Raw genomic sequence first — 57,671 nt, 5'->3', positions numbered from 1 at the left:
GGATTTGCTGGTCGATACTTGTACCACCATAAACCACTGCAATCTTAAGATTTTTCATAAATTGAGCGTACTGTGTTAGCTCATTAGAAATCTGAGATGCCAACTCACGTGTAGGACATACGACCAATCCTTGTGTTTTAGGATTAGAAGTATCAATTAGGTGAAGTAATGGTAAACCAAATGCTGCTGTTTTACCAGTACCAGTTTGTGCAAGACCAATCAAGTCTTGAGGTTCGTCGGATAGTATTTGGGTAATTGCTTGTTCTTGAATAGGTGTTGGGTTCTCGTAACCCATAGATTCTACTGCCTGTACAATTTCGTCGTGAAGACCTAAATTTCTAAAACTCATATTTTCCTTTTTTGATTAACCATCTGTTAATCTATTACCAATTGTATGAATTCAATCTGCCCCACCCTATTACTTGACACAGGCAGCATTGAACGTAAAATGAAGAATGCGCTACAGGTTATAGCACAATCAATTCTTCAAAGAATGCAAAAGTAACCGAAAAGTATGGAAACACAATAGGTCTTTATATTTATTCACAAATGTTCTTGAAAAAGAAGGTAGGGTATTTTACTTATTGTGCAATAAAACAAAAAAACCTACAACCACTATACGTAGTTATAGGTTTCTTTTGATACATACTTCTTAAAATAAGCTTTACGCCTCTTTGGGCTTCCACTCTTTCTTTAGTTTACCACTTTTCTTGAAAAACCAAATCGACAAGCCATAGCAATACCCTTTCCCTTTATAATTGTGTTTCAGGATATATTCTCGCTTATTCACTAGTTTATTCAAGCTCCTTACTACCTTTCCTTTTAACTGCTCTTCTGTCATTTTCTTACCTTTGCTCTCCGTATACTCTCTGGCAGCATCAATAAAATCATGATTCAATAAAAGACGATTCTCATCTTTCAACGTTTTCAGCAATAGATAATCCCATTCTGACAAACGGTAGCCATCTTCCTCAGAGTGTCCCAATTGTTTTAAGAACTCTTCTGATAAGTTAAAAGGATCATGTTGTTCATCCGAATCTGATGAAGCGACCTCCTCCTCTTCTACAGGCTTCGATGAAACTGAGGAAGAAGTAGGAGTCACTGTAGAGGGTACTTCCACTGGAGCAGCACTTTTCGCTACAGGTTCATTTACCACAGTCATTCGTTGTTGTTTACGAAGCAGTTGAAGTTCAGCAATAGCTTCTTCTGTCTTCAATAATTTGAATCTTAACTCATTAAGTTCAGATTCATAAGTCGAGATCAAGTTGCTAATTTGATTTTCCGATAGTTCTGAAGTAAGCATATTAATAAGAGATTTTTAATAAGACTACTCAATATTATTTTGATAATATGAACACAAATATGTTATATCCAATATAAAAAATGAAATTAACATGAAAAGAAAAACAGCAGAAATTATAAAATGACTGCTGATAAATTCTTCTCATAACACCATGAAAGCTCGCAATAGTCCTATTTAAATTCTCCTATAATGTAAAATAAAATCATTATTCATTGCATTTTCCAGCCTGCCATGAACCTACCCCTGCCCTTGCTGCTTTATAGGCATTTTTATAGGTATTCCCATCACAACCGCAAACTGGATCAGTAGAGAAATCATAAGCTGTTGGTCTTTTTTCCATATCTTCCGGAAGGCAATTTACCTGTTCTTTCAGAAAAGCAATTTCATCCCTATCAAACTTCCCTCCCATTTTACGTGTTCTGCCACATTTATCAGCATAGTATAAATTGGAAAAAACCTCATGTTTCTTTGCATACACAAAATATTCATCTCCTTCAAAGAACACAAAATCACAAGAAGAGTAAGCGGCAAACAAATAGATTTTTCGTCCTGGATATAATTCTCCTTTCCAATAGGATTGAACTTCAAATCCGACTTGATCAAAAGAAGCATCATCAGCTGTTTCCACAGAAATTACCTTTCCAACAAAAACAGCATCGGCATCCTTGAATGCATCCATCACAGCATAAGACTCCTTGGAGCAATCACAAGGCAAATAATCCCCATTCATCCACTTCCCTTGTTCTATACGCCCATCAGCATATAACATGATTCCTTTACCATGACGTAAATTATCCTTCCACTCTCCAATATACTTACTGCCATCAGCATAAACATGATCTCCTTCTCCATTGCTCTTCCCCTCTCTCCATATACCCGTGTGTACACTTCCATCTGTCTGTTCTAACACCCCTCTACCATGCATCTTCCCTTCCTTGAAACCACCTGTATACTTATCGCCATCAGCCCAAGTAAAAACGCCATACCCGTGCTTCTTACCATAGGCAAAATACCCTTCATAAGTACTACCATCTGCATAGTGTAACACCCCTCTTCCATGCATGAGGTTGTCCTGCCACTTACCCTCATACACCGTCCCGTCTTTCCAGGTATATGTTCCTGTTCCTTTTCGATTTCCATGAATGTCTAAATCTCCCTGATAGTCTCCTTCAGCAACCTGATTACTTACATCGTTTTGTGCAAAAAGTGGAGAGATTACTATGGTTAAAAAAAATAGAATAAATATTTTCCTCATCATCTTTTTATATTTGCTTACTATGCTCAATATTTACAAAATTCAGCTACTGCATTTTTTATCTGTATTCCTCCTAAAAAATGTATGGATATTTGCTCTACAGCATTAGAAGCTACAGAGACTCTCTCAAAAAAAGAGGTATTACCAACAGGTATTCCTTTAAAATTACAACTGACAATGTTTGAAAAGGGAATTTTAACCATTTTTATCGAACTATTTCATTCTTTGTATCCAAATCTCGGTCATTTCAATAGTATTATGGAAAAGATCATCCAAAAAATAATCGCCCACTTGCGCTTGTGGAAAATTCAATTCCATAGTCAAATTCACTCAGAAACAGATAATTTTATTCTAGATAAAATTTATATGATCCTCCGAGTGTTTTCCAAAGGACTCTCAGTAACTAAAGCCGCTTTTAAAGCATTTGGAGAAGATAAGGCCTATATTCAAGGAGCTGCCATTTCTTACTATACGGTATTTTCTCTCCCTCCAATCCTCTATTTTATCATTAGTATGATTGGATTATTTTATGAGGATGCCCAAGCCAAGGCGACGCTATTAGAGGAAAGCAGGAGAGTGATCGGCCCAGAAATGGCTCAACAGCTCAGTTTCTTTCTTGATCACCTTTCTAACCCTGACAATCAATCTACATTAAAAGCCCTTATCAGTATTGGCTCTCTGGCCTTTAGTGCTTCTATTGTATTTTATACGCTGCAAACCTCCATCAATACCTTTTGGAAAGTTGATGACGACAAAAAAGGAGGAATTGGTCAACTATTAATCGACCGAATTATCTCTTTTACTACTTTAGCATTTCTAGGACTGGCTTTTATTTCTGTAACAATAGTGGAAACGACTTTTTTGGCTGTCAAGGGAATTATCGAAAACTACTTCGGCATTAACATCCCATTTATCTATGAGCTTCTGAACAGTATATTACCTTATATTCTTTTCACGGTTCTTTTCGCGATGCTTTTCAAATACCTTCCTAATGCAATCATTCGCTGGAGAGACTTATGGGTAGGTAGTTTTGTGACAGCCATACTATTTATTTTGGGACAAAAGGGGATCGCCTGGTATATCAATAGCACTGATGTAGCCAATGCCTATGGAGCTGCCAACTCTATTATCATCCTACTGGCATGGGTTTTCTACTCTTCACAAATTGTCTATTTTGGAGCCGAATTTATCTATATCTACGCCACTAAATTTGGCAATGGTATTCATCCAGCCTCTGGACTAGAAAAGTTCAAGCAAAGTAAAATCGTTAAATTTTTTAGAAAACATGGAAATACAGATTAGACAAGCTAATCAACAAGATCTAGCATCTATTGCCGACTTTCAACTTACTATGGCTTGGGAAACTGAGTCCTTGAAACTAGACTTACCAACAGTGCGTCAAGGGGTCGCACATATCCTTAATAACCCTGAAATTGGATGTTATTGGGTCGCAGAATATCAAGGAGAAGTGATTGCTTGTCTCTTGAACTTATATGAATGGAGTGATTGGAGAAATGGTAATGTACTTTGGATTCATTCCCTATTTGTCAAAGACCCTTACAAAGGACAAGGGGTATTTCGTCAAATGTATGACTTTTTGAAAGAACGAGTACAAAACGATCCTGACTTAAGAGGAATTCGTTTATATGTAGAAAAGACCAACCTCAATGCTCAAAAAGTCTACGAAGCTATTGGAATGACCAAGGAGCATTATGACTTGTACGAATGGCTTGCATAGTTGTTGAGGCGGCTTACGCCGCTGGTTGAGTGGCAGTACGTGCCGTTGAGTAGTCCTTCGGGCTGTTGAGATTGTCTATATTAATCGTAACACTACGATAATAAAAATAAAGGACCACTTCATGAAGTGGTCCTTTATTTTTTGATATAATCTAAGGCAGACAACCGCAAGGGACACCCTCACTTTTTACCTTTTACCTTTTACCTTTTACCTCTTACCTAGTAATTAAAATTATGTAGCATAATTGGCATTACCAGCATCAATAAATCTTCATCCTCTAACTGCTCTGAAGGCACAATCAAGCCTGCCATTCCTGGCTCAGAAAGCTTCAAGGTTACCTTTTCAGAATGGATGTTATTCAGCATTTCAATCAAGAATTTCGCATTGAAGCCAATTTCTAAATCCTCTCCTTCATGCTCACAGTACAAGTTCTCTTTTGCTTCATTGGAGAAGTCCACATCTTCTGCTGAAACGATTAACTCATTTTCCTTGATAGAGAAACGTACCTGGTTGGTGGTCTTGTTTGCATAGATCACAATACGCTTCAAGCAACCTAATAATTGCTGACGATCCAAGGTCACCAAATTATTATTATTCAATGGAATAACATTCTCATAATCAGGGAAACGCTCATCGATCAAACGACAGATCAATTTCAAGTTATTGAAAGAGAAAATGGCATTTTGCTCGTTGAACTCCATCATCACTTCTGTTTCCTCAGAAGGAATGATATTTTTCAATAGAGAAACCGCTTTCTTATGGATAATAATAGAAGCTTCCATTTCCACTTTAAGGTCCTCTCTCCTATAACGAATCAGACGGTGGCTATCCGAAGTCACAAAGTTTGCATGCTCTCCATTGGCATCGAAAAACAGCCCGTTCATGGCTGGTTTCATATCATCATTACTAGCTGCAAACAGCGTGTAACCAATAGCATCCGCCAATACACTGGAAGAAACCTCTAGCGTATCCACTCTATCCAGTTGAGGCACTGCAGGGAAGTCTGCTGCATTTTCACCTGCCAAACGGTAACGTCCATTATCCGAGCTGATTTCCACGCCATAAGTCTCCATATCGACATTAAATGTCACAGGCTGCTCTGGAAGGTTTTTCAGCGTATCTGCCAACATTTTTGCAGGAATAGCAATACTACCGTCGCTATCTGCTTCCACACTAATCTCCGAGATCACAGAGGTCTGCAAATCTGAAGCGGTAATTTTCAGAATACCCGCATTGATCTCAAAAAGGAAGTTCTCAAGAATTGGAATGGTTGGGTTGCTTGAAATCACCCCGTTCAAGGCAGAAATCTGCTTTAGAATGGTGGATGTCGATGCAGTGAATTTCATATTTATCTATTTTCAATTAATAATGCTATCTGTTGATTTATTTTAAGCGAAGCCTAAATGCTTGCGTACCGCTATCATTTTCTCCTTCGCAATTGCTCTGGCTTTTTCTTCTCCCTTCTGCAACAAAGCCTCTACCTCGTCCATGTTCTCCATGTAGTGATCAAAAGCCTCTCTTTCCTTCTCGAAATTCGTCAGAATCAGCTCCAGCAATTCTTTTTTGGCATGCCCATACCCATAGTTGCCACCTTCATAGTTGGCCCTCATTTGTGCAACCTGCTCCTCAGAAGCCAAAAGCTTATAAAGCGCAAATACATTACAAGTATCCGGATTCTTAGGCTCTTCCAAAGGAGTGCTATCCGTAGTAATGGACATCACCTGCTTTTTCAGCTTGTTCTTAGGCAAGAAGATGTCAATAACGTTTCCGTAAGACTTACTCATCTTCTGTCCATCCGTTCCCGGAATCGTCATGATTTGCTCACTGATCTTAGACTCAGGTACAACAAACGTTTCTCCATACATTCTGTTGAATGTATTTGTCATATCTCTGGTCATTTCCAGGTGCTGCTTCTGATCTTTCCCTACCGGAACGATCTCTGCATCATACAAGATAATATCCGCAGCCATTAATACCGGATAAGTAAATAACCCAGCATTTACATCTGACAACTTATCCGACTTATCTTTGAATGAGTGTGCATTGGCCAACATTGGAAATGGCGTCAAGCAGTTAAGGTACCAAGATAGTTCACACACTTCAGGAATACGTGACTGTCTGTAGAATACCACTTTATCTATATCCAGACCACAAGCAAGCCAAGCTGCGGCTGTCGCATATACGTTTTCCTTTCTAACATCTCCATCTTTAATGGAAGTCATTGAGTGCAGGTCTGCAATAAACAAAAAAGACTCGTTTCCTTCTTTATTAGATAGTTCAATAGCAGGCTTGATCGCCCCCAGGATATTCCCCAAATGCTGTCTACCCGAGCTTTGAATCCCCGTTAATACTCTTGCCATATGCGATTATTGATTATATGCTAAAAGTTGTTCTCACTTTTTATTATTGTTCGATTCACAATTGGCAAAAATACGAAAATTCCAAGATGAAAAAAGATATTTGAAAGATTATTATCTTGACGTATCTTGGAGGAAAAAATCAAGAATTCAAGACTATGCCAATCATAAAAAAAGTAAGAGGATATACCCCTGAAATGGGTAAAAACTGCTATCTAGCTGATAATGCTTGCGTTATTGGAGATGTCATTATGGGAAAAGATTGCAGCGTATGGTTCAATGCCGTTGTGCGTGGAGATGTTAACTTTATCCGCATTGGAGATAAATGTAATATTCAAGACGGGGCAGTCATACATTGCACCTATGAAAAAGCCGGTACGACCATAGGTAATAACGTCTCTATTGGACACAATGCCTTAGTGCACGGTTGTACCATTGAAGATAACGTTTTGATTGGCATGGGTGCTATCGTTATGGACAATGCGGTGGTCAAAGAAAACTGTCTGGTAGCTGCCGGGGCAGTGGTTTTACAAAATGCAGTGCTCGAATCAGGTTATGTCTATGCAGGTATTCCTGCCAAGAAAGTAAAACCCCTCACCGAAGAGCTTAAAGCGGTCTTTTCTCGCACGGCTAACAATTATGTTTTGTATAGCAGCTGGTTTAAAGAAGAAGAAAGCAGTGAGCAGTGAGCAGTGAGCAGTGAGCAGTGAGCAGTGAGCAGTGAGCAGTGAGCAGTGAGCAGTGAGCAGTGAGCAGTGAGAAAATTATTTAAACGGTAACCGTTAAGCAATAACCGATAAACAAAAAAAACATTCATGTTTCAGTTCCGTACAATCATCGGCGTACTATTTTTTACCTTACTTTTTCAAGGTTGCAAAGATAAAATCATAGAAGGAAGTATAGGCACTAAAGGTGTAGTTTCTACGGCTCATCCTTTGGCTACCAAAATTGGCATTGACATTCTTAATCAAGGTGGTAATGCTTATGATGCTGCTATTGGTATTCAATTCGCTCTGGCGGTTGCCTACCCAAGAGCTGGCAATATTGGAGGTGGTGGATTCATGGTGAGCAGGCATCATGACGGAACCGTTCAAGCACTGGATTTCCGAGAGAAAGCGCCTGCACAAGCCCATGAAACCATGTATCAGGATTCTTTGGGAAACATCATCGAGAATATTAGTCTGAAAGGCCATATGGCTGTAGGGGTACCCGGCTCCGTAGATGGCATGGTGAAAATTCACCAACGCTACGGTTCACTACCTTGGGAGCAATTACTTGCCCCTGCTATAAAGCTAGCACAAGAAGGGGTTCCCCTAACATTGGCAGAAGCGGAAAAAATCAACGTGTACCAAGATGAGTTTACCTATATCAACTCTCACCGTATCCCTTTAATCAATGAAACAGGGTGGAATAAAGGAGATACTATTTTCTATCCTGAGCTTGCTCAAACACTTCAAAGAATACAAGAAAACCAGAGTGCAGGTTTTTACAGTGGGGAAACTGCTCAATTGATTGTCGAAGAAATGCAAGGTGTAAACAGGGGGATTATCACATTAGAAGATCTAAAAAACTATCAAGCTGTTTGGAGAGCCCCTATACAAGCTCCTTACAAAAACTACACGATTATTTCGATGCCTCCCCCTTCTAGCGGAGGAATTGCCTTAGCACAACTAATGCAAGGAGCAGAAACATTCCCCCTAAAAAGTATGGAGCACAATACGGCTGCTTATATCCATACTTTAGTGGAACTAGAGCGCAGAGTTTATGCAGATAGAAGTACCCATTTGGGCGATCCTGATTTTTATGAGGTTCCTCAAGAGATGCTTCTTTCCAAGGAATACATACAAGAGCGTAATCGCTCCATCAACCCTGAAAAAAAGACTCCCTCCCAGGATATCAAAGCAGGAGAAGTAGAACGCATTGAGAGTTTTGAAACAACTCACTTTAGTGTCGTAGACCAAGAAGGTAATGCAGTGGCCATTACCACTACCCTTAACAGTAATTTTGGATCCAAGGTAATGGTTAAAGGAGGAGGTTTCTTCCTAAACAATGAAATGGATGACTTCAGTGTCAAACCAGGAGTTGCCAATCAATTTGGACTTATAGGAGGTAAGGCCAATGCCATTGCGGCCGGTAAAAGAATGCTCAGCAGCATGACGCCTACGATCGTAGAAAGAGACGATAAACTATTCATGGTTGTTGGAACACCGGGAGGCTCTACTATTATCACTTCTGTATTCCAAACTATACTCAATGTAATTGAATTTGAGATGAATATGCAAGAAGCAGTCAATGCCAAGAAGTTTCATTCTCAGTGGCTTCCTGATAAGGTCTATATGGAACTAGGGGTCATTGATCAAAAAACGGCCAAGGCTCTTAAAAACATGGGACACGACCTGGATTCCGTGGAAGGTCTCGGTAGAATGGACTGTATCTTAATACGGGAAGATGGTAGCAAGGAAGCTGCTTCTGACTACCTAAGGGGAGATGGAAAAGCTATGGCTCAATAATGTTCATGATGTTTAATTGCACTTCGTGCGTTCATGATGTTTAGTTGAGTTGATTTGTTGACTGAAGTACTTCAATAAACAAATCAACTCACCTCACCAAAGGTGAAATTCGAGACGCCTAATGGATTCAACTAAACATCATGAACGGGCGAATCCCAATTAAACATCATGAACAAAATATAGACTATTCTATAATTCCTTAGCTACAGAAGAAAGAGGCTTCAACATCTCTCCATATAGCTCTTCACTCAATACTCCTTTCTCTCTCGCGACTTTTCCATTGACCACCACATACTCAAAGCCTTCTGCCAATTGCTTAGGATCGCTATACTCAGCGGTAGCATGAACCGCAGCAGGATCAAATATCAGCACATCTGCTTTATGACCAACTTTCAAGGTTCCTCTATCTTGTAACTTTAAGATACCAGCTGGGTAGGCAGTCACTTTTCTCACCGCTTCCTCCAAAGACAGTACTTGTCTCTTATTGACATACTCCTCAATCAACTTAGCAAAAGTTCCGTGTCCTCTTGGGTGATGTGAAGTAGGGCTTCCATCAGAGCAAACCGATAATAAAGAATCCGTCAGTAATCTTGTCTGTAATTCATCATTCATCACAAAATATGCTGCAGAAGCTCCTTCTGGACCAATTTCATCGATCAGTATTTGCTCAAAAGGCTTGCCCATTTCCTTTTCAAGATCCGCCAAGGTTTTGCCTTTATAAGGAGCCGTTCCCAATAAGGTTGCCTCCGGTCCATTTCTGGAAATCACTTTATTACGAATAAAGGTCTCCAACTCTTCTCTTCTTTCTTTTTTAGCTACCTCAAACTGCTCTTTGGTCTTGGCCCATTCTGGAAATACAATCGCAATACCAGTGTAACTTGCATTGTAAGGATAAATATCAGCGGTCAATTGCACTCCCTTGGCACGCTGCTCCTGCATAAAAGCGATAATCTCTTTGGCTCTCTCCTCTCCTTTTCCGTAAACAGATTTCAGGTGAGATACATGAACAGGAGCAAATTCTCCTTGTCGGCATAGCTCTTCAATTGACTGTAGCAACTCCGGGTCATCCTCATTACGCATATGACTCATAATCATACCACCTTTTTCTCCCACTACTTTCGCCAACTCTAGCAACTCTGCTTCCTGCGCATACAAGGCTGGAGTATACTCCAAACCTGTAGACATCCCAAAGCAATGCACAAGGTTATTTGCCAGTAGCGTTTTCATACGTTCTAACTCTTCCTCAGAAGGAATTTCCTTTCTGCCGATCCCTGACAGTTCTCTTAATGTTCCATGCCCCACAAACATGGCAATATTGGTTCCTGTACCTTTTGCAGACAAGCTATCTTGCCAGTCCTTTAGATTTTCATGATATGGACTAAAGCCATCTTGTCCCAGTGTTATGGTCGTTACCCCCATGGCCAGAAAGTTCTCGAAGGCCGGTGTTCTTTCCGGAGAGCCATGTGAATGAAGGTCAATAAATCCTGGGGTAACCACCTTCCCTTCTGCATCGATGGTGCGTTTAATCTTCAAGCCTTTGGTATTTTCCTTTCCAATGTGGACTACTTTCCCATTCAAAATAAATACATCGGCTTCATAAGCTGTTTTGCCTGTGCCATCCACCACTTTTCCATTGGTGATGAGTAGGTCGATCTCTTGGTACTGCTCCTTAAGAGGAGAAGAGGAACAGCTCCATAATACTGCTCCGATGAACAGTAATAGTACGTTTGTCCATTTCATAGTTTAAGTGTTGTTTAGATGTTAAGCATTCCGAGTATAATGGCTCGGCTGATAAAAAATAAAAACTTTCGTCCTCTCTTGTGTTTATCATTGAGCGTGGACGCTCAATTTATGTCAAGGTCGTAGCGAGGACGCTACGACCAGATACGTCATTGATCATTGATCATTGCTCACTGTTCACTGCCAACTGTTCTGTCACTTTCCAGCTCTCTACAGAGACTTCTTTTCCATACCCTGGTCCTTTCACAAACTGTCCTGGAGTTTCTCCGGTATGCTCTCCGTTAGCGATCACCCTTACGCCATTGACCAGTACATGCTCCATTCCTACAGCGTATTGGTGGGGTTTACGGAAAGTTGCCTTGTCTGCTATACGATCAGGATCGAAGACGATAACGTCCGCATAATACCCTGGCTTTAATGTCCCCCTCTTTTGAATATTAAATTTTTGGGCTGGTAATGCGGTAGCTTTATGAATTGCTTCCTCTAGAGATAGTACTTTTTCCTCTCGAACGTATTTGCCCAACAAACGAGCAAAGTTGCCAAACGTCCTTGGGTGGGTCATACTTTCCAACTCCTTTCCTTCTGCTGCCACGGAACGAGCATCAGAGCAAAAGCTCATATAAGGCAATTGCATTTGCTTGCGTACATTTTCTTCTGACATCAGGAAGTATACGGCTCCTATTCCGGATTGATTTTCTACCAGCAAGTCAATAATGGTCTCTGCAGGAGATGTTTCTCTAATGGTTGCCACTTCTCCTAAATCCATTCCGATATATTGATTCAGGGAATCCACATCAAACTCCAGCAGCAAGATATTTTCTGGCTTTCCGGCAGCCCTGTAGAAATTCTCCCATTCTGTCTCTTCGCTTTCCATCTCCGCAATCACTTGTGCTCGAATCTCAGGATCTTGCAATCGCTCCATCCACTTTTTCTTTCCTCCTGCCCTTACCCAAGGGGGCAAGCAAGCCCACAGTCCTGTAGAAGCGCCCGTATAAGTATACATATTGGTCGTGATGGTCAATCCTGCATGATTGACTGAATCAATTCTGGCCAATACCTCATCAAGTTTATGCCAGTTAATTTCCCCTGCCGCTTTAAGGTGGTGAATCTCAGCAGGGATATCTGCCGCTGCAGCGATATACAATAGTTCGTCCAAAGCTTCCAGAAAGCGATCTCCTTCACTGCGCATATGGGAAGTATATACTCCTCCATACACTGAAGCCGTTTTAGCCAACGCCACCAGCTCTTCCGTAGAAGCAAAAAATGCTGGCGCATAGATCAAGGATGACCCTACGCCCAAGGCGCCCTCTTCCATTGAGTTGGCAACCAACTGCTGCATTTCTTGCAACTGCTCAACGGTTGGAAGTGTATCCTCATTTCCCAATACATATTGTCTTACCGTCGTAGCTCCCACAAAAGAAGCAATATTGGTTGACACCCCTTTACGCTCCAGCTCCTGCATATGCTCTCCAAAAGTCCCAATGGCTCCTTTTGAACGTGCCTCTTCTGTACGCTTATAAGGCCCAAGCGAAGAGCCTTCACCAAACACTTCCAAGGTTACCCCTTGTTTTAAGTCACTCATTGAACGACCGTCCGAGAAAAATGTGCGACCCGCCCAACTCAAGGCATTGATCATCCCTGGCGCTACGGCTTTCCCTTCAGCATCAATCTCTGTTGCTGCCGACATTTCTGAAAGATCTCCTATAAAGGCAATCGTATCTCCTTGAATACCGATATCGGCTATGATAGGGGTAGCACCACTTCCATCATAGACCGTTCCTCCACGGACAATGACCTCATAATCGTGACATGCAGACAGTAGTAGTACTAATAGTAAGTAAGTTGTTCCTATTCTGTTCATCTTGTAATGGTTGATTATTTTTGGCTTATTGGTTATTGCTTATCGTTTACAGGCAATAAACAAGCAACCAATTAGAAGAAACGCTGACATAGCATCTCTAGAATAGGAGGGTAAAAAGTAGTTTTTGTACTATATCTGCTTATTCAACGAAGAGTATACCCTACATTCCAAAACGGGATGGGGCAACAATACAGACTGGAATGTCGGCTATATAGAAACTTCCGATACGGTTTGGGTATTTGCTTTGAATATGGATATGAGGGATGCCAAAGTGGCTCCCCTCAGAAAATCAATCATCTATGAGATTCTGAGGGAAGAGGGGATTATTGAGTAGTTAATTTTCAGGTAAGTTTAAACTCCATTCAATATACTTTCCATTATGTTTTTTTGCTGTTTTTTTAATGTATCTAAGGTTATAATCCATATCCTCTTGCGTAATGGGGGTTTCATGAGAGATAATTAACACCTGGTCATTCGTTGACTTTTCAGTGTAAAGTACTTCTTTAGTGAATCCTAACTTCCCAATTCGATTCATTAATGCGACTACATCTCCTTCTCTTTTAAGCTGTAGGGTATAGTACGCCTTATCGAACTTAGACAATTCAACCCCTGCCTCTTCTAACTCCTTTAACCGCTCCCCTAAATCATTTTCATTATTATGTTTCACTGGTTCATCAGGTGGGTATAAGAATGTCAAATACTCCTTCCACTGCTTATCTTCTTTAATACTTATAATCTCTGAGTAATTAGATCTTTTGGACTTATAGTACTTTTGAAGAGTACCTCTTATTCCTAGTGTATCAGATACGTAAAAAAATGATAATCTCCTACAATCTGCCGTAAATGCCCCTGCCAACATTTTTGATGACAATAACTGTCCTATCTCATCTTCTATCTCGTATAGAACGGTCATTTCATCCTTAGTTGGCATTCCATTTTCACGACATTTTTCATAGTCTACGCCTGTTACCACCAAAAATGGGAAATACTGATTTGGAGCCTGACTTTTCAAGTTCATGTCCACCATCGTAGAACCGATCACTCCTCCAGAATACTCCATTTGATAAACACCCCAACTCGGTGCTTGTGAATAAGACAGAAGAGGAAAAAATAAAAGGTATATTAATTTGAAATACTTCATTTTTTGTTATTTAACTAAAATTCACTTATCAACGCCAACATACTGTAATGCCACAGGCAAATCAATTACCTTTTTTTCAAATAGGCAATTAAAAATTGATATCCGATATTTGTCAATCAATTCTGCAACCAGTTATCAAAATCTTCAAGCTTACTATTATTCTCTAGCAGCCACTTTCTTGAATTCTCATTACTACTTTGGGTGATATACTTACAATACGTCTCCAGATGTTCACTTTGTGCTAAATCATAAAAGAAAGCAGTATACAACGTCCACCAAATCTCCTGATCTTCTTCTTTTCTCAGCTCTCCTAGCATGGTAAAAAAAGATCCTGTATTTTCTACAAACAACTGGTCTTCTGACTTGTCCCTATTTTCCTCCAAGGACTTAGAAGCTTCAAGCATGAGAACCATTAATTCTGCGGCTCCAAATTGACTCGTATTATTTAAGCTTAACATGATATCAACCGCATTAGGATTACTCTCATTTTCAGATACATTTCTTCCAAAGTTATCTTGAAGCATTTCTAAAGCTGCTGCTGACCTCTGGGTGCCGGCCTCTAAAAAAAGAAAATAATAGGTCGCTAGTAACGCCTGAACTGAATGTCCTCTTAGGTTATGAATATTAGCCAACATCAAATGACTACTGGCATGGCTAGAATTTGTTTCAATGGCTTTGATTACATTTTCTTCTGCCATATCAAAGTTATTCATCTTATAATAATTCAGCGCTAGGTTGTAGTACAGTAGATAATGGCCCCCAATGTTCTTAATGGCTTTCTCAAACAACTTGATTGATTTTTTAGTCTTACCCAAGAGATCTAATGCTGATCCTTTCGTCATATAGGCTTGAAGCATATAGCTTTCCTTTTGTTTCAATACAACATCAGAATACTTAATCACCTCTTTATAATCTCCCTTCTTGAAGTAGCTCAAAGCCATTTCATAATTTACGAGTGCCGATTTTGGATCTATTTCTAATGCTTTTTTATAAGTAGCAATGGCTTTTTCATAATCGCCATTATCATGATATTGCACTCCTTCCTTCACTAAGTCTTCTATATTGGATTGCCCAAAGCCTTGAAGACCTAAGAAGGTCAATAGCAACAATAGCCCGATATGCTTGATTATCATATTCATAGTATTTAAAAGTAACAAATGAGAATATTAGAAATTGTTTGAGTCTTATCAGGGTTGATCAACCAACTTTCTGGAAATAAAGCCTAACACCTTCTGAAAATAAGCCCCCCCTCCTAGCTCCCATACATTCAGGTGACCGGCTCCTTCGATGGTTGTGAATTCTTTGTCAGTGCTTGCCAAAGCAGTAAAATTTATTCGACCGTTTTCTATATTAATCTGTTGATCGGCATCTCCATGGGCAAAAAATACAGGTTGTTGTATCTGTTTGCAGTACTCCACGGTTCTGGCTTTTGAAGGGTCGAAATCACCTATCGCCCCTGCCCTATTCACGAGATAAGCAGTCAAGGGCTTGAGATCAAAATTCAAATAGTAACGGGAATAATCTCCAATGATCTTTCTGAAATCCGAGAATGTACTTTCTACAACCCCAAATACTATACGACGGTCAACAGCCATAGCTTGCAAAGCGACCGCTCCCCCGAGTGACCTTCCCCAAACTCCTATATGATCCGTAATCCCTTCTTCTTGATTCAGGTAATCAATCAACGCGGATACATCTTGTTTTTCCTTGATTCCAAAAGTACAGTATTTCCCTCCACTTTCTCCATGTCCACGCAAATCGATCGCCACCGTATGATATCCCGCAACCGACAGTTTCTTACTTACTGTAGTATAACACTCTTTGCCCGATCGTATGCCGTGCAGTAAAATAATGGTTCCCTTGACCTCTTTCCCCTCAGCATATAATAAGTTTCCTTTGATTGGAATATCGTCAAATGATAAAAATGAAATTTGCTTTCCGACAGGAGATACCCCTCCCGGCTTGCGATCAGTTCGAAACATCCTCAGAAATTTAACCATCGGATTTTGGACCTCTGTGATGACTCTTGGGGCATAAAAGTGTAAAAAAAATAGGCTTGTAGATAAGCCTGTAACGACTAAAAAAATCATAACTCTGTACTTCTTAATGTTCATCCTTTTGTTATTTGCTTCAGATGATGTTCCAAATGCTCCACGTAGTCTTCCATTAAAAACTTCAGATCAGAGACCGCTCCATTACCCAATACAATTTCAAACCCTAACGTCTCTTCCGATTGTTGTTTCATTAATGCTTGTATCCTATTATTCACAGCTACCCAAGCCCCTACGATCTCCTTGATATCTGCCTTTTGATAACTATTTGCTATCACTAGCTCATCTTGATTGTATTTTCTTATTCTATATGGTTTACATTCAAATTGAATTTCCGTAAACCTTTGCAGATTATTAATTCCAGAATCGATCAAATGTCCTATAATCTCTTTCTTTGACCATTTCTCAGGATTCGGCTTGTCATTTAAATCTGACTGTGAACACCTCCCAATATAATCCACTCCAACCTCTAATAGTTGCTCTAATTTTCTTATTGTTTGTTCCATTTTATTCTATTAACCTAGAAGCCATTAATATAAACCTTGGTCGACTACCTCTACGTACCTATTCCTTTGTTATTATCTTTTCAATATATTGTAGCATATCACTTTTCCATGCCACTCCCACCTTATTATCCTTAAACTGAATAGCATAAAAGTCTATTATTTGGCTAGGACTTAACTGGCCTATAAAGTGCAGGTATTTCACCTCCTCAATAAACGTTTCCGTTTTCTGCTCTAGAAGAGCTCCTTTTTCAAGGGTGTCTGTATCATTATTCAGGAGCAAGTTTCTTTCCTTTTCGGATCGAGTAGTCGTTAAATAGGTATTATCTACGGCTACTTTTTCAATTTGGGTAGCTTCCACTTTTCCTGTACCATTACAGTAGGCACATCTCCCAGGTCTCCATCTTAATTCTTGTTTTAATCTTTTTATATCATCCCAGTCAACATGTCCCTTTCCTAAACATCTAGGGCACTCCTCTTCAAGGATCGTTGTTAAATCACTTGATTTTTTTGAGTTATTTTCAAAGTTCATAATATTATTCAAATGAGGAGCTCTTGCATTTGGATAGTACGTACTCACCTCCCCTGTTGCAGGTATAAATATGTCCGCTGCCTCCAATAAATCCAATCTATTTATTAGGCAGTATTCCAAACAATTCAATAGAGACTCCTTGTTATAATCACCAATAGTTTCTTCTACTATTGAGTGATTCTTTTCATCTTCCAATAGCATTTTTAGAGCACCAATATTTTCATAAGGGACATAGGTTCCAGAGGAGTAATTTCCTATAATTTGATTATGAGCCTGATCAAATAGGAACCTCGTTTCTTCCCTAGCAATGGATGAGATCTCTTTAAAAATACTTTTGAATTCTGGGTATGTTTTTAAAGCGGAAAGCATTCCTCCTCTAGCATACCAGTATGGGTGTAAGTATCCTAAAATGGCCGTTATCGCTAACCCAACGGTTTGCTCATACGCTGAATCTCCCATCTTTACTTCTTCAATAAAATCTCCTATACGACTATAGACATTCGCACTTAATACTGCTTGCTCTTCCCTATCTGAGTGCACTTTAGCCAATCGGCTAACATATTCACTTGGTGCTTGGATGACATCTTCGATATAGTAGCTAAATTCTTTTCTACTAAAAGGATGGAATGTTATATCGTAACCCATATTTGTCTGATAAATTGAAATTGATCATTTTAACTAATTCTTCTTTCAATCTAACCACGTCTTGAATTTATTCAAAATATTCTACAGTGATTTCTAATTTTAGATCTTAAATAAAAAAGGCATACACAACATGTTTATTACACATTGAATATGCCTATACACTATCATTGCTTTTCATTTTTATAAAACAGTACTCATCTTAGAGCTTGCTTGGAATACGTCTTTAGATATTAATCCCTGCCTACTTCAACTTTAGACTTTGGTATATTTTAAGCATATCCTTGTCTGATAAATCTCCTCTTTTTTCAGCCCAGAAACTCAATTGCTTTGAACACCAACGATATCCTGTGCAACTGCTAAAGTCGATCATATACGTTCCTGATTTCCTACCTTCTCCCTTATGGGGTATAAATATCCGTTTAAAGGTTGAATCCGCTTCCGTTACATAAAACTCCGTTTTTTGAATGATGTCCGGTATTATTATTTCAACAGATAATATATTTGAGTCAATTTCACATTTACCTTCAAAAGTCTCAGGGTGCTTCTTGTAATATGAACTATCATTTTCAATCCAAGGGGTAATATCGAAATGAGCTTTGTAAACATACTTTGAAAGCGAATCTACTTTTAATAACAAGGGGTTATCCTCATCAAAATAGAGAAACAAGAAATCTGGTATTACCCATTCTTTCTCTTCAATATACTCCTTAACAGAAAGGGTCATTTTAGGAGAATAATATCCATAGTCAAAAAAGAATACAGTACTATCGACGATGATTTTAGAAGCATATGAATCAGGAGAAGATAGTGCCTCATTCTTTGATTCTACAGGAAGTTCTACCGTAAAATCACCATAATCAACTACTTGCCATTTTTCTTGAGCAAGAGTAATTCTTGTACTGAGTAAAGCTAAAAGTGTAATGATATATCGTTTCATAATAGAAGGGGTATAGGTAGCAATTCGAACAGGGCAATGCCTTCAAGTTAAGCTAAATACTAGTCCTAGCGTCCTCGCTAGGACTTTAAACATTATTTGAGCGTCCACGCTCAAGCTTATAAAACAGGAGCGAGGACGCTCCCATTATGTCTTGGTCTTTGCGAGGACGCAAAGACCAGTGTTTACCATTTCGTTAAGTTGACGGCATTGCGCCTCACTGCGAGGGTCCACGGGCGAACAGTATTTATTACCAATACTATTGTTTCGTAAACCCTTGCGGTGACGCAAGGGCCTACATCATTTGATCTCTATCAATGATGACCTTGGTAAGGTACCCTTTTACCCCATATTGGACAGATACATTTTTTCATTTCTGCTTTGGTCTGAATGGCTTGATCACCTCTTCATTACATTCCAAAAATGGCCCTTCCATCAGATCAATACAATAGGGAATTGCAGGAAACACCGCATCCAGACATTCCCTAATAGACTTGGGCTTACCGGGTAAGTTAAGAATCAAGCTTCCTTTTCTGAGGCCTGCCGTTTGCCTTGAAAGAATGGCTGTGGGAACATACTTTAATGACTCTGCCCGCATAAGCTCACCAAATCCGGGCATCATGCGATCACACACTGCTTCTGTAGCCTCTGGGGTAACGTCCCTTTTTGCGGGGCCGGTACCACCAGTGGTAATCACCAAACAGCAATGCTGCTTATCCACCAAATCAATCAGTGTTTTTTCAATGGTGGCTTGCTCGTCAGGGATCACTTCATAGCATGCTCTCCATTGAGAAGTGAGGTATTCATAAAGGGTATCAATGATGGCTTTTCCACTCATATCTTCATATACTCCTGCACTTGCTCTATCACTTACAGTTACAATTCCTATTTTAGCAATTGGGGTATTATCTGTTATTTCTTTCATCTTAAAAAATCTGCTCGTATCGTTAATTAACTGATACATCAAATGGACACCATGTAATGGGTTATCGCTTATTGGTTATCGTTTATAAACAATAAGCGATAACCCATTACATCGCATCTCTAAACTGTATATTATCCGTAGACAGCGACAATATTAACCTTAAACACTATAGTTAATCCAAAGGATAAGTCCTTTCTACTGGCCACGCATCCTCATAGTCTTGTTTCCAGTTGCCCTTAGCAAGCTCTTCCTCTGTCAGCAAGCACTGGTCGAGATCGGCTTTAATTTGCTCCTGATCCATATCCTGGCCAATCAATACGATTTCATTTTTTCGATCACCAAATCTATCGTCCCAACTTTCTTCGATTATCTTTTTATTTTCGATATAAGCCAAATATTGCACTCGCTTTTCACGAGGCATACTACTCCACCATACTCCTGCACTATCTGCTTTTAGGGAACCACCTGCCTGACTCCAAACCAACGCTTGCCCTGGTCTTGAAGCTAACCAGAATAGTCCCTTACTTCGAATAACCGTATTCGGGAACATGGTTTGAATATAGATCCAGAAGCGGTCTGGATCGAACGGTTTATTGCTGCGGTAAACAAAGGAAGAAATCCCATATTCCTCCGTTTCAGGGGTGTGCTCTCCTTTATTGAGCTCCTCAATCCAACCAGCACTTTGCTCTGCCTCTTCAAAATCAAATAATCCCGTATTAAGGATTTCTTTAGGAGCCACTTTACTATAGCTGGATGTTATAATACGAGCAGAAGGATTTAATTTGTGTATTGCCGCTTTTAATAAACCAAGATGCTCTTCGCTCACCAAGTCGGTTTTATTCAAAATGATCACATTGGCAAACTCTATCTGGTCTGTCAATAAGTTTACAATCGTACGGTAATCCCCATCGATATCAGTCAGCTCCCTATCCATTAAGGTTTCTGGACTTCCAAAATCCTTGAAGAAATTAAAAGCGTCCACTACAGTCACCATGGTATCTATGTAGCTGAATCTAGAAAGGTCTATCCCATTTTCTTCATCGATAAATGAGAATGTTTGGGCTACAGGAATCGGCTCACTAATTCCGGTACTTTCAATCAACAAGTAGTCAAAGCGGTTTTCCTTCGCCAAACGCTCCACCTCAATCATCAGGTCTTCTCGCAGTGTACAGCAAATACAACCGTTACTCATTTCTACCAACTTCTCTTCCGTTCGGGATAGCGTATTCTCACTTTTTACCAATTCAGCATCCACATTCACCTCGCTCATATCGTTGACGATCACGGCCACTTTCAAGCCCTCTTTATTGTGTAGGATGTGATTAAGTAATGTCGTTTTTCCTGCTCCAAGAAAACCACTTAGAACGGTTACGGGTAATTTGCCTTTCATGTTTTTTATATTTAAATGCGACAGTGTTGCAATTTAATCATAAAAGACTAGCATTACAATAGGATGGAGGTGGGATAGGAAAGGTTGCATACAAACAAAAACACAGGGCGATGCCCTGTGCTGTGGCGATGCCCTGTGCTATGACAATACTTTGTACTATAGTCTATAATTTTATATTCTAGCCTGATAGGTATACAAATCATAATACCTTCCTTCTCGCTGTATCAGTTCCTCGTGCGTTCCTTGCTCGGCAATTTGTCCTTGCTCAATCACCAGGATATTGGTCGCCTGACGAATGGTGCTTAGACGGTGAGCAATCACGAAGGTGGTTCTTCCTTTCATCAGCTCATTCAAACTTTTCTGGATGTAAGCCTCACTTTCGGTATCCAGATTGGAGGTCGCTTCATCCAGAATAAGGATACGGGGATCTGCCAGGATCGCTCTACTGATAGCAATACGCTGACGTTGCCCACCGGATAGCTTAACACCTCTTTCACCAATGACGGTATCCAACCCTTGTTCAAAACGGTCAGTAAACTCGTTGACATAAGCGGCTTGTACGGCGTTCATCAACTCCTCCTCGGTAGCATCGGCACGGGCAAAAAGAATATTTTCACGGATGGTCCCCTCAAACAGGAAGTCATCTTGCAATACTACGCCCAACTGACTTCTAAAGCTTTGGAGCTGCACGTTGGACAAGTCTTGTCCGTCTACGGTGATACTTCCGCTATCTGGCTTCAGAAAAGAGGCCACCAAACTAGCGATGGTAGACTTTCCGGAACCTGAGGTACCGACCAAGGCTGTTACCGTTCCTGCCGGGGCCTCAAAGCTGATATCGTGCAATACTTCACTCCCTTCTTCATAAGAGAAACATACCTGATCGAACTTCACATCTCCACGAACCCTTGGTAAAGCTGTCTTGTGCTCTGTATCATCTTCCTCTGGTGACATGTTCATGATTTCTTCCGTTCGGTCCAATCCGGCAAATGCTTCTGTTAGTTGGCTTCCGATATTTCCCATCTGTACGATAGGCGCAATCATAAATCCTAGATAAAGCGTAAAAGCAAGGAAATCACCAATGGTCAGTTCACCCTGAACAATCAGGTAGCCACCGATACCCATAATACCCACACTGGCCAATCCCAGCAACAGCGTACCCAAACTGGTCACCAATGCTGTAGAGGTCAAACTTTTCTTGACGTTCTGGAATAGCTCCTCTACCCCATTCTCAAAGGTCTTCACTTCCTGAGCTTCTGCATTAAAGCCCTTGATGACCCTTACGCCATTCAGTGTTTCAGTCAATCTACCGGTTACTGCTGCATTGATCTCTCCCCTCTTGCGAAAGATCGGACGGATAAAGGAAAAGGCTTTCATGGAAACAAAAGCAAAGATTCCTACAGGAATCAATACATAGACGGTCATGATCGGAGAAATCCGGATTAGGAGAAACAGGGAAATTACGGAAGTGATAATTCCTCCGATCATTTGTACCAATCCCGTACCTACCAGATTTCGCACGCCTTCCACATCACTCATGATTCTGGACACTAATGCTCCCGACTTTTGGCTATCGAAATATGCCACTGGCAAGGTTAAGATCTTGCGCTGTACTTTTACCCTCAATTGAGATATCAGGTATTGGGCTTCCACACTCAACAGACGGGTCAAGGCAAAGGAAGTCACCGACTGTACCACAATCGCCAGCACCACGATCAGAATCAGTTTTTTCAATAGCTCTAAGTCTCCGTTGACAATCACCTCATCTATCAGGTACTTACTCGCTCCGGGCAATATCAATCCCGCTACTTTACTGATGATAATCAGTACTAACCCCAGTAATAGTAGTTTTCTTCGGGGCCATACAATCGTTCGGAATACCTCTCCGATCTTTACATTGGTTTTTGTTTTGCTCATCGTTCTTCTATGTTTATCGCTTGTCGCTTATCGTTTAAAATCAATCAGCGAATAGCAAAAGTATTCTTGATATAACAATGTGGTCTACCGTATGTTCAATTTTTCAAAGATATATCAAGACCTCTAATGTTCTTGATTGCTTTTTATTAATTCAAAGAATTATCCTGTAATTCTAATACTTTTTTGTATAATTACTAGGGCATTCTGTTTATCAATAAAAATTTACAGATTAGCCATACCATTAAATAATTCAATTAAGATTCATTATCCAATACCCTATTATACCATGCTAAACTATCTACTCACTTGGCAATTCTTTGCTATTGCTTTTCTTATTACATCCGCTCTTTATATTCATTTCAGAGGAAAACACCGTCATTCTTTTCTTCGACAGCTAACGGACCATTCTACCTTTATGGCTCCGATTAACTCTCTCATGTACTTATTCTCTTCGGTACCGGGAACTCCTTACCTTTCTTTAAAAGACTTTCCTCAGCTAAAAGTCTTCAAAGACAATTGGGAGACCATCCGAGAAGAAGCGCTAAAACTCGAACAACAAGAAATGATCAAGGGCTCAGACAAGTTCGATGACATTGGCTTTAATTCTTTTTTCAGGAGAGGATGGAAGCGCTTTTATATTCGTTGGTATAATGACTTTCACCCCTCTGCTGTTGCGCATTGTCCTAAAACCATCGAGATGATACAACAAACACCGGGAATCAAAGCAGCCATGTTTGTGGTACTTCCTGCTGGAAGCAAGCTTCCCCAGCACCGTGACCCCTATGCAGGATCCCTACGCTATCACCTTGGCTTGATTACTCCTAACGATGAAAACTGCCGCATTGTGGTCGACCAAGAAGCCTATTCCTGGAGAGACGGAGAAGACGTTCTATTCGACGAAACCTATATTCATTTTGCCGAAAACAATACGGAAAAAGACCGATTGATCTTCTTCTGCGATATCGAACGCCCTATGTGGAGTTTTATTGGCATTTGGCTCAATCGCTTTTTCTCTTGGCTCATTCTAGCTTCTGCTGAATCTCCAAACAGCGAAAGTGACCGAGTGGGTGGACTAAACAAGGCATTTAAATACCTGTATCAATTCCGAGTACTAGGCAAGAAAATCAAGGAACAAAATAAACCTATTTACTATACCTTGAAGTATATGTTATTTATTCTTGCTGGGTACCTGGTTTTCGTATTGCCTACACAACTTTAGCAGTGAGCAGTGAGCAGTGAGCAGTGAGCAGTGAGCAGTGAGCAGTGAGCAGTGAGCAGTGAGCAGTGAAATTGATATTTTGCATGTAAATTATTGACATTGAAGCATTTAATAATTTTCAATTTTCAATGATTAATTTTCATTTATAACTGCTCATTTACTCATTATTCACTGTTTACTGCTCATTGTTCACTGCTCACTGCCCATTATTCACTGCCACAATCAGGTCCATTACATTGGTATATGTTGGCCCTGTAATCATATGAAAGGCTGAATCTTTAAAATAAGTGTAGCTGTCAAAGGCTTCTTTGTACTGAGACAGCTCCTTTCCTTCTTTTTGCAATACCTGAACGGTAGTTCCGTTGACTACTGCTCCCGCAGCATCCGTAGGTCCATCGGTTCCATCCGTTCCGGCACTAAGGATAGTCCAGGAGTGATCTCCTTGTATCAGTTCAGCCGCTAGTAGTGCTCTATGCTGATTTCTTCCTCCTAGTCCATCACCTCTAACATTTAAGGTCGTTTCCCCTCCTAGTAAAAAACAAATAGGTTGTTTTCTAGCTTCCTTACGCAATGATCCCATTTCTCGCTGTAACTGCTGCCACAGCTGTTCCATGCTTTCATGCGTTTCTCCTGAGAATTCATAGGTTAATATTTTTACCTGAAAGCCTAGTTCTTCCGCTTTTGCCTGACATGCTTCTAAAGCCATTCGGTTGCTCCCTAAAAGAACATTCTGCATTTGCTGTAAAGACAACGCCTCTTTCTTTGGTGTTTCTTGACGTCTCCCTTCCACCCCTTCTCTAAGAAGTTCTTTTAGAGAATTTGGAAATTTCTCCCATAAATGATATTCCTGTAAAATAGCTACTGCCTGGGAAAAAGTAGAATCATCTGCTACAGTAGGACCTGAGGCAATTACACTCAACTCATCTCCAAGTACATCTGACAATATTAAACTTAGTCCTTGGGCTGGATAGATTGCTCTCCCCAACTGTCCTCCTTTCAACGTACTAAGATGCTTTCTTACGGTATTAATTTCATGGATGCTTGCTGCTGATTTCGTCAATAAATCATTGGCCAACATAAGGTCTTTAAGAGTCGCTTCTGAAGGCACATCCACTAATAATGCAGAACCGCCTCCAGAAATCAAGGTGATCACCAAATCCCTGGAACTGGTTTGCTCGAGTAAATGCATCAGCTCCTTGGTGGCTTCCACTCCACGTTCATCTGGCACGGGGTGGGCCGCTTCCCGTATCTTGACTGTTTTGCATGGTAATTGGTGTCCATATTTCGTGATCACAACCCCTCCTGAGACATAATTTCCCAATAATTTTTCCAATGCATAAGCCATACGGGCCGAGGCTTTTCCAAAGCCAACTACCCATACATCTTCTATAGATGACAAATCAAAAGATGTATCCCTAATCGTAAATTCCCCATCCTTCAAGGTACAATACTGATCGATTAACTGTTGGGGATCTACCGCTTCCACTCCAGCCCTAAAAATAGTTTTTGCCTGTTCAATCATAGGTTATATCCAAAAATGAACAGGCAATCTACCATTAATTTAAAAAATCACAAGGTGACTTCATTCTCCAACACCTCTCCTTTCTCAAAGGCTGTTAAATTATCGATAGTTACTTTTGCGATCTGTGTGAGTGCAGTATCGGTAAAGAAGGCCTGATGCCCTGTGACCAATACATTGGGAAAAGTAACCAGTTGCATTAACTTCTCATCACTGATCAATGTCTCAGAAAGGTCCTTAAAGAACAATTCTTCTTCCTGCTCATAAACATCCATTCCCAGATACCCCAAGTGTCCTTTCATTAAAGCCCTAATGACCGCTTCTGTATCAATCAACCCACCTCTAGAAGTATTGATTAACATCGCTCCTTGCTTCATTCTCCAAACCGTTTGATCATCGATAATATGCTTGGTTTCCGGTGTCAAAGGACAATGTAAGGAAACAATGTCCGATTGCTCCAGCAAGTCACTCAAGGTTGCATATTTCAGCAACCCTTCTTTTTCTAATTTCTTATTGGGGTAAGCATCCAAGGCTAAAATACGGCAACCAAATCCCTTCATCAACCCGGCAAAGATCTGCCCTATTTTTCCAGTTCCGACTACGCCCACTGTTTTCCCATATAGGTCAAAACCCGTGAGTCGTTCCAGGGAAAAGTTCCCTTCCCTTACCCTATTATAAGCCTTATGCGTTTTGCGATTCAAGGTCAGGATCAATGCCACGGTATACTCCGCTACCGCATGAGGTGAATAAGCTGGCACCCTTACCACTTTAATATTTTGTCGCTTCGCTTCATCCAAGTCCACGTTATTGTACCCAGCACAACGTAAGGCTATAATTTTCACTCCCAGCTCTGCTATAGCACGAATTGCTTCTCCATTCACATCATCGTTTACAAAGACACATACTGCATCAAAACCTTTTGCCAAAGGGGCAGTCATGATCGATAAAGGAGAGTCAAAATACACCAGTTTGTGGGATGAGTCCTTGGACTCCTTTTCTAAAAATTCTTTATCATAAGATTGGGTACCGAAAACTGCGACTTTCATAGGGTTATCTTTTGATTTAAATAAGGTAAATAGATTATAAGAGCTTGCTTGGAGTATCAATCACCTCCCTCCTTTACCTATATAAACTATGAAATGATCCGATGAAGTTCGAGGAACTTTGATAAAAAACAAATACGCTATTACTCCTAACACTTTACCATTTCATTATGAGTGGTTTCTATGTAATAAACGTCCAACAATAATCATTTAGTGACAGCACTCTCACACCCTATTCAATAGGTTTTATCACCAAAGTATATATTATCAATATTAAATATTTTTATAACAAAAATTTTGAAATAATATTTCATTAAACGATAATTAAGCAATTATTAACTAATCACTCCATCGGGTATGTTCCAACATTTGAGAAGAACTATTTTTCTTGGTGACCTTCACCTGCGAGGATTGCAACCAATCTTCGACAATTAGCAGCGTAAGTATTCCTACCCTACTGCGTTGCATTTATGTTCTTGTGATTTCTCTACAGGAATATACCTGCCTTCTATTCCCCATAGTACTACTCTTGTTCATACTGTTGAATTGAGCTTCGCTCGTTCATACTGTTTAGTTGACTCCATTACAAGGGGTCTGCAATTTCAATACTTCGTATTGAGTTGATTCGAGTTGAATTGCTGGTTGATATGGATTAATACTCATACAACATATCAACTCGAATCAACTCACCGAAGGTGAGATTCAACAATTCAACTAAACAGCATGAACGAGCAAAGCTCAATTAAACAACTTGAACAAAATAAGCAGTTAGGGTGTGCTTACTTATTCTTTACACTTTAACACCAATAATTGATGAAACAATTACAACTTATCCTTGTCTTTCTTGTCGCACTACTATCGACTACAACCTATTCTGCTATTGCACAGAAAGGAAAAAACAATTACGCTTATTCCATTGCCGGTGGCACCCCCAATAGCCACGGAAGTATTAACACCAGCTTTGCGACCTTGTTAGCAGGAGGAGCCGAAGCCGGTGCAGCTAGTGAAGTTCCCGCCACCCAATGGTTTCTTAACCATGCTGATGGAGGGGATTATCTAGTGATCAGAACAGGAGGTACAGGCAGTCAGGCTAGCTGGATATGGAGCAACTTCAGTAGCAGCATTAGCTCAGCGGCTGAACTATCCATTGACAATACAGCAGGCGCCAATGACCCAACTGTCGCCCAATATATTCGAGATGCAGAAGCCGTATTCATTGCTGGAGGTGACCAAACCGCTTATATGAACAACTGGAAAGGCACAGAGGTGGAAGCTGCACTCAACTATTTGATACAAGTTAAGAAGGTACCGATTGGAGGAACTTCTGCCGGTATGGCAATCTTAGGTGGAGCTTACTATGCTCCTGCAAGCAGCGGTATCCTATCCTCTGAAATCCTGGATGATCCTTACCATCCTAATACCACCAATTCTATTTTCTACAATGACTTTCTGGAAGTTCCTTATTTGGAAAATGTCATCACAGATACTCACCTGGATAGAGTCCATGGTAGCGGCAATGAAAATCGTTATGGCAGAATCTTCGGTTTATTAGCCAGAACCACTGCTGACACTAACACAGAAAATCGATATGCCATCGGTTGTGATGAAGGTACCTTTGTAGGAATTGATGCCAACGGTATCGCCAGAGTTTTTGGTGATGGAGGCACTTCCCAATACCCTACTAATGCTTATTTTGTACAAGCCAACTGTTCTACTCCTGAGACAATCAGTAATGGCTCTCCACTTGTATGGAACAATGGAGGAGCTGCCGCAAAAGTCTATGTCATTCAAGGCAGTGTCAATGGCAATGGAAATAGCTTCGATTTGAATGATTGGACTTCAGTGTCTGGAGGTGGATGGATGGATTGGTTTACTTCCAATGGATACAGTGGCTTCAATTATGTCAACGGTAATGGCGCAACCATAGGCGCTAGCAGTCCTTCTTGTAATGGAGGTGGCACAGACCCAGATCCTTGTACCACTCCCCACTCCTTATCCGCACAGGATATCACTGCCGAAAGCGCTACCCTATCCTGGGCAAACACTGGAGCTCAGGAATACGAACTGAACTATCGCATACAGGGAGATAATAACTGGACTATTGTTTTCAGCACTCCAAATAGCTATACCCTAAATGGACTTATTCCTGAAACTACCTATGAATTTCAGGTAAAAGCCAATTGCGGAAGTGCTTCCAGTACCTTCTCTACCACACAAACCTTAATCACTGCTACTTCCGGTGGCAACCCAGTTACCTACTGTGATGCATCCGCTACTTCCACACAGTATGAATATATTGATGAGGTAAAAATGGATAACAGCAGTAACCTATCGGGAGACGATAATGGTTACGGAGATTATACAAACGTGACCTTTAACCTTTCTGCTGGCAATAGTCATACGGTCACGGTGTATCCTAGCACGAGTGACCGAGAGCGTTTTATCGCTTGGATTGACTTCAACCAAGATGGTGACTTTGATGATGCCGGAGAGGAAATTCTCTACGCTTCTTCCAGAAGAAGCGTGTCCAGCAATTTCACAGTCCCTACCAATGCAAAGTCAGGAGACACCCGTATGCGAGTGGCTATGCAATATGCCAGTGATGGCACCCCTACCTCTTGTGGTTCTTTCACTTACGGAGAAGTAGAGGACTATACTATTTCTATACAAGGAGGAAGTGCTCGTTGGTCTACCGCTCCAACTACTTTGAGCATTTACCCTAACCCAAGTACGGGAATCTTTACGGTAAACAGCGACCTAAATCAACTTCTGAGTATTGAGGTATACCAACTAAGTGGTAAGAAGATCTTAACCACCTCAGAGAATACCATCGACCTTACCGCTGAGAAATCGGGGCTGTACTTGGTAAAGGTTTATCTTGAAACAGGAGTGATTGCTCAAAAAATCTTGAAGCAATAATCTCTGTTGAATCGTTGAATTTCACCTTTGGTGAGTTGAATTGAGCTTCGCTCGTTGATTCGAGTTGAACGGTTGATTGATGTATCTACACTTTCATACAACGTATCAACTCGAATCAACGATTCAACGAGCGAAGCTCAATTCAACGATTCAACAATTACATTAAGCATCCCGATGCACCGTATCCATTGAAAATGCAGGAAGGCAAATAGCCATATAATGCGCTCCCCCTTCATAAGGAGAGCTATATTGCACCCAAGTCCCTTTAGGGATCAGAATAGCTTGACCTGCACTTACCTTTTGCTCTCCTTCTTTGGTCTTAACATGCAAGGCTCCTGTTAACACGACCGTATACTCATCAAATTCTGGTGTCTGCCCAGGTTCCGTCCATCCTTCTGGACTACTCATACGGGCAATACTTACATTGGCATCTTGGGAGTTTACCCTGCCGAAAAATTCTTCAATCAATTTTGGCTTGTTGCCTGCGGCTTCAATGATGGTTGGTTTTTCTATAAACATCTTCTTTGTGATTAATTTGTTGAGGCTGCTTACGCAGCAAGTTGAGTTTCACCTTTGGTGAGTTGAGTATTCTACCTATTAGACTAAATCCAGTAACATGCAGATGATTGCCTCACGGCAAGCATGGCACGCAGCCAATAGCAATCAATTTACTATAGTGTTTAAGGTTAATTCTGTCGCTGTCTACGAAATTATATACAGTTTAGAGACGCCATGTAATGGGTTACCGCTTATCGTTTATAAACAATAAGCGATAACCGATAAACATATATCATCCGACCGCTGCAATATTAACTACTATAGATTCTTCTTATCTGTTAATGATTCAATCTTCAAGGAGTAAAGCAATACATTCTCCACAAGAATATTAATTATACTATTAACTTTGTACCTTAAAAGTATAATTAAAGAATCAATTTACCAGAATCCAGCAAAATGAGTTCATTCACAATAAAAGCTCACCTCATTGATATCCATCAGCGTAAAACTTATCCTGCACAACTGGAAGTGGCCGATGGTAAAATCGCAAAGATTACACCTATCACAGCGGATGAAGTCACCACTCCTTATTATATTGCACCGGGTTTGGTGGATGCCCATATCCATATTGAAAGCTCTATGCTTGTCCCTAGCGAATTTGCCAAAATCGCTGTTACTCACGGTACGGTAGCTACTGTATCTGATCCCCACGAGATAGCCAATGTATTGGGTATGGAAGGAGTACGTTATATGATTGATAACGGCAATACCGTTCCATTGAAATTTAACTTCGGTGCCCCTTCTTGTGTTCCTGCGACATCCTTTGAGACTGCTGGAGCTGAACTTGGTCCCGATGACATCCGTACCCTAATGGCAATGGATGAAGTCAAGTACCTGGCAGAAATGATGAACTGGCCGGGCGTATTATTCAAGGACCCCATGGTGATGGAAAAAATTGCCATAGCTCACGAAGCTGGTAAGCCTGTAGATGGACATGCTCCCGGACTAAAGGGAGAACAAGCCGCACAGTATGCTGCCGCAGGTATTAGTACCGATCATGAATGTGTTGCCGCAGACGAAGCGCTAGATAAGCTGAAGGTCGGCATGAAAATACAGATTAGAGAAGGAAGTGCCGCTAAGAATTTTGAGGCCTTGATTGAGTTGGCCAAAGAACACGCACATCAAATGATGTTCTGTTCCGATGATAAACATCCACATGAGCTCAAGGAAGGACACATCAACCAGCTTATTCAAAGAGGATTGGCAAAAGGGGTTGATTTGTATGACCTTCTAAACATGGCTTCTGCCAACATCGTCAACCACTACAAGCTCAACGTTGGCCTACTACAAGAAGGAGACCCTGCCGATTTTATTCTGATCGATAGTCCCGAGCAGTTCAATATACAACGTACCTATATTGATGGAGAATTAGTCGCTGAAAATGGACAATCTCATATCACTGCGGACACAGCCCCTATTATCAACCACTTTGATACTTCACACAAAGCCGTTACTGATTTTGAGGTAGATGCAGCAAGTGAACATCTCAAGGTCGTAGTAGCAGAAGATGGTTCTTTGCTTACTGGTAGTGAAACTGTTGAATGTCTTATCAAAGATGGAAAAGCCGTTTCCAATACCGAGAAAGATATCCTTAAATATACCGTAGTTAATCGTTATAAAAATGCCACTCCGGCGATCGCATTTATCAAAAACTTTGGGTTGAAAAAAGGGGCGATTGCAACCTCTGTGGCACACGACTCTCATAATATTCTTGCGGTAGGTGTCGATGATGAACAGTTGTGCAAGGCGGTTAATACCGTTATTGACAATAAAGGAGGAATTGCTGTAGTAGACGGAGATCAAGTATATAGTATTCCTTTACCTGTTGCAGGGTTAATGACTAATCAACCTGCTGAGCGCATTGCAGAGGAATACAATGAACTTCTAGCCAAGGCAGCTGTATTAGGCAGCACATTACATGATCCTTTTATGAGTTTATCATTTATGGCACTGTTGGTCATCCCTGCCTTGAAGTTAAGTGACAAAGGACTCTTTGATGGAGAAAAATTTGAGTTCACCCCACTTTTCGTATAATTCAATTTTTTAGATATATTTTAAAATATTATTAAATATTAAGGATAATATTAGATAAAAAACACAACCAACCTTCCATTTGTTAATGAATTCCACATTAACGATGGAGGGTTATTTTTTTTCATAAATGTACTTTTTCAAAACTTTTCACCAAGTTTGCTAACCAAATCCCTACAATCCCCCGTATAAGGGAGAGATGAAGAAGGAAATCTACTCTTTTGATTTACCTGAACATGAGGATTTTTTCAACCTGTGATTAACAAATCGAATCGCTGCATAGGATGTGGTCCAATCCAACTCTTAAGCAGTTAGTGTCAAAAACTGAACAATTATTAACATGCAAAAAGTAATTTCCTTATTACTGTGTCTTTGTTGTGCACTTACCATTAGTACTGCACAATCATTCAAGGCTCCACGTAATCTCAAGGCTGAGCGCACCACAGTCCGTCCCACCATCGATGGTAAACTCGATGAAGAAGCGTGGACAAAACATCCATGGGGCTTTGAAGGTAAGTTCGTACAGACCACCCCCAACAACGGAGAAGAATCACGCGTAAGCTCTGCAATTCGTATCCTATATGATGATGATGCCATCTATGTAGGAGTTAGAATGTATGACCCCAACCCTGACAGTATTCCGAGACAGTCTGGTTTTAGGGATAGCTTCTATGATAATGCCGATGCTATAGGCATTATGTTCGACACCTACAATAAACAGCAAAATGCCATGGGCTTTATGACCACGGTATCCGGCGTTCAGTCAGACTTCACCTCTACCAATGAGAGTGATCCAGATCCGAGCTGGAATGCTTTATGGAAAAGCCAGGTGAGTATTGATGAGCAAGGCTGGGTTGCAGAATTTGAGATTCCGTATGTATCCCTTCGTTTCCCTAAAAAAGATATCCATACTTGGGGGATTAACTTCTACAGGGTAAGTAAACGTTATAACGAAGAAGCTAACTGGTCTTTTGTAGATGCCTCTGTACAAGGTTACCTAAGTCAAATGGGAAAGTTGAATGGAATTGAAAATATCAAACCTCCTCTACGTCTTAGCTTATCTCCATATGTCTCTACGTACTACAACCACGATGGAGAAAGTGGAGAGGGCGCAATCAATACCACTGCGGGTATGGACCTTAAGCTAGGTCTGAATGAAAGTTTCACCCTGGACATGACACTTATTCCAGATTTTGGGCAAGTAAGGGCCGATAACCAAGTCCTTAACTTATCCGCCTTTGAGGTACGTTTTGATGAAAACCGTGCTTTCTTTACGGAAGGTACAGAGTTATTCAACCGCAATGGCTTATTCTACTCCCGTCGTGTCGGAAGTAGCTTCGGAGGGTATGATGTCAACGAAAACGAAGAAGTAACGTCAGCTCCTTCTGACGCTCCTTTGATCAACGCTACCAAGCTTAGTGGACGTACTTCTAAGGGATTAGGTATTGGCTTATTCAATGCCGTAACGGACCGTACGCATGCACTCCTGACAGATACGTTATCAGGAGAACAACGTAAGGTATTAGTAGATCCTTTAACCAACTTCAATACGGTTGTTTTCGAGCAGAACTTAAAAAACAACTCCAATATCGCTTTCATTAATACCAATGTCTATCGTGGTACGTACGGTAGAATGGCCAATGTAACGGGAACGGACTTTAAGTTCTCCGACAAGAGCAATACCTATCAGGTACAAGGTATGGCAGCTATGAGTTATATCAGTGAGCGTAATCAGGAAACGGATTTTAATGATATAGAAAAAGGATACAAAACGTTTCTTTCTCTCGCTAAGATTAGTGGCAACTGGCAGTATCGTACATTCTTAAACGTCGAATCAGATACGTATAACCCTAACGATATGGGCTTTATGCGTGCCAATAACGAGTTTACTTATGGAGGACATGTACAATACCAAAAGTTTAAACCATTCGGCATTTTCAATAATGCTCGTATTCGACTGAATACCAACATTCAGAACCTGTATGAATCGATTCAGTTTGCCCAAATGAATTTCAACTTGAATGCCAATGCACAATTCAAGAACTTCTGGCAAGCAGGGATGTTCTCTAACTTTATGCCTATGCAAGGCAAAGACTTCTTTGACCCTAGAAACGATGGCTATTTCTTCTTAAGAGAACGATCTGCCGCTGCAGGTGGCTGGATTGCTTCTGACTATCGTAAGCGTTTTGCTTTTAATGCTGAATTATGGGCGTGGACTCGCCCTAGCAGAGGACAAATCGATAATGGAATCAGCATCAATCCTAGTTTCCGCTTTACGGATCAGTTCAATATGTCGCTGAATTCAGATGTAAAATTACTCAGAAACGAACAAGGATATGTCAACACCTTATATGACGAGAGCGATGAGGTCTCCAATGTGGTGTATGGTCGTAGAGATGTAAGACAGATTACAAATACCATTAATGCAAATTATGCATTCAGCAGTAAAATGGGGTTAGATTTCCGTCTAAGACATTACTGGAGTACTGCTGCTTATGATGAGTACTACGATCTAGACAAGGAAACAGGATTATTGAACGACATCATCTACAATGATCTTGACGAAGAAGGTAATGAAATGCATGACGTCAACTTTAATGCATTCAATATTGAATTGACTTATCGTTGGGAGTTCACTTCTTCCAGCTTTGTATCTGTGGTTTGGAAGAACCAGATTTACACTAGCAACGATCAGGCTAACATTACTTTTATGGATAACCTGAACCAAACACTTACCGCTCCTCAGCTCAATAGCTTATCGGTGAGGGTTAGCTACTTGCTGGATTATCAAAAAAGCAAACGCTTCTTGAAGGAATATATTTAGAACTTCTTTAGGTTCATATTATTTGAATAAACATGAATCATCCCACATTAACAAATGGCTTAGCTTTCTGAAAATTCATCACTTTATAGCTATCTTACAAGCCCTTTATGAGCTTCTTCATTTTTTCCTTGATGAAAAAACGAAGCAAAAAAATCAAGGCTTTGAAGAATTTGCCTAATTTTTAATCGCAAAAGCTAAAAATTAGGCAAATTCTTCAAGGCCATTTTTAGATATATAAAGGCAATCTTTAAACAAAAAAATGAGTCATTCCTTCAATGTTAATATGGGATGACTCATTTTATTTTTTTGTAAAAAATATTGTCTAATCGTCTATCAATAGATAGTTTTGAGCATTTGAAATGCTACTTTCATTTTTTTAATGCAATCAAAGCTATTTTCAAATTCTCTACTCGGAAATATTTTTATTATACCCCCTTTTTACCATGAAAAAAACACTACTACTTTTAGTATTAACAAACCTATTCTTAAGTCTTACGACAGTCCATGCTCAAACGGCTGCTCCTCCCTATAATATTACCGTATCAGATGTATCTTATGATCGTTTCACCATTCATTGGGAAGACACTTCTGGAACAACTATACACCTTTCATATTCCACTGATCCTACAAGGTATACAATAACATACCAAGGATATAGTGATAGTCTCACCATATCAGACCTTACTCCCAACACATTATATTATATCAGAATAAAAAACAATGACAGTGACTGGGTCTATCTATCACACCAAACTGGAGATATCAGTCGTACATGTGACAGCAGTATAGAAGTTACTATACAGGAAAAAAAATATTACGACTCTCCTTCTACCTCTTACAATGCCTTTGGTAGTGAACAATGGTTTCACTATACAGCAACACAAGACGGACAAGTTACTATTGGAAAAAGAGACACCACTGGTGCCTTAAACATATATGATGCTTGCGATGGAAACTTGATCGCTGAAGGCAATGTATCCGGTCCTTGGCTCATTACAGCTCTTGACCTACAAACTGGAGAAACAATCAAGATTCAGTGGATACAAAACAATGCTGAAGATGAATCCACCACCTGGTATATTGAACAAGGTAAAATGTATCATAACCTTAACTATAGTCTTATACCAACAAAAGTCGTAAAAGGCAGCGCTATACGACTAGAGGCTACATCAAACAGTGATGCACCTATAGAATATTCTTTACAAGATAGCACCGTTGCTACCTTGGAAGGTGATAGCCTTACTTTTGACAAAATCGGTGTTGTAGAACTTCGTATTGTATCCCCTGATACTGATTACTTCAACATGTCAATGGCAGGCTTTGGAATAACGGTCGTAGCAAATGATTGCGCTACAGCAGATCCTATTACTGCAGGAACTCATGAAACCCATGGATCTGAACAATGGTATTCCTTTACAGCAAACATGGAAGGAACTATTGCCTTATACCCGATGGAGCATACCGATGAAAACACTAAAGTTGAGGTTTACCAGGAATGTGATGGGGAATTAATTGCCTCCAAGGTTTACCTACATGACGACGCTAAACAAGATTACCTCAACCTTGAGGTAACCTATGGAAACGCCTACCTTATTAAGTGGATTAAAAACAATACCACCTCTCAAACACAGTGGGCCCTGGAATGGCTATTTGCTGATGGTAAAAATATCACTAAACTTGCTATCAATGAAGTAGAGGAAGTACTGGTCAATAGTGATCCGTTTGAGTTGAGTGCAGCAACGAATAGTAATGGTAATATCAACTGGTTTATAGAAGAGGGAGAAGACCTTATCTCATTGGACAGTAACATCGTTACCCTAGCTCCTAACGCTATTGGACAAGTAAAAATCAAAGCCGTTCAACATGAGACTGCTGAATATTGGAGTGCTATAGACTCTATGACATTTAGCATTATCAAACGCCAAGACAGTATCTCAAGCAATATTGGAATCGAAGAAGCACAAGCCAACACTTCAATGGTACTTCCCTCTTTAAAAACAGATGCAGGGCTAGCAATCTTCTATGAAGTGACAGAAGGTAATGCCACCTTAGAAGACTCGATACTAAAGATTCAGCAAATCGGTGATATCACTCTTCGTCTCTATTCAGAAGGAAATGAGGCCTATGAAGCTACAGAAAGTACAAATACCATAATTGTCAATTCTGTTTTCACTTCTACAGAACAGTTCCCCAAACAAAAAGTATCCATTTATCCCAATCCTATTACAGATAAGGTAATCATACAGGTTCCATTGAAAACCACCTCGACGCTATCTTTAGCTATCAGTAGCATGACAGGACAAATACTTTTTGAAAAACAGTTTGGGAAATGGTCTGGAGGTTTCAAATATGCTCTCCCTTTTAATGAGTATAAGCAAGGGATTTATTTACTTATCATTTCTACAGATGAAGAAAGTGTAGTCAAAAAAATAATCAAAGAGTAATTATTCCAAACAAGCTCTAACATGAATCATCCCATATTAACAAATGGCTTAGTTTTCTGAAAGTTCATCACTTTACAGCTATCTAACAAGCCTTTTATGAGCTTCTTCATTTTTTCCTTGATGAAAAAACGAAGCAAAAAAATCAAGGCTTTGAAGAATTTGCCTAATTTTTAATCGCAAAAGCTAAAAATTCCAAACTCGCTACGCTCAAACAATGGAATTTTCTTAACGCTCTTACAATTAAAAATTTTGACGGCAATTCTTCAAGGCCGTTTTTAAATATATAAAGGTACTTTTTAAACAAAAAAAGATGAGTCACCCCCTAAATGTTAATATGGGATGACTCATCTTACTTTTTTAACCAATATTAAATAATCAACTTCTTTTATATATCCCTTGGATAGACGTAATTTTACCGAAAGCTAAAATTGAATTGAAACCGATCAGGATGCGTATACGTCTATTACTTTTTTTTTCATTACTGACAATCTTTACCACATCTGTTTTTGCTCAAAATGATTTTCTAGAGGAAGCTAAACAAGATACTACGAAAAAGATTGAGCCTAATAAAGAAGGCATCACTCTAGAAAAGGATACCACTTGGAAATATGGTCCACACACTTCCAGGTACCTTACCTTAAAAGATGTCTATGAGATTAAATGGACAGAACATTATCTGGACAGTACATTACACAACACACACCGTTACAATGTAAGGGACAAACATGACTGGAAACTGCAGTATACCGCCAACAATGCCAGCCCTGCCCGTTACCTATGGTATCAATTGCCTGATGACATTGGAGAACGTATAGGTTTTGACGCCTATCGCCCACATTATTGGTATCAGGAAAAAGATATTCGTTTCTTCAATGCGTTCACTCCCGTATCCGTTTGGAATGCTGTTATAGGTGGAGATCGCCGTTCCATGATTGATGTGCTTTTTGCCCGTAACCTTACCCCTTGGTGGGATTTCAGTGCCCGTTTGGAAATACGTTCTGGCTGGCTATTGCAAGGGGAAGATGTTATACAATCGTATCTATTTGATCAGGTGTTGAATCAATTTCAAATGACTACTCGATATGAAACTCCTAATCAAAAGTATAAGCTCTTTGCCTATTACAAACAAGCATTGCATAATGGCCCTGAAACAGGGGGAATCAGTATCGACTCCACGCTCAAAGTAAATGTGGCGGGTAGCGTAGAAGATTTTGAGTTTACAGACCTTTACCGGGTATTGAATCGTTTAGAGAATAATCTTAACCAAAGTACTACACGATCAGATAAACGAGAGTATAACTTCCAGCTTTACCATCAATATGCTATTGCTGACTCTGCTAGCTTGCAGGTATTTCATAAGTTCAAGACCTCTGACCAGCTCCTAAGGTATCAGGACAATTCTCCCAATACCAACCTTGATTACTACGCTCCTTTTATCGGTGTAGAAACTGGGACAGAGGAAGCTACCAACTTCTTTCCCGATACGGCCTCCTACACCTACCGCATGAACTATTATGAAAACCAAGCGGGAGCCAAAGGTAGAAAGGGTGATTTTTTCTGGGCAGCTTACGCCCGTCATCGTTTTCAGAAAGCCCGACAAGAACACTCTGGAGTCTATACTCAACCCGTCAATATTGATGGACAACTCTTCGTAGGGGGGCAGTTGTCATTAGTTCCTGCTAAAAACGATCGTTACCAGATTAATATTTCTGCCGAAAAAGAGTTGGGCAACAACAATGCTTTTCAAGCCAAGGCCAGTGTAAAAGCCAACTTCTTGTATGCCTATGCGGCTCAATATAACTACACCCAGGATATTGTTAGAAAACAATTTATCAGCCCATTTTTCAGTTGGAGAAATGATTTTGGAAATACGGAAAGTTCTCGCATCTATGTCGCTCCTCGCTTCCCATGGAAAAAAGGATATGTAGAAATCTTTGGAGAGGTAAACCTTATTAATGACTACACTTACTTCCAGCAAGATATGCGTCCAGAGGTTTATAACGAACTACTCAACTATCAAAGATTTGGTGCTAAAACAGACTTTACCTTATGGTATATTCGACAGATTGCAGAAGTCATTTACACCAACAATAATAGTCAGGAGGTTTTCCGAACCCCTGAGTTCTTTGCTAACTATCAACTGTCCTTTGAAAAAGACTTTAAGAAAGTCTATCTATCCACAGGATTTGACCTGCATTGGAATTCTTCCTATCTCGCGGATGCCTTCTCTCCTATTACTCAGCAGTTCTATCTGCAAGATGATCAGGAAATTGGAAACTATCCTTTATTGGACTTCTTTTTTGACTTTAAGATCAGGAGAACCAACGCCTTTTTCAAAGTCACCAATATCTTGCAAGGAAGCTTCAGTGGTTACTTCGATACGCCTAATTATATGGGGCAAGCGCTTAGCTTTGAGTATGGTGTGAAATGGATGCTGTTTGATTAAAGTGAGAATAGGTGAGATTTGTTAGGGATGCATCCTTTAGAATTATGTATATTATATTATAGGCCTTCAGTTGAATCCTGTCGTAGTCTACGGAAAAGAATCAGGTTTATCGGTTATTGCTTATCGTTTATACATGGTAACCGGTAAACAGAAACAGCGCTGACTTATCCATAACCTAATACCTCATGCAGAAATCACTCTACATTCTACTTTTACTGACATTCTTATCGTTGCAAGGAGCATTAGCCCAAACATTTCTAGCCATCGATCGCTATGATGCTAAGCGTATTAAACTATATGAAGGAGATCAACTATGGTTTAAAGTAAAAGATGATAATTTTTTACATGAAGACGAAATTCTTGCATTAAAAGACTCCTCAGTGGTCATGAGTAAATCAGGTGCCGAAATTCCCCTCACCGCCTTTGAGGAAATCCGCTTCAAACGGAAGGGAATCGAAATCGCAAGAATAGGTACCCTGGGATTGGGATTAGGATTCCTCCTATCTGCTGCCATAGAGCCTGCTGTCAGCAATAATGAATATGATGCCGGAGAACATGCCGCCATAGGTGCTGGGTTTATCGCTGCCAATCTTATCCTCCGCTTCTTTAAATGGAAAAAGTATCCTATAGAAAAAGAAAAGGCAAGAGTCCAGATTTTAGATACTACACCAGAGAATCCATGATATTGAAAATATGAGGGCGACCACGAGGGACGCCCTTACTTATTACCTACCTATACTATATGTCGGGGCGACCACAAGGAACGCCCTTACTTCACACATTAAAATACTGCTCCAAACGATCTAACAGATGGTCGTCAGTCTGCATGTCTTCTACCACCTTACCTTCTTCCAATAAAACAATACGAGTACTCAACTTAGCTACATGGTTCAGGTCATGGCTTGAAAGCAATACCGTCGTTCCCTCTTCATTGGCTTTCTTCAACCGTTTCACTAACCAAGCTTGAGAAGAAGGATCCAGATTGACATAAGGCTCATCCAGTACCAATAACGCTGGAGAAGATAATAGAACCGACAGTATCCCTACTTTCACTTTGTTTCCTTTGGACAGATCACGAATCATTGTGGTTCCATAAAGTAAGTCCTCTGCCATAAAGCCTTTTTCTCGCTCCAAAAAAGCTTCCACATCAGCCTTATTTAAGTCGTGTAATCGCCCCACAAATCGCAAGTACTCCATCGGAGTCAAGTGAGTGATCAGAAAATTTTCATCTAGATAAGCCGCAGTGTATACTTTCCAATGCTCACTCATCGCCACTCCTATCCCATTGGAAAGCACCTCTCCCTGAGATGGCTGAATCAAGTCCAACACCAAGCTTAAGAGTGTTGTTTTACCAGCTCCATTATTTCCTACAAGGCCCAGTAATTCTCCTTTTTCAAGGGTTAAAGAAGGAATATCTAATACTAATTTTCCTTTATATTCTTTTTGTAAGTTATTGAGTTGAATCATCTTTATTATTGTTTTCTAAATCCAGTAGCCATGATATATTTTCTCTTGTGGAATTGTTTCTCCAGGTCTTTAATCCAGTAGTTTTTAAGTAACAAGCTCATTACTCCCAAACCACCGATGATTCCTAATCCCACATGATCAAGTCCAAAAAAGTCCATTGTTACATAAAATAACACCGGTACTAATGCGATCGGTATATTCAATAAAAATTGGTGAGCGGAGACTCCTTGGAAGTTCATTACATTTCCTCCACTTAAGTCCAATCGTTTCTGATTATACGTTCCAAAGTAAATCAAGTAAACAGGAACAATACCGATGAGATAGAAATAAACTGCCAAATTAATCCAGAGAATATGCCAGCCGAAATAAGCATAGAAAACACTTCCTAGAAAGCCCAAAGTGGTTCCTAAAATCATCAACCAGTACTTCGCTTCTATATAATCTCTGATCTTAATTTTTTGAGTCAAAAGAAAATCAAAATAGGTACTCTCCCAGGCGAAAATCATCTGCCCGTAGTTCAAGGCAAATACCCCCATGGTCATAAAAGGGACAAACACCAATACCCAAGCCTGTTCCTTATACATATCCTGTGTATAGAAAATAAGCCCATAAAACAATAGGAACACAGACATCAACAAGGTGTTTTTACTGCGCTTATGTCGCCATAGGGTCTTGATTTCTTCCGCCATTAGGTAGCCTACATTTCCAAAACGATTCAGGTAAGCCAATAAAGAGTTGTCTGATTCCTCAATTTTCAATTTCTGATCTACATGAATCACCCGATCCAGATAAACTCCTGACATCGTTGCCTTGAAGGCGATCACATAGGCCTTTAATAGCAAGATGACTCCTATCAGTATCCCCCAGGGTTGTTCTGCTATTCCCAATAGCAATGTCGATAGGAATCCAGTAACATTGGTCCATTCGCTTACTTCCAAATAAGTAAATGCTGCCAATGGAAGAATCACTCCCAAAGTAGTCCAAAAGGATTTTGAGAAGTATTTTTTTAAGGCAAAAGCATAGTAATTGGTCGCCCAAAGAAATGTAACCGCTATAGTCAACCAATTAATACCGACTAAAAGCGTTTCATTGGGTAATACTGTTTTGAAATAGAATGGAAGAATAACCAAAAAGGGGTAATAATTAAACCTGCTTCCCAAGGACAATAATAAAGGAAAATGCATCAGTTTCCTTTTACTCACCTGAAGTAGCAAATAAGGTCTTACCTGTGTTTGGGGAAAAGATTGCATCAGTCCTCTCAAGCCTATATTTGCCAGCAAATACAGTAGAAGAAACTTTGTAGCCATCAGCAACACCTGCTCTTCACCAAAAGATTCCTTCAATAATTTCCCTGAAACAAACCCCATTAGGAGTAATATACCAGCAAAATACAGCTCCAGGAGAAGCTTAAAGACCTTAAAGCCTATACCCTTTCCCCAGACTAAGTTCCGGTATTTTTGTAAAAAGTAATGATTAAAGAGTAATTGCATAGTTATCAGTTTTTTTGGGTAAAGTCGATAACTACATTTTACGTGCCGTTCTATAAAAAGTTATATTTGATTCTATTTTTTTAATCACAAAAATACCCAATCAATAAAGCTTCAACAGTAACATTGTGCTTTATTGATTGGGTGAAATATTAAGAGCTTACTTGGAATCTTCCTATCGAAACTACTTTCCTAGTCTTCTGCTTTTATTAGCCAAGAATTTCTCCATAATATCATTGTAGGTTCTACGGTCTACCAAGAAAGGATATTTCTCTAGCACTTTTTCCATATCAACACCTCCTTCAGCCATCTTCTCAATGTCTTTCATGATCACCACTTCATCTGGATTATCACCATTCCAAGACTGATAGAAATTCTTCATCAAGCGCATGATGTTGGCGAAAGCTTTCAATTTCAACTCCTCGTCTTCTTCATCCTTAGCCACCTGAATCAGCTTTTCGATATTTCTTCCGTAATGTCTGAAGCGCATTTTATGGTCACGGTACTCCATACGATCCGGCTTGCGATACATCACATCCATTTCAGGTACAGGGTAAGGACTATCCACTTCTAATTTAAAATCAGCCATCACATGGAGATGATCCCAGATACGCTGATTGGTATCATTGGAGTTGACGCTAGGATTCAATTGCTTCATCAAGCCAATCAAAGTATTGGCATAACGATTTCTTTTTTCCTTGTCTTCAATTTCCGATATATACTCTACCAGCTTCTGTACGTTTCTTCCGTACTCTTTCAACTTCAACTCCGGTCTTTCTGTATTATAGGATGGTTTCTCCATGGTCTTATTCTATTGATGATTTAATGATCTATGCATGTTACACTCCTCAAAATGAGAACTATAAAAAGTTACCCTAAAAACAGAAGTTTCCAAAGGGAGCATAGACAGAATGCAATATACAAAAAATAGGCATGTGCTTCATGATATATTATCGCATCGGTATTAAAAACTCCATTTCAATCTCCAAAATAATAATACTCCCGATTGTCCAAACTGACTATCTTCCCCTCCCACAAATGCCTGAGTTGCCAATAATAGCTCTGTATTCGTGGACAAGGAGATATTTGTATTGGCTGTAAAATAGGCTGAATTATCATCTATAAAATAAATACTACTCATCCCGGCATTCACCAATGGATTAATCTGATAAGACGCTTGTCCTAAAATAGACCATTTGTTTAAGGTCAATGTGCGAGGCGTTGGAGTCTCTCCCCTTCCCAAGGCCAGAATATTTTGATTCATGGCATCTCCTCCTCCGCTGTTAAAGATCCCTTCTACACTGACAAATAACGTATTCGGAAACGTATAATCCGTAGACATTGTAGCGACCACGGCAGGCTCTACACTCTCACTATCCTGCTCAATAGGGTAAAAGTAACTTGCTTCTCCCTTGAAGCCTGCTCCACCAATCTGTCCAGACCAGCCTCCTCCAACAACCCAATCCTTACGCATCTTTCCAGCCAATACCTGAAAATCGTACGCCCATTGATTGAAGCGATACATCCCTGCAATCGTCATATCCTCAAAGGATTCTTCCATCGCTACAGCCAGTTCCACCGAAGAAACCATACCAATATATTTTCGAACCAAAAGTCCATCCATACCCGGACGCTCCTCGTAGTCAAAATCAAATAAGGAGTAATTATTGAAAATATCGTTAGGGTTCCATGCGAAGGTTTGTCCCCAGTTGACACGTTGTCTTCCCGCACGAATTTGCCAATCGTTGAATGTCCAATCAATATAGGCACGATCCAAGGTAGAATGTCCCACAACAGACTCCCCTTCCCACCATACACCACCTAAATCCAACCAATTGTTATTGGCCGTATAGATATCAGCATAATTAGGTGTTAGGGTAACGGTCTCCCCATAGAACAATCGGTTACGCATCTCAGCAACTACCGTCACCTGTGAAGAGGCATACCATTTAAAATTCAATCGGTTATGAATCAAGTTATCTGTAATCCAGCGATCATTCAACTCCTGAAAACCGATCGTCTGCAAGTACTTTAGATACCCTCCAAAATAGATATTGGAGGGTTTATCTGTTGACTCTTCCTCTTGGAATTCTTCTTGTGCTTGTAGTGTAAAGACACTAAAAAGTAACCCTAGAAGGAACGTTGTCTTTAAAATTATCTTATTCATTTTCAAATTATGTAGTCAGAACCTTTTTTTTTGAGTCCTCTTTTACCTGTCCATCTTCCAAAAGGATGACACGGTGTGCTTTATCAATCACCCTTTGGTCGTGTGTTGAGAAAATAAATGTCGTTCCTTCTTCTTTATTCAGGCGTTCCATAATATCCAATAGATCGGACGTTGATTTAGAATCAAGGTTGGCTGTTGGCTCATCTGCTAGAACAAACTTTGGACGGGAAGCCAAAGCCCTTGCCACCGCTACACGCTGCTGCTGTCCTCCAGAAAGCTTGGAAGGACGATGATCCAAACGATCACCCAAGCCAACCTCTTTCAGTAATTGCTCTGCTCTATCAGTATACTCTTGCTTCGGTCTACCTTGTAACTGCATAATGAACTCAGTATTCTCCCTAGCGGTCAATACCGGCAGCAAAGAGTAATCTTGAAATACAAACCCAATATTATCTCTTCTAAAATCAATCAATTGTCCGCTGCTCAATTGAGACAGGTCAATTCCATCTACCTCTATGGTTCCTGAGGTTGGGTGATCGATGCCTCCAATCATATTCAATAGGGTCGTTTTCCCACATCCTGATGGCCCTACAATTGCGGTAAATTCTCCTGCCTCAAACTCTATATTTACGCCATTCAATGCATGTACTGGAACAGAAGACTCATTGTAGGTCTTCATTATATTTTTAACCTTTATCATCGCTTTATTTTTTTAATTTTTAATGATTATTTCCCCATATGATGATGCAACTACACTATTGCGGCCACTATATCATTGGGATACGGCTACGCTATCAATGGCCGACCATCCGTATGCCCGACCATCCGTACGACCGCGCCAGTGGCGCGGCCCTACAGATGGCCTTTGATCGCCTCATTCGGCTTTAATTTCAATGCCTTGACTGCCGGAAAAATAGAGGATGCAATCGCTACGATCACAACGGCAATCGCCACTTGGGGATAAAACTCCGGACTGATCTCTGGATATATGACACTGCTGAATCCCAAAGACTCATAACCTTCAGAGTTTTCGATATCAATCCCATTTTTACCGAAATACTCTATCAAACCATAACTCAGTAGTAGTCCTACAACACCTCCCACCAGAGACAAGAAAACGGTCTCCAGCACAATCATGGAAAAGATCTTCAACCTTCCCATCCCTACTGCCATCAATACCCCTATCTCCTGCACTCTTTCCAGTACTACCATCAGCATGGTATTTAGAATCGCAAAGGCTAAGGCTAAAAAGATAATTCCTAAAATGATTAGGGAGCTTAATGATCCACTCTCATTATAATAAGCCAGTTCGGGCATGATCTCTGCCCAGGTCTGCTCTTTCCAGGTAGATGGAATTACCGTAGCAATTGCCTCTTTGGTTTGCTCAGGGGTATACCCTTCCGTTGCCTTGATCACAACTTCATGTACTTCGTCCAGTTTCACAATACGTTGCAGATCTGACTTTCGGACAAACATATTTCCTTGGTCATATCCCGAGTTACTGGTTTTGAAAATACCCACTACACGAAAAGCCCCTCCTACAATCTCATGGTCATTGTCTTGCATCGTCAGAACTACTTTGGAACGAAGTTTTAGTTTTAACTTCTCTGCCGTACGTTGACTGATCAGAATCGGATTTCTTTTAATCCCTTCAAAATAGGCTCCGTCTGTCAACTTCTCAGACAGTCCAAAGACTGTTTTTTCCTCTTCTGGATCAATACCTATCAACTGAATACCTGCATTTCCATTGGCACTCATCGCCATAGCAGTGATCTTGGTACGATAAGTGGCTGCACCTACTTCAGGAAGTGCATTCAGTTGAGATTGTATGTCAGCCATACCTTCCAGAAAGTGCCCCGTTTCCTGTTCTTCCAGGTACTGGACATTATGAATCTGAACATGTCCAGTTTCCAATTCTATGGATTCGGAAATACGTTGCTCTATCAATCCTTGTGTCAGGGCTACGGCAAACACCCCTGCCACAATCCCAAAAGCGATGGAAAACATAATCACTCCACTACGGAGCTTGTTTCTCCAGACGTTTCTCCAGGATATACTTGTTATCATAGTTTCTATATTTAAAGTCTTTAAAATAAGGTGTTATCATTAAATTTGAATATTTACCCATCATACTACCAACGGGCTTTGTTGAATCGTTGAATTGAGCTTCGCTCGTTGAAGCGTTGATTCGAGTTTAAGCGTTGGTTGAATACACCAACAATCATAAAACATATCAACTCGAATCAACTCACCGAAGGTGAAATTCAACGATTCAACGATTCAACAAAGCGGAATGGTAGTATGAATATTATGTATTCAAACTCAATAGTCACTCCTTACGAATTAAGCATGAACAGCCTCTACTACCTTCATTCGAGCAATCTTCCAATAAGGGTACAGTAAACACCCCATTAGGATAAGCAAAACAAGTATCCCTTGCATCGCAAATACTTCTGCATTCAAAGAAAATGGTAATACGGGATCTACTCCCATCTTGATCATGGCCTCTGCCGCTTCTCCTTGTAGAGGGATAGGGTTCTCATGTAAGGAGATTAGAATGGGTACTCCTACGACAAAAGAAATGATCACTCCCAAGATGCCAATCCAAAGGGCTTCCAAGGTGATCATTGTAGCCAAAGAAACCTTTCTCATTCCTACTGCGACCAATACCCCAAACTCACGGAAGCGTTCCATCGTCATCATCATGATCGTTCCGAAAATACCAAAACCAATAACCATATAGAGCACCAGCATCATCACCACGCCTCCACTGTTATCTGACTCAATCATCTGCTGAAGCTCCGGCTGCAAATCCGCCCAATCCATCACTTCATACTCCCCTCCCAACTCATTTTTCAAGTGTTTCTTGATTGCGGGTAACTGCGCTCTATCCGTCACATTGATCACATAAGAAGTAATCCTATTAGGAGCATAGACAAAAGATTGCGCCAAGGCTACCGGAAGGTAAACCATGTTTTTGTTCATCTGAGGATTAGGATGCTCGATGATTCCCTCAATCGGATACTTGGCAGCGGCATTGACTCCATGATACCCTTGCCCAATTAGGACAATCGTATCCTGCACACCCAATTTTAGATAAGAAGACAACCCCTCTGAGATCATCACACCCTTGCTCTGATCCTTCAGGTATACACCTTCCGTTAACTTTTCTGCCAATCCGCTCATATGATCCTCTGCCTCTGGAGTTATTCCCATGACCATTACGGGACGAGTAAGCTCATCGGAAGCGGACAAAGCGAAAGTTTCCAATCGTGTAAAGGCACTCTCCACACCTGCTGTCGTTTCAATAGTTTCTCTAAGGGAAGCTGTATTTTCCATCATGCGGTTGATGGATTTATTCTCCCAATAAGCGCTATCATGTACCTGCAAATAGCCGGAGTAAAAACGAACAGAGTTGTCAATCATCATGTCATAACTTCCCAGTTGCATAGAACGCATCATCATACTCAGCAATACTGCAAAGAAGATAGATCCCAAGGTAATGATCGTTCTCATCTTGTTCCTCCAGATATTCCTCCAGGCCAAAATAATGAGATGTTTATTCATTGTTGTTTGTAAATTTATGTCCAAATAAAAAGTGGAATTATCGTACCCTTCTCATGTTCTGCATGGAGAAAAAACTATCCGGGATCTTATGATCAAACTTAGCAGTATTATAGATCATAATCGTCTTATTGCCCGGCTCGTCTGCTGGAGTCATTTCCATCACGGTTGGTAATAACTTCCCTCCCATTTGCTTTACCTTACTAGCTACCATCGTAGAGACCAAATACATATCCTCATCGAAGTTCTCTGCTTTCATTTGCAAGTAATGCTCCTTGGAAATCCATACATTGACCTTCCCCCATACAATAGCTGCATCTTCGTTGGGTATCATCTCGATTTTCCAGCAAGTATGTCCATCGATTTTTTCTTCTCCTACAATCTTGTGTGTATAATCATTGACGATAGAAGTAGCTTCCAATAGATCGTCATTAGAGAAGTCTGATCCCATCCAGGACTGAGACATCATTGAAGGAGACACTTTGATCGTGCGCTCAATAGAAGGCATCCAGTTCCATAATTCTTTTCCTCTTTTAAGAGAAACAGTCCCTCGATCTTTGGCCGGAGCAGTGACCAATACCATAAAATAGTCATCTCCCTTGGACCAGCTTTTCATACTCATTTCCCTGGACCACTCCGGTCGAATAATTTTCATGGTAATGTTGGTTTCAGATGAGTTTCCTCTCATTGCTTCATCTGATTTGGCAATAATTTCCTTAGCACTTTGTGCTTGCCCCATAGCCGCAAAAAATAATAGGAAGACGGCTAGTAATGTGTTCTTGTTCATCATTTAATTTATTATAAGGATAAATATCACTCTGCTCTTGTGCATGCCGATGATCGGTTATTGCTTATCGTTTAGTATTAGAGCTTGTTTGGAATACTGATTCAGAAAGAAAATTCCTCTAATCGCTATTCAAATCAACTCATATTTTCATCAAATAGAACCACTATTCTCACTGCGTGCGCCTTAAATCTGACTTGATTTGAACAGGTTATAGAAATTTTCTCTATCTAAATCAGTATTCCAAACAAGCTCTTGATAAGTGACAACCCTATCGAATGATCTTGTATTATTTACGAATATTATTGAACGGTGTTTCATTTTGACTGAACGTTCAGTGAAAAAATAACAAAAAAATTAAGATTACTTTTTAACCATACTTCGGTAACGATCCAAAACGTGGTTGACAACCCTCTCTACAGGGTAATGATCCTCTCCTTTAAAAATAAGATGCATTGCTAATCCATCAAGAATAGCAGCCAATACATATCCCTCCTCTTCTGGGTGAGGTATGTTAAGGTCTTTGAACATTTGGAAGAAAAATTCTGTCCCTTTTTTTTCTAAAGGAGCTACGATTTCCTTCATTGTCTCGGAAGGATGTTGTTGCATGGTCAGCGCAATCATCAACTTCCAGGTCAGAGGATCATCCTCAATCAGTGCTACCGTTGTTCGTACCATTCCCTCCAACTTCTCCATGGGAGCTACATTAGAGAATAATACTTCCATGGCATGGCCCATTTTTCCCATTCCCATCTCAATAATAGCCTTCAATAAGTCCTCCTTACTATCAAAATAATGATAGAGTGCCCCTTTAGCAATTCCTGCTTCTTTGGCAATCATGCTAATGGAGGTACTGTAAAACCCTCGCTCTGCAAATAAGTAAAGGGCTGTTTTAATAATATGCTCTTTACTCTTTTCCCTTACCTCTTTAAACTGTTCCGAAGTCCTTGGCATTACCTTGTTTTAATGAAGAATGAATAATGAAGAATGATAAATTTCATTCTGTGGGAGACAAGGTAGTAAACTTTGACCAAATGGTCAATTATTAATTGAATTATGAGTTGTCAGTTAGAGCTTGTTTGGAATCCAGATTTTGAGAATAAAACTTCTATAAATTGACTGAAGAAGTTCTGATTTGAGCCTAATAGTGGTTCTATTTGGGGATAATCAGGGCTTTTTCAGCCAAAATTAGAGGAGTTTTATTCCAAAAGATGTGGTTCCAAACAAGCTCTTATGAGAAGCCAATAGAGGAATAGAGAAAAATCATCTTTTTTTGAACAAAAAATTGAGTTATAAGATAGATATGTTGTACTTTTTGTAGAGGTTCATTTATCTGGAGCCTTTTTTATCCACTAACGATATAGGGGATCAGGCACATTGATTTTCTACTATCCAAAAAATTGCATTATGAGTGTTCAAGACGTAATTCTGGTTAATGAGAAAGATGAAGTAATCGGCTATAAAGAAAAACTTCAGGCACATATGGATGGAGATCTTCACCGCGCTTTTTCTGTGCTGCTTTTTAATAAGAAGGGAGAAATGCTCATTCATCAAAGAGCTTTCGATAAATATCATTCAGGAGGTCTTTGGACGAATACATGCTGTAGTCACCCAAAAGCTGGAGAGGATATCGTTTCAGCGGGACGTCGCCGATTAATGGAAGAAATGGGTATAAAGGCCGAAGTCAAACACCTTTACCATTTTATTTATAAAGCTCCTTTTCAGAATGGACTCACAGAACATGAACTGGATCATGTCTTGATCGGTAATTTTGAAGGCGTTCCCCAACCCAACCCAGAAGAAGTCGCTACCTACCGATGGGTTTCCAAAGATATTTTAGAGGAAGAGATTAAAGCACAACCGGAACAATTTACTTTTTGGTTTAAGATGATTCTTGAAGAAATTGAGAAAAATTATTCTTCAATTTGGGAAAGTATCAATTATCAGTCATAGTGCTCTGTGACTGGAGGCTGGAGCCTCCAAAGCGCCTTTTGGTCGTAAGCTAGAGCTTACGACCAGTATGGTCCATTACCCACTGTTCACTGCCTCACTGCCTCACTGCTCACTGTCCACTGTCCACTGTCCACTGTCCACTGTCCACTGTCCACTGCCTCACTGCCCACAAAAATAACGTTCTTTAACTCAGCCCCTAACGTTTATTAAGACAACCTTTACGGATATTTACAACCAATCATGAACCAAGAGGGTCTTTACCATGAACCTTCTAGAAATCAAAAACCACTGACATGTCTGAAAAGGATCTGATAGAGGGTTGTATCAGAGGAAAACGTAAAGCACAACAGCTACTCTACGAACGTTATGCCGCCAATATGCTGGCTGTCGCTGCCCGATACTCCAAATCATTGGAAGAGGCAGAAGATGTCTTGCAAGAAGCCTTTATTAAAGTATTCCAGAAGATGAATACTTACGAGGGTAAGGCTACGATTGGGGCTTGGATCAAGCGCATTGTCATCAATACTGCTCTGAACAACCAACGTAAAAAACTATACGAACATCCCATGGAAGAAGTGGGAGACAGCAACTATAAAGATGAACAAGATATTCTTTTATCTGACTTCAGCTTTCAGGAGCTATTGGAAATGATACAAGCATTACCTGTGGGGTGCCAAATGGTATTTAACCTATATGCCATTGAAGGGTATGCCCATAAAGAAATTGCGGAGCAACTGCAGATCTCTGAAGGGACTTCAAAGTCTCAGTATGCCCGAGCCAAAAAATTATTGAAGGCACAACTCTTAGCCGAAGAAAAAAAAGCTTATGAAAAAGCCGGATAAAACATCAAGAACTCAATTTGAAGATCAATGGCAGGCAGCCTTTGATCAGGCTTCCATCTCTCCTTCTCCGAGCGTATGGAATAATATAGAACAGGAAGTTCATGGAAGTGGAAAAAGCAGAAAAATGATTGCCTTCTGGGTAACGACTGGCTTAGCAGCCTGTATCAGTATTCTAACGTCTATACAAACCATGGAGTACTTAAAGACCGATGCGCCATTGGAGTATGAGGATACTTTCCAACAGCAAGCCATTGCCAGGCATACCCCTTTACAGGAAGAAAATGTTCTTTCTCTTAAGGAATCGACATTTTCTACCTCCAATAATGCCTCCGGAGATCATAATCCTCCTTCTCAATATCAAACGATCTACCCATCGGCCAGTCCTGTTCACAACAACGTTATGGCCTTGACAGAAGAAGTAGAAGAAGAAATTCGTATAGAGAAAGTATTAAGGCAAACACTACAAGATGGGCCTACGCACCTGGCAATAACAAAGCCTCAACCAAGGAGAAATGTTATTTTCAGCATGCCTCCTCAGACAGATGCTTTGCCAATGTCAGCTTCTGTGGTCACTGCTCAAGGTACAGGCAGTACTTCTCCTACTCTATTCAGTCGATCATTAGAACACTCAGCATCCTCTGACCTTGTTCCTGTGGAAGAAAGTTATTTCAATGATCAGAGAAGCTCTATTGCTTCTGATCATGAATACGAGCGTTCCTTGACTTTTTCTATTGGAGGACGTATTACCAAGGCTATTGGTAAAGGTTTTAGTGTACAAACAGGCCTAGACTACACCGCATTATCCTATAATGGAAATGGCAGTTACCTGTTAAAGCATCAGGATGGTAGTCACAGCACACTGGAAGGACATCAGATTAATCACTCCTCTGTTGCCTCCTCAGATGGCTATACCAAAACCTTAAGACAACAACGAATTGCTATTCCTGTTGAAGTTGGCTATAACCTTCTGCAAAGGAAACGACTTCATCTTAATGCCTACGCTGGAATTTCCACCAATGTGTTGCTTGATCAACAATTTGAAACGTCCTTGGAGGAGCAGGTTAAGGAGAATCCTTTTGAGAATGAATTTGAAGGCGTTTATGCTTCAGCTACAGGAAGCCTGGAACTGGGTTACCAATTCCACCCTAAAGCCTTACTGACAGTGGCTCCTTATGCACAAAAAGCCATTACGAATGTGACTGAACACCCTATTACTATTGAGGAGCAAAAACCCTCTTTTTATGGGATTAGTTTAGGGCTAAAAATATTGTTGTAAAACGATATTATTACACTTTAGTAAAGTGAAAGGCGTAGAGATTATGATGATAATCTCTACGCCTTTCACCTTTTAAAGCACTATAAATTATCCAATGATAATTAGAGTAAAAACCAAATAACCTACCCCTTAACTTCCTAAAGTTAAAATTTTATATTAAATTTAAGATTGATTAATGTTGTTAATCAGTTAAAAATCAAATCCTGATAACCCCTCGAATAACTTTTTGAAATACTAAATTTTACCATACTATGACTTCAAATCATATCAGTGTCAGAGAAGCTACTATACAGGATATTCCTTTAATTCTTGACTATTGGTATTCCTCCTCTCCCGATTACCTAAAAGCAATGGGAGCTGATGTAAAGAAGCTCCCCCCAAAAGCAGATTTTTACAAAATGCTGGAAAAGCAATTTTCGCTTCCTTTTAAGGAAAAGAAAAACTATGCACTGATCTGGGAAGTAAACGGAGAACCTGCCGGACATACCAATATCAATCAAATACATTACGGGCACCAAGCCAATATGCATTTGCACCTTTGGCATTCTGCAGACCGACACAAGGGGTTTGGTCTTGAGTTGCTAAAATTCTCCCTCTCTTTTTTCTTTAGCAGTTTTCAATTGGACAAATTGATCTGTGAACCTTATGCGCTCAATCTACCCCCGAATAAAGTATTGGAAAAAGTAGGGTTCAATTTCATCAGAAAATACACCACTACACCGAATAACTTTACTTTTGAGCAAGAAGTCAACCGATGGGAGTTGAGCAAGGAGCAGTTTATCAAGATGCTATAGGGCACACAGGGCATCGCCCTGTGCTATCATACAATTATATATGCTTAATCAGCCCTCCTTCTACCCTTAGGGCAGTTCCATTGATTGCGCTACTGAGTGGGGAGGCCAGATAAGCAACTGTATTGGCAACCTCTTCAGGGCGGATAAATCGTTGTAGTAAAGAGTTAGGCTCGGTCTCTTTGAAAAACTTACTGACAAACTCCTCTACGGCCATGCCCTCATATTCTGCCCGCTCTTTCAACCATTCCTTTACTCCTTCTGTCATGGTCGGGCCGGGAAGAATACTATTGACGGTGACATTCTTACCACTCCCTAGCGTAAGGTTGGCCATTCCTCTTCCAATCACCACTTGTGCGCCTTTGGTGGTAGAGTAGTGCACCATACTTTCCAACCCCCTCAGTCCTGCCTCACTGGCAATATGGATCACTCTACCAAAGTCACGCTCCAACATTTTAGGAAAAAAGAAACGGGACAATCGAATGGTACTCAATACATTTTTCTCAAAAATCTCCATCCAATCCTGATCGGATATTTCTTCAAACTTTTGGGGCGTAAATGTACCCATATTGTTCACCAGAATATCTAGATCACCAAAGGATGCTATTTTTTGACACATCTCCTCCGCCTGAGTCGCATCAGACACATCCCCATCAATTCCTTCGGCATCTCCTATCTTCCTCAATTCTTCGACTACTGCAGCCGTATTACTTCGTCCATTGACAATGACTCTTGCCCCTTCTTTTAAGAGTGCCTCAGCAATCGCTCGTCCAATCCCCTTGGTCGACCCACTGATAAATGCCAGTTTTCCTTTCAGTTGTAAATCCATATTATTGTTTTTGGGTTACTATATATAATTATTATACTTTTGGAGTCCGCTTATTCACTTGTTAAATGAACATGAAAAAGCCTTCTGGCATTCATTCACTTACAATAAATCAAGACTATCAATGATAAAAATGATCGCTTTTGACGCAGACGATACGCTTTGGGTCAATGAACCATATTTCACTCATGCGCAAGAGAAGTTCGCTAAATTGTTATCTGCTTATATCGATACCTCGGACATTCACGACTTGCTTTACGCTACGGAAAAGAAAAATCTAGCCGTCTTTGGGTATGGGGGAAAGAGCTTTACCTTATCGATGATCGAAACGGCTATTGAACTTTCTGAAGAGAAAATCACCGGAAAAGAAATTCAGCAAATCATTGACTTTGGAAAAGAATTATTGACTTCTCCCATTGAACTTTTGGATGGGGTAAAAGATACGCTGGAAGCCTTGAAGGGTAGTTATCAATTGATGGTTTTGACCAAGGGTGACCTGTTTGATCAGGAAGCTAAATTAGCCCGTTCGGGATTAGCCTCTTATTTTGATCATGTGGAAATCGTGTCAGAAAAGGATGAAGCGACCTATAAAGCTTTGTTTCAGCGACACAATGTTAAAGCTGAAGAAGTGATGATGATCGGCAATTCTCTGAAATCCGATATTCTTCCTATGATCGCTTTAGGTGCCCAAGCAGTACATGTTCCTTATCATACCACCTGGGTACATGAGTTGGTAGATGAAAGTACTTTGGAAGGAAAGGCCTATCAAACGGTGAGTAACATCAGGGAAATACTGACCTTTTTTGAGTACTAAGTCCTTTTATAATTTTCGTTTGAATAAACAACCGTCATACTACTGAATGGCTTTGTTGAGTAGCACTACGTGCCGTTGAGTAGAGCTTCGCTCCGTTGAGTACCCCTTCGGACTGTTGAGAAAGAGCAGTACCGCTAAAACTCAACAAAGCGAAGCTTTACTCAACAGCATAGCGCTCAACCAGCGGCGTAAGTCGCCTCAACTATCGATTATTTATTCAAAATCAATTAAGAAATTGTATTTTCTACTCCTACGAAGTAAACCGTGATGAAGTCTAATCATTGAAAATTAAAACCGCTCATCTCCTATACGGTAGGTTAGCACCAGATTGTGATTGGCCATATCTACCTTGTTGATAATAAAAGAGGCACGACGAGTGGCAGCCTCATCCTTATTGGCTTTGTAAGCAATCAGGTACTCTACTCTCCATCGCTTACCGATATCAGCAAAAAGATTGAGGTTAAGTTGCTCATACTCCGGTATAGCATATTTATTCTCAAAGGCATTTAGTGGATCACTTCTCCAATAATACCCATACCCTGCCACTGCCTTTAATTTCCATTTCCTAAACTCCCAGTCTTTTGTCAACTGCACCATCATCCCTTCGCTATTCCCTGTGCCCTCAGCCCGCTCTCTTCGTTGAAAAGAAAATAAAGGCTCCCTGCCCCACTCCCTTGGAAAAAGAAAACGGCCATCTCCCCTGATCACATTTGCATTCAGGGTTAACTTCCACCCTCGGTATTCCCCTCCAACTCTGCCCCCTACCATATGGACCACTCCGGGATTTTCGAAATAAGAAAATAATGGTCGATCGTTTCCTCCATTCCCTACTTTATGTTGGAAGGCGTATTGTACTCCGGAGATGAACTTCCAGTCCTCAAAATCTTTATTCCAGAACAATACCGTATACGGCATATGGAATATGTTATGTACCCAATAATCCCACACCTCCCATTGCACATCACGGAAAGGAGTGTAATTTACATTTCCTATCAAGATAACATTGGAGGTGGTATTCCCCCTATAAAGGGAAGATTCACCTGTAAGCCCCCTCCCTATTCCGTTGATACCAACACTTTCTCCAATTCCAAAAAAACGTGATGTAGATCTGGGGGCAACTCGCCAGATCACTCCACCTTCTGCAGACCATTTATGTTGCCTATAACGATACCATCCTCCTTCTACCAAGGTAGGAATCATACGGCCATCCTGAAGGTTAAGAAATGGTGTTTTTAATCGCATCCGTCCGATTCTTAGTTGATGCCTCTCATCTTGATATTGTAAATAAGCCTCTCCCCATAAAAGCACCGTCAAATCCTCCGGATTTTGTATATCCAACAGAGCCAATTCATACCTACTTCTTCTTTGGGAGGCACTATCCAAGGCCGTTAAATCTGAGATTCCAAAACTCTGTGATGCATAAAATACGGTCTTTAAGTTCCATCCCCTATAAGGTTTTGTTGCATACCCTATTCTCCCTCCAGTGGTTAAAGCCTGAAAGTCTTTTAACCCCTCAGTATTATCGGTCACCATATAAAATGAGCGCCACTCTCCATATATACTACCCTTAACTAAGTTTTGCCACAGACTATCTTGTCCCCATGCTTGTGTCGCTATCGCCATCAATAGAAAAAGGGCATATGCTTTTTTTCTATTGCTCACATTTTTCATACTGCTTGGTTTTAAGTGCACTTTATTCTTTTATCCTTCCGTAGATACTAATCTTTGTGTCCTCGCTCGGACCAGTATTTAGAAAAACCTTTATTTCTATCAGAAAACCAAGGCCTATTCATAAAATAGTCTTTGCCTTATTAAGTTTGAATAAATAACCGACAGTTGAGGCGGCTTGCGCCGCTGGTTGAGCGCTTCGCTGTTGAGGAGCCCTTCGGGCTGTTGAG

At 40.3% G+C, this 57,671-nt stretch carries 47 protein-coding genes (1 of these 47 running past the window's edge); 17 read left to right on the top strand and 30 right to left on the bottom strand.

Annotated elements, in window-relative coordinates:
- The 3 genes from ABD985_RS02325 to ABD985_RS02315 all read right to left on the bottom strand — a co-directional run.
- Positions 1 to 349 carry the 5' end (the start) of a DEAD/DEAH box helicase gene (locus tag ABD985_RS02325; protein WP_345368868.1) on the bottom strand. 1,325 nt of this gene lie to the left of the window's left edge, so 349 of the gene's 1,674 nt are visible here — the first part of the coding sequence; its start codon is at positions 347 to 349; the stop codon falls past the left edge of the window.
- A gap of 315 nt (positions 350 to 664) precedes the next feature.
- On the bottom strand, positions 665 to 1,303 hold the full coding sequence (locus tag ABD985_RS02320; protein ID WP_345368866.1) for a hypothetical protein: 639 nt from the start codon (positions 1,301 to 1,303) through the stop codon (positions 665 to 667).
- A gap of 205 nt (positions 1,304 to 1,508) precedes the next feature.
- A complete protein-coding gene (locus ABD985_RS02315) occupies positions 1,509 to 2,561 on the bottom strand; it encodes a hypothetical protein (RefSeq protein WP_345368864.1) in 1,053 nt (350 codons plus the stop codon).
- An 81-nt stretch (positions 2,562 to 2,642) separates the two neighbouring features.
- Here ABD985_RS02315 and ABD985_RS02310 point away from each other — a divergent pair, with 81 nt between their 5' ends.
- Both ABD985_RS02310 and ABD985_RS02305 read left to right on the top strand, forming a co-directional pair.
- Entirely contained in the window at positions 2,643 to 3,860 is a 1,218-nt protein-coding gene (locus tag ABD985_RS02310; RefSeq protein WP_345368863.1) for a YihY/virulence factor BrkB family protein, read from the top strand.
- Entirely contained in the window at positions 3,844 to 4,296 is a 453-nt protein-coding gene (locus ABD985_RS02305; RefSeq protein ID WP_345368862.1) for a GNAT family N-acetyltransferase, read from the top strand. The genes ABD985_RS02310 and ABD985_RS02305 overlap by 17 nt, the downstream gene beginning before the upstream one ends.
- A 218-nt stretch (positions 4,297 to 4,514) precedes the next feature.
- On the opposite strand, the gene dnaN is transcribed toward ABD985_RS02305, so the two are convergent.
- Positions 4,515 to 5,642 carry a DNA polymerase III subunit beta gene (gene dnaN / locus ABD985_RS02300; protein WP_345368860.1) on the bottom strand — a complete coding sequence of 376 codons (1,128 nt, stop codon included), beginning with the start codon at positions 5,640 to 5,642 and terminating at the stop codon, positions 4,515 to 4,517.
- Between the two features lie 42 nt (positions 5,643 to 5,684).
- Entirely contained in the window at positions 5,685 to 6,656 is a 972-nt protein-coding gene (gene trpS, locus ABD985_RS02295; RefSeq protein ID WP_345368858.1) for a tryptophan--tRNA ligase, read from the bottom strand.
- A 155-nt stretch (positions 6,657 to 6,811) separates the two neighbouring features.
- On the opposite strand from trpS, the gene ABD985_RS02290 reads away from it, so the two are divergent.
- The gene (locus tag ABD985_RS02290; protein WP_345368856.1) at positions 6,812 to 7,342 is read left to right on the top strand and encodes a gamma carbonic anhydrase family protein; all 531 of its coding nucleotides are present in this window, start codon (positions 6,812 to 6,814) and stop codon (positions 7,340 to 7,342) included.
- 126 nt (positions 7,343 to 7,468) lie between these two features.
- Positions 7,469 to 9,163 (top strand): gamma-glutamyltransferase, encoded by a 1,695-nt coding sequence (gene ggt, locus ABD985_RS02285; protein ID WP_345368854.1) that lies wholly within the window; start codon positions 7,469 to 7,471, stop codon positions 9,161 to 9,163.
- Positions 9,164 to 9,352: 189 nt separating this feature from the next.
- On the opposite strand, the gene ABD985_RS02280 is transcribed toward ggt, so the two are convergent.
- Together ABD985_RS02280 and ABD985_RS02275 are read right to left on the bottom strand one after the other, a co-directional pair.
- The gene (locus ABD985_RS02280; RefSeq protein WP_345368852.1) at positions 9,353 to 10,903 is read right to left on the bottom strand and encodes an N-acyl-D-amino-acid deacylase family protein; all 1,551 of its coding nucleotides are present in this window, start codon (positions 10,901 to 10,903) and stop codon (positions 9,353 to 9,355) included.
- A gap of 163 nt (positions 10,904 to 11,066) precedes the next feature.
- Positions 11,067 to 12,764, bottom strand: coding sequence for an N-acyl-D-amino-acid deacylase family protein (locus ABD985_RS02275; protein ID WP_345368850.1), 1,698 nt, complete (start codon positions 12,762 to 12,764; stop codon positions 11,067 to 11,069).
- A gap of 124 nt (positions 12,765 to 12,888) precedes the next feature.
- Here ABD985_RS02275 and ABD985_RS02270 point away from each other — a divergent pair, with 124 nt between their 5' ends.
- The gene (locus tag ABD985_RS02270; protein WP_345368848.1) at positions 12,889 to 13,098 is read left to right on the top strand and encodes a penicillin-binding transpeptidase domain-containing protein; all 210 of its coding nucleotides are present in this window, start codon (positions 12,889 to 12,891) and stop codon (positions 13,096 to 13,098) included.
- On the opposite strand, the gene ABD985_RS02265 is transcribed toward ABD985_RS02270, so the two are convergent.
- From ABD985_RS02265 to ABD985_RS02225, 9 genes are all read right to left on the bottom strand, one after another.
- A complete protein-coding gene (locus ABD985_RS02265) occupies positions 13,099 to 13,905 on the bottom strand; it encodes a DUF695 domain-containing protein (protein WP_345368847.1) in 807 nt (268 codons plus the stop codon).
- A gap of 116 nt (positions 13,906 to 14,021) precedes the next feature.
- The gene (locus ABD985_RS02260) at positions 14,022 to 15,044 is read right to left on the bottom strand and encodes a tetratricopeptide repeat protein (protein WP_345368845.1); all 1,023 of its coding nucleotides are present in this window, start codon (positions 15,042 to 15,044) and stop codon (positions 14,022 to 14,024) included.
- Positions 15,045 to 15,092: 48 nt separating this feature from the next.
- Positions 15,093 to 15,887, bottom strand: a complete 795-nt coding sequence (locus ABD985_RS02255) for an alpha/beta hydrolase (protein WP_345368844.1) — start codon at positions 15,885 to 15,887, stop codon at positions 15,093 to 15,095.
- Positions 15,888 to 16,015: 128 nt separating this feature from the next.
- A complete protein-coding gene (locus ABD985_RS02250; protein WP_345368842.1) occupies positions 16,016 to 16,462 on the bottom strand; it encodes a DinB family protein in 447 nt (148 codons plus the stop codon).
- 58 nt (positions 16,463 to 16,520) lie between these two features.
- A complete protein-coding gene (locus ABD985_RS02245) occupies positions 16,521 to 17,636 on the bottom strand; it encodes a hypothetical protein (protein WP_345368840.1) in 1,116 nt (371 codons plus the stop codon).
- Positions 17,637 to 17,877: 241 nt separating this feature from the next.
- The gene (locus ABD985_RS02240) at positions 17,878 to 18,573 is read right to left on the bottom strand and encodes a hypothetical protein (protein WP_345368838.1); all 696 of its coding nucleotides are present in this window, start codon (positions 18,571 to 18,573) and stop codon (positions 17,878 to 17,880) included.
- 367 nt (positions 18,574 to 18,940) lie between these two features.
- A complete protein-coding gene (mog, locus tag ABD985_RS02235; protein WP_345368836.1) occupies positions 18,941 to 19,495 on the bottom strand; it encodes a molybdopterin adenylyltransferase in 555 nt (184 codons plus the stop codon).
- A gap of 172 nt (positions 19,496 to 19,667) precedes the next feature.
- Positions 19,668 to 20,885 (bottom strand): GTP-binding protein, encoded by a 1,218-nt coding sequence (locus tag ABD985_RS02230; RefSeq protein ID WP_345368835.1) that lies wholly within the window; start codon positions 20,883 to 20,885, stop codon positions 19,668 to 19,670.
- A 171-nt stretch (positions 20,886 to 21,056) separates the two neighbouring features.
- Positions 21,057 to 22,799 (bottom strand): ABC transporter ATP-binding protein, encoded by a 1,743-nt coding sequence (locus tag ABD985_RS02225; protein ID WP_345368834.1) that lies wholly within the window; start codon positions 22,797 to 22,799, stop codon positions 21,057 to 21,059.
- A gap of 286 nt (positions 22,800 to 23,085) precedes the next feature.
- Between ABD985_RS02225 and ABD985_RS02220 the strand changes: the two genes are divergently transcribed.
- Positions 23,086 to 24,018 carry an aspartyl/asparaginyl beta-hydroxylase domain-containing protein gene (locus ABD985_RS02220; protein ID WP_345368832.1) on the top strand — a complete coding sequence of 311 codons (933 nt, stop codon included), beginning with the start codon at positions 23,086 to 23,088 and terminating at the stop codon, positions 24,016 to 24,018.
- Between the two features lie 196 nt (positions 24,019 to 24,214).
- Here the strand turns inward: ABD985_RS02220 and ABD985_RS02215 are convergent, their stop codons facing one another.
- Both ABD985_RS02215 and ABD985_RS02210 read right to left on the bottom strand, forming a co-directional pair.
- Entirely contained in the window at positions 24,215 to 25,540 is a 1,326-nt protein-coding gene (locus tag ABD985_RS02215) for a glycerate kinase type-2 family protein (protein WP_345368831.1), read from the bottom strand.
- Positions 25,541 to 25,587: 47 nt separating this feature from the next.
- Positions 25,588 to 26,583, bottom strand: coding sequence for a 2-hydroxyacid dehydrogenase (locus ABD985_RS02210; protein ID WP_345368829.1), 996 nt, complete (start codon positions 26,581 to 26,583; stop codon positions 25,588 to 25,590).
- A gap of 810 nt (positions 26,584 to 27,393) precedes the next feature.
- On the opposite strand from ABD985_RS02210, the gene ABD985_RS02205 reads away from it, so the two are divergent.
- Positions 27,394 to 29,499 (top strand): GEVED domain-containing protein, encoded by a 2,106-nt coding sequence (locus tag ABD985_RS02205; protein ID WP_345368827.1) that lies wholly within the window; start codon positions 27,394 to 27,396, stop codon positions 29,497 to 29,499.
- Positions 29,500 to 29,661: 162 nt separating this feature from the next.
- On the opposite strand, the gene ABD985_RS02200 is transcribed toward ABD985_RS02205, so the two are convergent.
- Positions 29,662 to 30,018: a cupin domain-containing protein gene (locus tag ABD985_RS02200; RefSeq protein ID WP_345368825.1), complete on the bottom strand. Its 357-nt coding sequence runs from the start codon at positions 30,016 to 30,018 to the stop codon at positions 29,662 to 29,664.
- Positions 30,019 to 30,453: 435 nt separating this feature from the next.
- Between ABD985_RS02200 and ade the strand changes: the two genes are divergently transcribed.
- The 5 genes from ade to ABD985_RS02175 all read left to right on the top strand — a co-directional run bounded on the left by ade (position 30,454) and on the right by ABD985_RS02175 (position 40,485).
- Positions 30,454 to 32,091 (top strand): adenine deaminase, encoded by a 1,638-nt coding sequence (ade, locus tag ABD985_RS02195; RefSeq protein ID WP_345368823.1) that lies wholly within the window; start codon positions 30,454 to 30,456, stop codon positions 32,089 to 32,091.
- A 337-nt stretch (positions 32,092 to 32,428) separates the two neighbouring features.
- Positions 32,429 to 34,912, top strand: coding sequence for a DUF5916 domain-containing protein (locus ABD985_RS02190; RefSeq protein WP_345368821.1), 2,484 nt, complete (start codon positions 32,429 to 32,431; stop codon positions 34,910 to 34,912).
- A 443-nt stretch (positions 34,913 to 35,355) separates the two neighbouring features.
- On the top strand, positions 35,356 to 37,356 hold the full coding sequence (locus ABD985_RS02185; protein WP_345368819.1) for a T9SS type A sorting domain-containing protein: 2,001 nt from the start codon (positions 35,356 to 35,358) through the stop codon (positions 37,354 to 37,356).
- A gap of 433 nt (positions 37,357 to 37,789) precedes the next feature.
- Positions 37,790 to 39,802, top strand: a complete 2,013-nt coding sequence (locus ABD985_RS02180) for a putative porin (protein WP_345368818.1) — start codon at positions 37,790 to 37,792, stop codon at positions 39,800 to 39,802.
- Positions 39,803 to 39,987: 185 nt separating this feature from the next.
- The gene (locus tag ABD985_RS02175) at positions 39,988 to 40,485 is read left to right on the top strand and encodes a hypothetical protein (RefSeq protein WP_345368816.1); all 498 of its coding nucleotides are present in this window, start codon (positions 39,988 to 39,990) and stop codon (positions 40,483 to 40,485) included.
- A gap of 91 nt (positions 40,486 to 40,576) precedes the next feature.
- Here ABD985_RS02175 and ABD985_RS02170 read toward each other — a convergent pair whose 3' ends face one another.
- The 9 genes from ABD985_RS02170 to ABD985_RS02130 all read right to left on the bottom strand — a co-directional run bounded on the left by ABD985_RS02170 (position 40,577) and on the right by ABD985_RS02130 (position 50,225).
- Positions 40,577 to 41,269: an ABC transporter ATP-binding protein gene (locus tag ABD985_RS02170; RefSeq protein WP_345368814.1), complete on the bottom strand. Its 693-nt coding sequence runs from the start codon at positions 41,267 to 41,269 to the stop codon at positions 40,577 to 40,579.
- Between the two features lie 5 nt (positions 41,270 to 41,274).
- Positions 41,275 to 42,759, bottom strand: coding sequence for a DUF5687 family protein (locus ABD985_RS02165; protein ID WP_345368812.1), 1,485 nt, complete (start codon positions 42,757 to 42,759; stop codon positions 41,275 to 41,277).
- 181 nt (positions 42,760 to 42,940) lie between these two features.
- Positions 42,941 to 43,558, bottom strand: a complete 618-nt coding sequence (locus tag ABD985_RS02160; RefSeq protein ID WP_345368810.1) for a DUF4290 domain-containing protein — start codon at positions 43,556 to 43,558, stop codon at positions 42,941 to 42,943.
- A gap of 162 nt (positions 43,559 to 43,720) precedes the next feature.
- Complete coding sequence (locus ABD985_RS02155) at positions 43,721 to 44,923, bottom strand: hypothetical protein (protein WP_345368808.1); 1,203 nt, start codon at positions 44,921 to 44,923, stop codon at positions 43,721 to 43,723.
- A 7-nt stretch (positions 44,924 to 44,930) separates the two neighbouring features.
- On the bottom strand, positions 44,931 to 45,602 hold the full coding sequence (locus ABD985_RS02150; RefSeq protein ID WP_345368806.1) for an ABC transporter ATP-binding protein: 672 nt from the start codon (positions 45,600 to 45,602) through the stop codon (positions 44,931 to 44,933).
- A 173-nt stretch (positions 45,603 to 45,775) separates the two neighbouring features.
- Entirely contained in the window at positions 45,776 to 46,990 is a 1,215-nt protein-coding gene (locus ABD985_RS02145; RefSeq protein WP_345368804.1) for an ABC transporter permease, read from the bottom strand.
- Between the two features lie 276 nt (positions 46,991 to 47,266).
- Positions 47,267 to 48,490: an ABC transporter permease gene (locus ABD985_RS02140; RefSeq protein WP_345368802.1), complete on the bottom strand. Its 1,224-nt coding sequence runs from the start codon at positions 48,488 to 48,490 to the stop codon at positions 47,267 to 47,269.
- 37 nt (positions 48,491 to 48,527) lie between these two features.
- Positions 48,528 to 49,277: an outer membrane lipoprotein-sorting protein gene (locus ABD985_RS02135; RefSeq protein WP_345368800.1), complete on the bottom strand. Its 750-nt coding sequence runs from the start codon at positions 49,275 to 49,277 to the stop codon at positions 48,528 to 48,530.
- A 357-nt stretch (positions 49,278 to 49,634) separates the two neighbouring features.
- On the bottom strand, positions 49,635 to 50,225 hold the full coding sequence (locus ABD985_RS02130) for a TetR/AcrR family transcriptional regulator (protein WP_345368799.1): 591 nt from the start codon (positions 50,223 to 50,225) through the stop codon (positions 49,635 to 49,637).
- Between the two features lie 453 nt (positions 50,226 to 50,678).
- Between ABD985_RS02130 and idi the strand changes: the two genes are divergently transcribed.
- The 4 genes from idi (at position 50,679) to ABD985_RS02110 (ending at position 54,136) form a co-directional block, all read left to right on the top strand.
- Positions 50,679 to 51,224 carry an isopentenyl-diphosphate Delta-isomerase gene (gene idi / locus ABD985_RS02125; RefSeq protein WP_345368797.1) on the top strand — a complete coding sequence of 182 codons (546 nt, stop codon included), beginning with the start codon at positions 50,679 to 50,681 and terminating at the stop codon, positions 51,222 to 51,224.
- Between the two features lie 293 nt (positions 51,225 to 51,517).
- Positions 51,518 to 52,066 (top strand): RNA polymerase sigma factor, encoded by a 549-nt coding sequence (locus ABD985_RS02120; RefSeq protein WP_345368795.1) that lies wholly within the window; start codon positions 51,518 to 51,520, stop codon positions 52,064 to 52,066.
- Complete coding sequence (locus tag ABD985_RS02115) at positions 52,050 to 53,342, top strand: outer membrane beta-barrel protein (protein ID WP_345368794.1); 1,293 nt, start codon at positions 52,050 to 52,052, stop codon at positions 53,340 to 53,342. Before ABD985_RS02120 ends, ABD985_RS02115 begins: the two co-directional genes overlap by 17 nt.
- A 251-nt stretch (positions 53,343 to 53,593) precedes the next feature.
- The gene (locus ABD985_RS02110; protein ID WP_345368793.1) at positions 53,594 to 54,136 is read left to right on the top strand and encodes a GNAT family N-acetyltransferase; all 543 of its coding nucleotides are present in this window, start codon (positions 53,594 to 53,596) and stop codon (positions 54,134 to 54,136) included.
- 34 nt (positions 54,137 to 54,170) lie between these two features.
- On the opposite strand, the gene ABD985_RS02105 is transcribed toward ABD985_RS02110, so the two are convergent.
- Positions 54,171 to 54,962 carry an SDR family NAD(P)-dependent oxidoreductase gene (locus ABD985_RS02105; RefSeq protein WP_345368792.1) on the bottom strand — a complete coding sequence of 264 codons (792 nt, stop codon included), beginning with the start codon at positions 54,960 to 54,962 and terminating at the stop codon, positions 54,171 to 54,173.
- 121 nt (positions 54,963 to 55,083) lie between these two features.
- Between ABD985_RS02105 and ABD985_RS02100 the strand changes: the two genes are divergently transcribed.
- Positions 55,084 to 55,773, top strand: a complete 690-nt coding sequence (locus ABD985_RS02100) for an HAD family hydrolase (protein ID WP_345368791.1) — start codon at positions 55,084 to 55,086, stop codon at positions 55,771 to 55,773.
- Positions 55,774 to 56,061: 288 nt separating this feature from the next.
- Here the strand turns inward: ABD985_RS02100 and ABD985_RS02095 are convergent, their stop codons facing one another.
- Positions 56,062 to 57,444: a hypothetical protein gene (locus ABD985_RS02095; RefSeq protein ID WP_345368789.1), complete on the bottom strand. Its 1,383-nt coding sequence runs from the start codon at positions 57,442 to 57,444 to the stop codon at positions 56,062 to 56,064.
- Positions 57,445 to 57,671 lie beyond the last annotated feature (227 nt).

This window comes from Algivirga pacifica, from assembly GCF_039543525.1.
Classification (GTDB): Bacteria; Bacteroidota; Bacteroidia; order Cytophagales; family Flammeovirgaceae; genus Algivirga; species Algivirga pacifica.
The sequence above is the reverse complement of the archived record's forward strand: the minus strand, read 5'-3'. Positions and strand labels throughout refer to the sequence as shown.

What these genes read in the sequence shown, in the direction of transcription:
- ABD985_RS02290 (WP_345368856.1), top strand. Translation starts at nt 6,812, where the DNA reads ATGCCAATCATAAAAAAAGTAAGAGGATATACCCCTGAAATGGGTAAA.
- ABD985_RS02095 (WP_345368789.1), bottom strand. Translation starts at nt 57,444, where the DNA reads ATGAAAAATGTGAGCAATAGAAAAAAAGCATATGCCCTTTTTCTATTG.
- ABD985_RS02250 (WP_345368842.1), bottom strand. Translation starts at nt 16,462, where the DNA reads ATGGAACAAACAATAAGAAAATTAGAGCAACTATTAGAGGTTGGAGTG.
- ABD985_RS02100 (WP_345368791.1), top strand. Translation starts at nt 55,084, where the DNA reads ATGATAAAAATGATCGCTTTTGACGCAGACGATACGCTTTGGGTCAAT.
- trpS (WP_345368858.1), bottom strand. Translation starts at nt 6,656, where the DNA reads ATGGCAAGAGTATTAACGGGGATTCAAAGCTCGGGTAGACAGCATTTG.
- ABD985_RS02225 (WP_345368834.1), bottom strand. Translation starts at nt 22,799, where the DNA reads ATGAGCAAAACAAAAACCAATGTAAAGATCGGAGAGGTATTCCGAACG.
- ABD985_RS02310 (WP_345368863.1), top strand. Translation starts at nt 2,643, where the DNA reads ATGGATATTTGCTCTACAGCATTAGAAGCTACAGAGACTCTCTCAAAA.
- ABD985_RS02230 (WP_345368835.1), bottom strand. Translation starts at nt 20,885, where the DNA reads ATGAAAGGCAAATTACCCGTAACCGTTCTAAGTGGTTTTCTTGGAGCA.
- ABD985_RS02320 (WP_345368866.1), bottom strand. Translation starts at nt 1,303, where the DNA reads ATGCTTACTTCAGAACTATCGGAAAATCAAATTAGCAACTTGATCTCG.
- ABD985_RS02185 (WP_345368819.1), top strand. Translation starts at nt 35,356, where the DNA reads ATGAAAAAAACACTACTACTTTTAGTATTAACAAACCTATTCTTAAGT.
- ABD985_RS02160 (WP_345368810.1), bottom strand. Translation starts at nt 43,558, where the DNA reads ATGGAGAAACCATCCTATAATACAGAAAGACCGGAGTTGAAGTTGAAA.
- ABD985_RS02265 (WP_345368847.1), bottom strand. Translation starts at nt 13,905, where the DNA reads ATGAAGTATTTCAAATTAATATACCTTTTATTTTTTCCTCTTCTGTCT.
- dnaN (WP_345368860.1), bottom strand. Translation starts at nt 5,642, where the DNA reads ATGAAATTCACTGCATCGACATCCACCATTCTAAAGCAGATTTCTGCC.
- ABD985_RS02170 (WP_345368814.1), bottom strand. Translation starts at nt 41,269, where the DNA reads ATGATTCAACTCAATAACTTACAAAAAGAATATAAAGGAAAATTAGTA.
- mog (WP_345368836.1), bottom strand. Translation starts at nt 19,495, where the DNA reads ATGAAAGAAATAACAGATAATACCCCAATTGCTAAAATAGGAATTGTA.
- ABD985_RS02115 (WP_345368794.1), top strand. Translation starts at nt 52,050, where the DNA reads ATGAAAAAGCCGGATAAAACATCAAGAACTCAATTTGAAGATCAATGG.
- ABD985_RS02240 (WP_345368838.1), bottom strand. Translation starts at nt 18,573, where the DNA reads ATGAAACGATATATCATTACACTTTTAGCTTTACTCAGTACAAGAATT.
- ABD985_RS02245 (WP_345368840.1), bottom strand. Translation starts at nt 17,636, where the DNA reads ATGGGTTACGATATAACATTCCATCCTTTTAGTAGAAAAGAATTTAGC.
- ABD985_RS02220 (WP_345368832.1), top strand. Translation starts at nt 23,086, where the DNA reads ATGCTAAACTATCTACTCACTTGGCAATTCTTTGCTATTGCTTTTCTT.
- ABD985_RS02165 (WP_345368812.1), bottom strand. Translation starts at nt 42,759, where the DNA reads ATGCAATTACTCTTTAATCATTACTTTTTACAAAAATACCGGAACTTA.
- ABD985_RS02140 (WP_345368802.1), bottom strand. Translation starts at nt 48,490, where the DNA reads ATGAATAAACATCTCATTATTTTGGCCTGGAGGAATATCTGGAGGAAC.
- ABD985_RS02130 (WP_345368799.1), bottom strand. Translation starts at nt 50,225, where the DNA reads ATGCCAAGGACTTCGGAACAGTTTAAAGAGGTAAGGGAAAAGAGTAAA.
- ABD985_RS02110 (WP_345368793.1), top strand. Translation starts at nt 53,594, where the DNA reads ATGACTTCAAATCATATCAGTGTCAGAGAAGCTACTATACAGGATATT.
- ABD985_RS02275 (WP_345368850.1), bottom strand. Translation starts at nt 12,764, where the DNA reads ATGAACAGAATAGGAACAACTTACTTACTATTAGTACTACTACTGTCT.
- ABD985_RS02120 (WP_345368795.1), top strand. Translation starts at nt 51,518, where the DNA reads ATGTCTGAAAAGGATCTGATAGAGGGTTGTATCAGAGGAAAACGTAAA.
- ABD985_RS02190 (WP_345368821.1), top strand. Translation starts at nt 32,429, where the DNA reads ATGCAAAAAGTAATTTCCTTATTACTGTGTCTTTGTTGTGCACTTACC.
- ABD985_RS02200 (WP_345368825.1), bottom strand. Translation starts at nt 30,018, where the DNA reads ATGTTTATAGAAAAACCAACCATCATTGAAGCCGCAGGCAACAAGCCA.
- ABD985_RS02280 (WP_345368852.1), bottom strand. Translation starts at nt 10,903, where the DNA reads ATGAAATGGACAAACGTACTATTACTGTTCATCGGAGCAGTATTATGG.
- idi (WP_345368797.1), top strand. Translation starts at nt 50,679, where the DNA reads ATGAGTGTTCAAGACGTAATTCTGGTTAATGAGAAAGATGAAGTAATC.
- ABD985_RS02105 (WP_345368792.1), bottom strand. Translation starts at nt 54,962, where the DNA reads ATGGATTTACAACTGAAAGGAAAACTGGCATTTATCAGTGGGTCGACC.
- ABD985_RS02215 (WP_345368831.1), bottom strand. Translation starts at nt 25,540, where the DNA reads ATGATTGAACAGGCAAAAACTATTTTTAGGGCTGGAGTGGAAGCGGTA.
- ABD985_RS02205 (WP_345368827.1), top strand. Translation starts at nt 27,394, where the DNA reads ATGAAACAATTACAACTTATCCTTGTCTTTCTTGTCGCACTACTATCG.
- ABD985_RS02315 (WP_345368864.1), bottom strand. Translation starts at nt 2,561, where the DNA reads ATGATGAGGAAAATATTTATTCTATTTTTTTTAACCATAGTAATCTCT.
- ABD985_RS02135 (WP_345368800.1), bottom strand. Translation starts at nt 49,277, where the DNA reads ATGATGAACAAGAACACATTACTAGCCGTCTTCCTATTATTTTTTGCG.
- ABD985_RS02260 (WP_345368845.1), bottom strand. Translation starts at nt 15,044, where the DNA reads ATGAATATGATAATCAAGCATATCGGGCTATTGTTGCTATTGACCTTC.
- ABD985_RS02210 (WP_345368829.1), bottom strand. Translation starts at nt 26,583, where the DNA reads ATGAAAGTCGCAGTTTTCGGTACCCAATCTTATGATAAAGAATTTTTA.
- ade (WP_345368823.1), top strand. Translation starts at nt 30,454, where the DNA reads ATGAGTTCATTCACAATAAAAGCTCACCTCATTGATATCCATCAGCGT.
- ggt (WP_345368854.1), top strand. Translation starts at nt 7,469, where the DNA reads ATGTTTCAGTTCCGTACAATCATCGGCGTACTATTTTTTACCTTACTT.
- ABD985_RS02255 (WP_345368844.1), bottom strand. Translation starts at nt 15,887, where the DNA reads ATGTTTCGAACTGATCGCAAGCCGGGAGGGGTATCTCCTGTCGGAAAG.
- ABD985_RS02150 (WP_345368806.1), bottom strand. Translation starts at nt 45,602, where the DNA reads ATGAAGACCTACAATGAGTCTTCTGTTCCAGTACATGCATTGAATGGC.
- ABD985_RS02175 (WP_345368816.1), top strand. Translation starts at nt 39,988, where the DNA reads ATGCAGAAATCACTCTACATTCTACTTTTACTGACATTCTTATCGTTG.
- ABD985_RS02145 (WP_345368804.1), bottom strand. Translation starts at nt 46,990, where the DNA reads ATGATAACAAGTATATCCTGGAGAAACGTCTGGAGAAACAAGCTCCGT.
- ABD985_RS02305 (WP_345368862.1), top strand. Translation starts at nt 3,844, where the DNA reads ATGGAAATACAGATTAGACAAGCTAATCAACAAGATCTAGCATCTATT.
- ABD985_RS02155 (WP_345368808.1), bottom strand. Translation starts at nt 44,923, where the DNA reads ATGAATAAGATAATTTTAAAGACAACGTTCCTTCTAGGGTTACTTTTT.